This window comes from Rhizobium sp. BIGb0125, from assembly GCF_024810055.1.
Classification (GTDB): Bacteria; Pseudomonadota; Alphaproteobacteria; order Rhizobiales; family Rhizobiaceae; genus Agrobacterium.
The window spans coordinates 172,746-230,416 of sequence record NZ_JANUDV010000008.1 but is presented as its reverse complement, the minus strand read 5'-3'; the positions used below and the strand labels follow the sequence as shown (position 1 = coordinate 230,416).

Sequence of the window (57,671 nt, the reverse complement as noted above, 5' to 3'; positions counted from 1 at the left end):
TTGTCTCGGATCAGCCACCCGGTGAACAGCTCAAAGACAACAGCCACCGCCACCGTCACCCAGACAGGCATGCGCGCGGCGAAGAAGAAACCAAGCGCCATGAAAACAGTGTCCATGGCCGAATTGAGAATACTGTCACCGGAGTAACCAAGCGCCATTGTGGCACTGCGATAGCGGTCGATAATCAGCGGTGAGTTTTCAAGCAGTTCCCAGGCTGCCTCGATCAGCACCGCAAATGACAGGCGCATAGCAATCGGTTGTTTGCGAAACAGCAGCCATGCAAGGCCGAAGAACAGGAAGCCGTGAATGATATGCGACGGCGTGTACCAGTCGGACAAATGCTGCGAGTTGCCCGGTGTGTTGACGCCCGGCTCGAACAGCTTGACGTAGCCGCACTCACAGATCGGAATACGGCCCATGAAATAAAGAATGACGATCTGCAGCAGCAGAAGTGCTGCGGCGACGCCAAACCATTTCAGCGATGAGCTACGGCTGACAGTGAGATCCGCAACGGTCATTTTTCGTCTTTCACCAACGGTTCAACCGAGTGACGCATGATCAGCGGCATCTGTGCCATGGTGAACAAAACGGTGACCGGCATGGTGCCCCAGACCTTGAAAGCGACCCAGAAATCGGTCGAGGAGTTCCGCCAAACGACTTCATTCAACACCGCGAGAAACAGGAAAAAAATGCCCCAGCGAAGGGTCAGCTTGCGCCAGCCTTCGTCAGTCAGTTTGAAAGCGGAATTGAAGACGTAACCCAGCAACGACTGTCCAAACAGCAAACCACCCAGCAGGATCGCACCAAACAGAGTGTTGACGATGGTGGGCTTCATCTTGATGAAAGTGTCGTTCTGCAGCCACAATGTCAGCGCGCCAAACACAAACACCACGATGCCGGAGATCAGCGGCATCATCGGCAGTTTGCGGGTCATGATCCACGACACGATCAGCGAAGCGGCGGTGGCAATCATGAACAGACCAGTCGCGATAAAGATCGGGCCACCGAATTCGGTCAGCACCGGAAACTTTTCAGCAAGCCAGTCACCACGCGAATTGGCAAAGAAGAAAACCATCAACGGGCCAAGTTCCAGCACCATCTTCAACAGAGGGCTGGTCTCCTTGACCATATTTTCGCTTTCGCGCTGATTGCTTTCCACGTCCATCATCAAACTCCCGCAATCGCCTTCGCGAAATCTTCTGCCTCAAACGGTTCCAGATCGTCCACGCCTTCGCCCACGCCGATGAAATAAACCGGCAGCTTGTGCTTCGCAGCAATGGCAACGAGGATACCGCCGCGAGCCGTGCCATCCAATTTTGTCATAATCAGGCCATTCACACCCGCCACGTTGCGGAAAATCTCCACCTGGTTCATGGCGTTCTGGCCTGTCGTTGCATCAAGTGTTTGCAAGACAGTGTGCGGCGCGTCTGGATCAAGCTTGCCAAGCACACGCACGATCTTTTCAAGCTCGGCCATCAACTCTGTCTTGTTCTGCAAACGGCCGGCCGTATCGATAATCAGAACGTCGCTTTTTTTGGCCCGCGCCTGCTCATAGGCGTCATAGGCAAGGCCAGCAGCATCAGCGCCCAGCTTCGTCCCGATGAACTCAGAACCGGTACGATCCGCCCAGATTTTCAACTGTTCAATCGCCGCGGCACGGAACGTATCGCCTGCTGCAAGCATAACCTTGAGCCCGGAACCGGACAGTTTGGCCGCAAGCTTGCCAATGGTCGTGGTTTTGCCGGTACCATTGACACCCACCACCAGAATGACATGTGGTTTGTGATTGAGATCAAGCTGCAGCGGCTTGGCGACCGGGGTCAGCACCTTGGTGATTTCACCGGCCATGATGCGCGCCACATCTTCACCGCTGACATCCTTGCCATAACGCTCGGACGACAATGCACCGGTGATACGCATCGCAGTTTCGACGCCAAGGTCAGACTGGATCAGCAAATCTTCCAGCTCGTCCAGCGTGTCCTCGTCCAGCTTGCGCTTGGTGAACAACGCCGAGATTTGGCTGGTCAGTTGCGAAGAAGTCCGCGCCAACCCGGCACGAAGACGCTGAAACCATGTCAGCTTCTGCTGCGGTGTTTCTTCAACCGGCACAACAATCTCGCTGGCTGTCGAAAATCCTTTCGGCAGCACAGTCGCAGCCATTTCCGCAATCGCAGATGAAATAATTTGTTCTTCGGCCTCAACAACGGCCTCGGCCTTATCAGCCGTTGTTACCGGCTCGTCTTCAACGACCGGTTCATCAGCGACGGCAAACGACGTTTCATCCTCTGCCGCTTCGGCTTCCGCTTCAACCTCGAGCAGCGAAAGAGGTACGACACCAATATCGCTTGCTTCCAATGCAGCAGGAAGCAGTGGCGCATCATCCGGTTCCGTCTGCGGTTCAACCGCGTCTGACTGCATCACTTCATCGGGAGCAGGGCCACCAGCAGTTTCGACCTCGACTTCAAGCACCGGGTCATCGACGGGAGAATGTTGCTGCGCTTCGGCCAAAGCCTGTTCAAAGGCAGCTTCAGATGACTGTTCCTTCAGACCATTTGGTTCAGCCTTGTCGTCTTCGGCTTTGTCCTTGCCGAATGAAAAGACCTTTTTGATGAAGCCAAGGGCCATGATAGTTCCGTATCTTTTTCTCAGGCCGCGTTTGCAGCCAGAAGTTCCATTGTAAGGTGCTTGCCGTTGTGACCGGTAATCGCAACACGCGCAAGAGTGCGCGGCTCAAGCGATGGGGCTGCAACCAGCGTAAAATTATCGGTATGCGCAAAACCGTTGTTTTCAACCAGAATAGTCTGCTCGCTGCCAACCATATTTTGCAGATGACGAAGTTTTAGCACCTCACCCCGCTCACGTAGCCTTGCCGCACGCTCTTTCACCAGACCACGGTCAAGCTGCGGCATGCGCGCTGCCGGTGTTCCGGCACGCGGACTGTAGGGAAAAACATGCAAATTGGAAATGCCGCACTCTTCCGCAAGTGTGGCAGCATTTTCGAACATGTCTTCGGTTTCTGTCGGGAAACCGGCGATCATGTCAGCACCGAATGCAATATCAGGCCGCAGAGCCCTTACCTCGTTGCAGAAACGAATGGCATCATCGCGCAGATGACGGCGCTTCATGCGTTTCAGGATCATGTCGTCGCCATGCTGCAGCGAGAGATGCAGATGCGGCATGAACCGTGGTTCATCGGCGATCAGATCCATCAAATGTTTGTCTGCTTCTATGCTGTCGATCGAGGACAGCCGCAAGCGCAGGATATCCGGCACCTGTTTCAGCAAGGTCTTAGCGAGATAACCAAGGGAAGGTTCACCCGGCAGATCAGCACCATAACTGGTCGCATCCACCCCGGTCAGCACGATTTCGCGGTAACCGCTTTCGGTCAGCTTGCGGGCCTGTTCGACAACCGCTCCCATCGGCACCGAGCGAGAATTACCGCGACCATAAGGAATGATACAAAAGGTGCAGCGATGATCACAGCCATTCTGTACCTGAATAAACGCGCGAACGTGCCCGTCAATATGTTTGACCATCTGCGGCGCTGTCGCCTTGATGCTCATGATATCGTTGACGCGTAGTTTTTCTTCTGCAGACACACCAAAATCCGGAAGGGCGCGGTAGGAAGCGCTTTTCAGCTTCTCCTCATTACCGAGCACGGCATCCACCTCAGGCATGTCGGCAAAGGTCAGCTTCTCGGTCTGTGCAGCACAACCGGTGACAATGATGCGGGCGTGCGGATTGTCGCGGCGCGCGCGCCGAATGGCCTGGCGCGCCTGACGCACAGCCTCGCCCGTCACGGCACAGGTATTGACCAGAACGGCATTGTTGAGCCCGGCTTTTTCCGCCTCGGCCTTCATCACTTCCGATTCATAGGTATTGAGACGACAGCCGAAGGTAATGACCTCGACGCCGCTCATTTTACTGAAGCCTCACGGGACGATGTCTCACTGGCTTCATCGCGCTGCCAAGTGCCATTCTCCGGATCAACGGCACCGGACCATTCCCATTCGGCAGGACCGGTCATGATGACATGATCATCATCGCGCCATTCGATGGTCAGCGGCACACGGATCGGGCTTGAGGCAACATCGATGGTCACGGTACGCCCGGTTCTACCCGTGCGTGCCGCGCTGACGCCGGCTGCACAGGCGGCAGAACCGCAGGCAAGCGTCAAGCCTGCACCACGTTCCCATGTGCGGGTGCGCAGTGATGCGTCTGACGTGACCTGCGCCAACGTTATATTGGCCTTTTCCGGAAACATCGGATGGTTCTCAAGCAGTGGACCGAAACGCTCCAGATCGAAGTCCATCGGATCACGATCGACCCAGAAGATAGCGTGCGGATTGCCCATCGACATTACGGCTGGCGAATGCAGGATGGGATTGTCGATGGGCCCGATCTGCAATTCGATGCGGCTGGTATCATGGAACTCCTCGGACAGAGGAATTTCCTGCCAGCCAAACCTGGGCTTGCCCATGTCGACCGAAATCATGCCATCCTCGTGTTCGACCGCATTCAGAATGCCAGCAACAGTCTGGAAGGTGAAGGTCTTTTTGCCTGTTTCAGACGACAGCGCCTGCACCACACAGCGCGTACCATTGCCACACGCCTGCGCCTTGGTGCCATCACAGTTGAGAATGTCGATATAGGCGTCGGTACCGGCAAGTTTGGGGTCATGGATCGCCATGATCTGATCGAACTGCGTGGCTGTATCCGCATTCAGCGCAATCGCGGCTTCCGGCGTGACCTTGTCAGTGCGGCCGCGCATATCGACAACCAGGATCTTGTTTCCAAGTCCATTCATCTTCGCAAATTCGACCGTGTTCGCCATAGCTCGTGTACCTGATAGAGAAAATGCCCGTCACAGAGAGCAGGCTTATTTTGCCCTATATGGCGGAAAGTGCAGCAAATTACCAGCCTTGAGCCAACATGCATGGCATGCGTCAGCCGCGTATGATCATGGCTGCGAACAGTGGTTGGCCCTAATCCTGAAAAGGCCACTCACGCAGGAACGTCGAAAACCTCACCGGGACGCATCGGTCGGAAACGGTTGTGCTCCAGCCCTTTTTCATTGAGCGCCAGTTGAAGCGCAAACACCGGTGCATCAATCGCCTCATCAGTCAGCTGAACGGTACCCCAGTGATGACCGCAGACATGCCGCGCATCACACAGCACCATGCCCTCCACCGCCTCTGCCGGGTTCTGGTGTTGCCCCTTCATGAACCAGCGTGGTTCGTAGGCACCAAACGGCAGGTTTGCCAGGCGAAACGCGCCATGTTTTTCCTTCACAGCCCGATAGTTGTTGCCCTGAAAGAAACCAGTATCGCCAATGTGGTATATTTTACCGCCGGGTGTCTCGATGACAAACGCCGCCCAGAGCGCCATGCGCCGATCATTCAAGCCACGCGCAGACCAATGATGGCAGGGCTCCACGTGAATTTTCACGCCGTTACCAGCGGTTATCACATCGCCCCAATCACCGACCTCTATCTTCGCATCAGGCACATCGGACAGGATAATGCTGTCGTTGCCCAGTGGCGTAATGAAGGTTGGTTTATGGGCAGCCTGCAATCGCTTCAAGGTCTCGATATCGAGATGGTCGTAATGATTATGTGTCACCAGAACGATGTCGATTGGCGGAAGATCCTCGAACACGATACCGGGCGGATTGACCCGCTTCGGGCCGGCGAAGGAAAAAGGGCTCGTCCGCTGCGACCACACCGGATCAGCCAGGATGTTCAGGCCGGCCGTCTGGATCAGGAAAGACGCGTGACCGACAAAAGTAATGCGCAAATCGGCGCCATTGACCCGCTGGTCCGGTTTTGCGGTCGGATAAGGACTGGGATAATCCTCAGGCCAAGTGGCCTTTGCACCGCTGGTGCGCCATTTCAAAAGATCAAAAAAATTCCCCGGAGGTTCACCACCGGGGTTGAAAAAACGTGTTCCGTCAAAGTGATCGGAAACCGGGCCGTGATAATAGCCAGCCGCCTTCGACTTGGTGGCGGCAAAAACACCACCCGCAGCAAGCGCGGCCAGAGCTGACAATCGAAAAAGGTTGCGACGTTTCATCGCGATGATATAGCCACGGCACCGGCTATATTCAATGTGACAGGACCTTGCTTTGCCATCACATTGCCGGGAGTTATTGCCTAAGGCCGCTAAAACACCTGAGAGCCTTGACTTTCCCATCGCTTTCCTGTTTATCCGCACCGATTAGCTGGCAGTTTCAAGACTCCAAGCCACCGACCGGGACCCGAAAAGGTATAAAGAGATCCCGGAGGTCAACACCCGACAGCGCGTCGCGCCCTCGGGTGCTTTTTGGCTTTGCGTCTTGTTTTTGACAGCAAAAGCACCGACGTTTCGGACACCCCGGAACGAAGAAGGAAGAAACGATGTTTGAAAACCTCCAGGACCGCCTTGGTTCCATTCTGAATGGACTGACCGGCCGTGGCGCGCTGTCGGAAGCCGATGTGTCGGCAGCCCTGCGCGAGGTTCGCCGCGCGCTTTTGGAAGCCGACGTGGCGCTGGAAGTCGTACGTTCCTTCACCGACAAGGTGCGGGAAAAGGCAGTTGGCGCTTCCGTTCTTAAGTCCATCAAGCCTGGCCAGATGGTTGTGAAGATCGTTCACGACGAGCTGGTTGAAATGCTGGGTTCCGAAGGCGTTTCCATCGACCTTCATGCTCCGGCCCCTGTTGTCATCATGATGGTGGGTCTGCAGGGTTCTGGTAAGACAACCACCACCGGCAAAATCGCCAAGCGCCTGACCGACCGCGAGAAGAAGAAGGTGCTGATGGCATCTCTCGATACGCGTCGTCCGGCCGCCCAGGAACAGCTGCGCCAGCTTGGCGTACAGACCGGCATCGACACCCTGCCTGTCATCGCCGGACAATCCCCGACAGATATCGCCGCACGCGCCGTTCAGGCCGCGAAACTCGGCGGCCATGACGTTGTCATCCTCGATACGGCTGGCCGTACCCACATCGACGAACCGTTGATGCTGGAAATGGCCGATATCAAGAAGAAGTCCAACCCGCATGAAATCCTGCTGGTTGCCGACAGCTTGACCGGTCAGGACGCCGTCAATCTCGCCCGCAATTTCGATGAGCGCGTTGGCATTACCGGCCTTGTCCTGACCCGTATGGACGGTGATGGCCGCGGCGGTGCAGCCCTTTCGATGCGCGCTGTTACCGGCAAGCCGATCAAGCTGATTGGTACGGGTGAGCGTATGGGCGAACTGGATGAATTCCATCCACGCCGTATCGCAGACCGTATTCTCGGCATGGGCGACATTGTTTCGCTGGTTGAAAAAGCCGCTGAAAACATCGATGCCGAAAAAGCCCGCGCCATGGCCGAAAAAATGGCCAAGGGCAAATTCGACCTTAACGACCTTGCTGACCAGCTTGCCCAGATGAAAAAGATGGGCGGCATGGGCGGCATCATGGGTCTGATGCCCGGCATGGCAGGCATGAAGGACAAGATGGCTTCGGCCGGTCTGAACGACAAGATGTTCGACCGCCAGATCGCGATCATCTCGTCGATGACCAAGGCTGAGCGTGCCAATCCTGATATGCTCAAGCATAGCCGCAAAAAGCGTATCGCCGCCGGTTCCGGCACGGATGCCGCCGAAATCAACAAGCTGCTCAAGATGCATCGCGGCATGGCCGATATGATGAAAGCCATGGGCGGTAAAGGCAAGGGCGGCATCATGAAGCAGATGATGGGCGGCCTTGCAGGTAAGATGGGCCTTGGCGGAATGGGCGGCATGCCTGACCTCGCCAACATGGACCCCAAGCAGCTTGAAGCCTTGCAGAAGCAGGCCGAAGCCGCAGGACTGACCAAACCAGGCGCAATGCCAGGCCTCGGTGGCCTGCCAGGCGGACTTCCCGGTCTGGGCGGCGGCGGATTGCCCGGCCTTGGTGGAATTCCCGGCCTACCTGGCTTTCCGAAGAAGAAGTGAGTGCGATCATGACCAATTCTGAAGTGAAAGCCCAGCTCGCAGAATACCGCCAGTCCATCGACAACATCGATGCGGCACTGGTCCATGTTCTGGCTGAACGGTTCCGCTGCACCAAGGCAGTCGGTGTCCTGAAAGCCAAGTACGAATTGCCGCCGGCAGATCCGGCGCGCGAAGAATACCAGATCGAACGCCTTCGCCGTCTGGCAAAGGATGCCAATCTGGATCCGGATTTCGCCGAGAAGTTCTTGAACTTCATCATCAAGGAAGTCATCCGGCATCATGAAGCAATCGCTGCCGAACATGGCAGCAACGAAAAGACCGCCTGATAGGCGGACACGACATCTCAAGGAGTAAATGACATGACACTTAAAATTCGTCTCGCACGCGGTGGTTCCAAGAAGCGCCCTTACTACCAGATCGTAGTTGCTGACGCCCGTTCGCCACGCGACGGCCGTTTCCTCGAAAAGGTTGGTTCTTGGAACCCAATGCTGGCCAAGGATAACCCACTGCGCATCGAACTGAACGCTGACCTGGTGAAGACCTGGCTCGAAAAGGGCGCACAGCCAACCGACCGCGTTCTGCGCTTCCTGAACGAAGCTGGCATTGCTGAGCGTGCAACACGCAGCAACCCAGACAAGGCAAAGCCAGGCAAGAAGGCTCTGGAACGTATTGCTGAGAAGAAGCAGAAGGCTGAAGACGCCGCTGCTGCTGCTGCAGAAGCTTCTGCTGCCGAATAAGTCCGGCATTTATGCATCAAAAAGCGGGTGGCATGGTTCATGCTGCCCGTTTTTGTTTTGAAACACTTGAGCCATCGACGTTTTAAAAGCGTAACCGCCGGGTTTCAGGCATTTTTTGTTTCAATTTCGAATGCATGCTTTTACAAGCATCTTCATCAACATTCTCCAACGGACGAGCCCATGGCAAAGCTGGAAAACCCGATTCTGATGGCCAAGATCGGCGCGGCGCAAGGCCTGCGCGGTGAAGTGCGCGTCAGCTCCTATACAGACGACGCTATGGCGCTCGGCGATTACGGCAACCTTGTAGCGGCTGACGGACGTGTTTTCGAAATTCTCGAAATGCGCGAGAACAAGACGGTGGTGATCGTCAGGTTCCGTGGGATCAACGACCGCAATGCGGCAGAAGCCCTGAACGGTCTTGAGCTTTTCATCGATCGGGAAAATCTACCCGACGACGAACTTGATGATGACGAGTTTTTCTACACCGATCTGGAAGGGCTTGAAGCCGTTGACGCCGATGGCAAGAGCTATGGTTCGGTCACCGCCGTTCATGACTTTGGCGCTGGCGACCTTTTGGAGCTGAAAGGCGCGGGAAGACGCCCTGCCCTTATCCCGTTCTCGGAAGCGGCGGTTCTTGAAATCGATCTCGAAGCTGGCAAGATCCTCATTGACCCGATGGCCGCCGGACTGATCGATAACCCCGACGATGGCAAGGACGATCCCGACCATCCGGTCTTCGGCAAGAAGAAATAACATGACTTTCAAGGCCACCGTCCTGACACTCTACCCGGAAATGTTTCCGGGACATTTGGGCTACTCACTCGCTGGCAAGGCGCTTGAGCGTGAACAGTGGACGTTGGAAACGGTGCAGATCCGCGAATTTGCAACAGACAAACATCGCAGCGTGGATGACACGCCCGCAGGCGGTGGTGCCGGAATGGTGCTGAAACCGGACGTTCTGGCACGGGCCATTGATCACGTCTCGCAGGGTGATAACAGACCACGTCTGTTGATGAGCCCACGCGGAAAGCCTTTGACACAGGAGCGCGTGCGCCAACTGGCCGAGGCAGAAGGCGCCATTATCGTTTGCGGTCGCTTTGAAGGCATCGACCAGCGCGTCATTGATGCCCGCAATCTCGAAGAGGTCTGCATTGGCGATTACATCCTGTCCGGCGGTGAACCGGCAGCGCTGACCCTTCTGGATGCGGTGGTGCGTATCCTGCCAGGCGTAATGGGCAACGATCTCTCTGGCGTGCATGAGAGTTTCGAGGCCGGCCTGTTGGAACACCCCCATTACACGCGCCCGCAGGTCTGGGAAGAACGCGATATTCCCGCTGTTCTGACCTCCGGAAACCACGCTGCCATTGAAAAATGGCGACGCGAACAGGCACTCGCCCTGACACGCGAACGTCGGCCTGATCTTCTGCCAAAAGATAGTCAGAGCGTGAAGAAATAATACCCTGTCAGCATGGTTCCGACGGCAACGACAAGCAGACGCACCAGCCACTGCGGCACACGTCTTGCGATATGAACCCCGACATATCCGCCGATCGCAGCACCCGGGATCATCACCAGCGCCGCCATCCATGAGACAACGCCTCCGCTGACAAAAACAACGATGGCGATAAAGGCAACGACGACCGACAGCAGGTTTTTCAACGCGTTCATGTAGTGATAGCTGCCACCCGTCGTCAGGCCGAGGACGGCCAACATCATGATGCCAAGACCGGCGCTGAAAAAGCCGCCGTAGATGGACACCAATCCCTGGCACAGCACACTGGACAGGTTACCCGCCGAACTTTCAGTGCTGGATTTGGGCCTCAGCCACGGACCGGCGGCAAAAAGCACGGTTGCAGCAAGCAACAGCCAAGGCACCAGTTGCCGGAAGGAACTGTTGTCCAACGACAGCAAGAGAAGCGCACCCATCAATGCGCCAACCACTGAGACGATGCACAGCACAACGGCCTCGCGCCAATGGCGCTTGATTTCTGGTAGGTAGGCGATGGCCGACGTGACATAGCCTGGAAACTGTACGATCGCGGATGTCGCATTGGCCGAGATCGGTGTGATGCCAGCCAGTGTCATGGCACCAAATGTCAAAAACGTGCCACCACCGGCAATGGCATTGGCTATGCCGGCAAAAAGCCCTGTCGCAAATAAAAGAACTGCCATAAAGATCGACATGGAACCTCTCCCGGGAATGGGCATGCCATATAGCGTGCTTTTGGGCCTCGCAATCCATGCTGAACCGGCTTTTGGTGATAAATATTGCGTTTAATGGGATGACAAATGCGCCACTTTGCTGTATTTGCGCCCGTGGAAATGGGAAATATCCCTTAACCGCAAGCAAAGAATGGTGAATTCGCTCCTGCCGCAAGGCAAACCCTCGAGGCTTTGATCCAAGAGGACCATGTTGAGCGCTCTGGCTGTTTCAGAAGAAATCAGAGGTTAATATGACTAACATTATCGAACAGCTGGAAGCCGAACAGGCCGCCAAGATTGCTGCCAAGCGCACCCTGCCTGAGTTCTCCCCAGGTGACACCGTTCGCGTTAACGTACGCGTTACGGAAGGTACCCGTACACGCGTACAGGCTTACGAAGGTGTCGTTATCGCCCGTTCCGGCGGCGGCATCAACGAGAGCTTCACAGTTCGCAAGATCTCCTACGGCGAAGGCGTTGAGCGCGTATTCCCGATGTACTCTCCGCTGGTTGAAGGCGTTGAAGTTGTTCGTCGCGGTAAGGTTCGTCGCGCGAAGCTGTACTACCTGCGCGACCGTCGCGGTAAGTCTGCACGTATCATTGAAAACACTGGTACACGCGCTCGCAAGCTGAACGACGCTGAGCGTCAGGCAATTGCCGAAGAAAAGGCACGTCTGGAAGCTGAAAAGGTTGCAGCAGCACAGGCTCTGGCCGCCGAAAAGGCAGCAGCAGAAGCCGCTGAAGCAAAGGCTGCTGAAGAAGCAGCAAAGGCAGCAGAAGCAGCTGCTGAATAAGATTTCGAATGAGGCCTCGGCCTCGTTCTGGATATCGGAAGGCCGCACCGGAAACGGGGCGGCCTTTTTATTTGCGCTGACGAGGTGCTTTGAGCGCGAAAATACCCCGAAAATCATGGCGGGAGGCACTAATCGCCCATTATCACGCTTTTTTGCCTTTTATCCTGCGTTCTGAGCACTAAATATGAGTTCGAACCGCAAACAAGTTATTGAAACAAAAGGCAAGCAACGCATGACGGCTCGAACAATCCTTCTTGTTGACGACGATGATGACCTGCGTGAGACGCTGAGCGAGCAGTTGTCACCCTATGAGGAGTTCTCGCTGCTGACAGGCGCAAACGCCGCCAAGGCCATCCAGACGGTCAAGGACGCGCAGGTTGACTTGCTGATCATGGATGTTGGCCTGCCTGACATGGATGGGCGTGAAGCGGTCAAATTGATCCGCAAGGGCGGCTTCAAGGCACCAATCATCATGCTGACAGGCCACGACACCGATTCCGATACAATCCTCGGTCTCGAGGCTGGCGCCAACGACTACGTCACCAAACCGTTCCGCTTTGCGGTGCTGCTGGCACGCATCCGCGCACAGTTGCGCCAATACGAGCAGAGTGAAGACGCCGTCTTTACGGTTGGTCCTTACCAATTCAAGCCCAGCCAGAAGCTTCTGACGACGGAAGACAACAAGAAGATCCGCCTGACAGAAAAAGAAGCGGCGATCATCCGTTATCTTTACAGAGCCGGAAATGCGGTTGTTACCCGCGACGTTCTGCTGGAAGAGGTCTGGGGCTATAACTCTGGTGTGACCACTCATACTTTGGAAACACACGTCTACCGCCTGCGCCAGAAGATTGAACGCGATCCTTCCAACGCCGAAATCCTCATTACCGAAAACGGCGGCTACAAGATCGTTCCCTGAACTTTGCGTTCGGAAGTGCGACCGACACATCAGATCGCACTGCAAGCGCAGGAAAACGATATGACAGTGCGTTTCCATACCTTTCTCGGGCTGGAAATGCACTGAGTTTTGGTGTTTTGATGCACGCAATATCTCTTTAAAAAACGCAACGCATTGCGGAGCACGTTATGGCATTGATGGACGACATTCGGCTGCTTTCGCAGGTCCCGCTTTTTGCGGGCCTCAGCGAAGATCAGTTGCGGCTGATCGCCTTTGGTGCCGAGCGTCGACGGGTGTCGACGGGTCAGTTGCTGTTTCGCGAAAACTCACCGGCCGAATGCGCTTTTCTGGTGATCAAGGGATTGTTTGAACTGTCCAACATGGGGCGTGGCGGAAAGCCTGTTCTGGCAACACGGTCAGGTGAAGGCACGCTTCTGTCGGAACTCGCACTGTTTACGCTGTGTGAACGTAAATTTACGGCCGTAGCAGCAGAAGATTCAGAGGTTATCAGGATAACCCGCACCCTCTTCCACCGTCTGGTCGAAGAATATCCTGATGTGGCCGACATGGTTATCGCACGTATTCGCGATAACCTCGCATCACTGGCATCAGGTGCGGCGGCCATGCAGCACCGTTTTAACTGACAAAACCGCTCAGTCAGCCGACACTATGCTCAAAACTTGAAATGGGCCGTCACCGGAACGTGGTCGGATGGCCGGTTCCAGCCGCGTGCTTCGCGCAGGATCTCGATCTTGTTCAGCGATGGGCCAAGATCCGGAGATGACCAGATATGGTCCAGACGACGGCCACGGTTGGCCACATCCCATTCCTTGGCGCGGTAGCTCCACCACGTGTAGATCTTTTCGCTGTCCGGTACGTTAAGGCGCATCAGGTCCAGCCAGTCGCCTTTCTTCATCACATCCAGCAACCCTTCGGTTTCGACAGGTGTGTGGCTGACGATCTTCAAAAGCTGCTTGTGTGACCAGACGTCATTCTCCAGTGGCGCGATGTTCAGATCACCGACCAGAATGGAGGAAAGTCCCGGACCGGCATCAGACTTCAGCACCTTCATCTCCTCGATAAAATCCAGCTTGTGACCGAATTTCGGGTTGATGCTGCGATCCGGCTCATCGCCACCAGCCGGCACATAAAAATTATGAACGCGAATCCGACGTGAACCGGCTTCAACGATTGCCGAAACATGACGGGCATCACCCACGCCACAATAGTCTTGACGGTGATCTTCGCTCAACGGCAGCTTGGAGGCAATCGCCACGCCGTGGTAGCCCTTTTGGCCGTGGATCATCACATGTTCATATCCAAGCGCCTTGAGCGGCTTCAGAGGAAACTCTCCATTGGGACATTTCGTTTCCTGAAGGCATAGAACATCGGGCTGGTAACGGACAAGAAACTGTTCAACGATCGGCATGCGCAACCGCACGGAATTGATGTTCCAGGTGGTTATCGAAAATGTCATGAATTGCTCCGCGTTCCCATGTACCGGCAAGGCCGGTAACCCTTGCGGCAGGCTTACACTATCGAACCGGAAACCTGAACAAAAAAGGCGGCCTAAAGCCGCCTTTCCGTGCAACAGTGCAAAACCGCCAGCAGCTTATTTGCCGCGGCGACGCACTTCATCGTAATTGATGTTGAACACACGCTTGTCGAAGTCGACACCGGTCTGAACATTAAAGATCATCACGGTGGTGTCCTTGTTCTGGGTGTCAGTGGTCGTCCATTGGCGCAGATCAAAGGTTTTCGGGTCAAACATCAATGTAATTGTGGCTTCACCAAAAATGCTCTTGTCACCAAGCACGATGGTGGTGAGGTCTGGCTCTTCCTTGACGTTCTTAACCTTGTCGTTGGACAGATCGATCTTGTTGGACAAAAGCAGGCTGAGTGGTGTCTTGGACAGCGGGTAAATATCCCAGGTCTTCAGCTTCATATTGCCGATGACGACATTGTTGCCATCAGAGATAACACGCATTGGCGACGGGTCTTCATAATTGAAGCGCAATTTGCCAGGCCGCTCGATGTAAAACTTGCCACCGGTCTGTTCACCACGCGGACCAAACTGCACAAATTCACCCATCATGGTTTTGACGGAGGAAAAGTGATTGGCAATCTTCTGGGCGGTTGCGTTGGCCGGGGCCTGCGCCAAAGCAGCAACCGGCGAAAGCCCGACTGCGGCAAACACACCCGCCATGGAAACGGCTGACAACAATCCACGACGTGTAACGCCCGATTGTTCCAGGCCTTCATTCGTGTCACGGACCGGTGTGATTTCGTTCATACTATTCTCCTTCATCGCTCACCCAAATGCCTTGAAAAGGCGGCAGCTTCATGACGTTTCAGGTTAACAAACGTTCATGCTGCCCAAGGGGTTGCGCAGATTTATCGCTCGATGATGTCGGCTTCCGTCGGCACGAGAATTTCGCGCTTGCCAGCATGGTTCGCCGGACCGATGACGCCTTCCTTTTCCATACGTTCGATCAGTGAAGCAGCACGGTTGTAACCAATACCAAGACGACGCTGGATGTAGGACGTCGATGCCTTGCCATCCCGCAGAACCACAGCAACGGCCTGATCGTAAGGATCTTCCGAATCCGCAAGGTTGCTGGTCCCGGCAGGTCCACCACCGGCACCACCGTCTTCATCTTCATCGATGGTGATGGCTTCGAGATATTCCGGTGCACCCTGTGTCTTCAGATAGGCAACGATTTCCTCGACTTCATTGTCCGATACGAAAGGACCGTGAACACGCTGGATACGTCCGCCGCCCGCCATGTAAAGCATGTCACCCATGCCAAGAAGCTGCTCGGCGCCCTGCTCTCCAAGGATCGTGCGGCTGTCGATCTTAGACGTTACCTGGAAGGAGATACGGGTTGGGAAGTTGGCCTTGATTGTACCGGTAATAACGTCAACCGATGGGCGCTGCGTTGCCATGATAACGTGGATACCAGCAGCCCGGGCCATCTGTGCCAGACGCTGTACGGCACCTTCAATGTCCTTGCCAGCGACCATCATCAGGTCGGCCATTTCGTCGATGATCACAACGATATAGGGGATCGGCTTGAGATCGAACTCTTCCGTCTCGTAGATTGCTTCGCCGGTCTGGCGATCAAAACCGGTCTGAACGGTACGTGTCAGCACTTCACCCTTGTCCAGCGCCTGCTGAACACGCGAGTTGAAGCCATCGATGTTACGCACACCGATCTTCGACATCTTTTTGTAACGCTCTTCCATCTCGCGCACGGTCCACTTGAGCGCGACAACAGCCTTCTTCGGATCGGTCACCACTGGTGACAACAGGTGCGGAATACCGTCATAGACAGACAATTCCAACATCTTCGGATCAATCATAATCAGGCGGCACTGCTCTGGGGACAAACGGTAGAGCAAGGACAGGATCATGGTGTTGATGGCAACTGACTTACCCGAACCGGTCGTACCAGCCACCAGCAGGTGAGGCATCTTGGCAAGGTCGGCGATAACAGGTTCACCGCCAATGGTCTTGCCGAGCGACATGGCGAGCTTTGCCTTGCTGCCCTCGAAATCACGGCTGCCGATCAGTTCGCGCAGATAAACCGTTTCGCGGCTGTGGTTCGGCAATTCGATACCGATGGCATTACGGCCGGGGACCACGGCAACACGCGCTGCAATCGCACTCATTGAGCGGGCAATATCATCGGCAAGGCCGATAACGCGAGACGACTTGATACCTGGCGCAGGCTCCAGTTCATAAAGCGTAACAACAGGACCCGGGCGGACATGAATGATTTCACCCTTAACGCCAAAGTCTTCCAGAACACCTTCCAGCATGCGGGCATTCTGCTCGAGCATTTCTTCGCTCAGCGTATGGTCACGCACCACACCCTTTGGCTCTGCCAGAAGATGAACCGAAGGAAGCTGGAAGCCATCAGGATCGATAAATGATGCCTGTGCCTCACGCATGACCCGCGCACTTGGCTGCGGACGCGTAACCTGCGGCGTTACACGCAACGGGTTTTTCTGACCATTGGCCGGGCGTGGTGTGCCCGCCACGAAGTTTTCAGCCTGCATGTCGAGATCATCATCATCGTCATCCGCAGACAGGATACCTGCAGGAAGACGGCGTTCATCGACATCAAATGGTGGCTCGTCATCCTCTTCATCACCAATCGAGATTGGCGGCGGCGCAACGACGCGACGTTCGGACTGTGCACGCGCTTCTGCACGCTGCTCGAACGAAGGTTCGGTGCGCTGCGTTATGCGGGCAGGTTGCGCTGGGGTATGACGGGCGGATGTTTCATCCGCGACGAAATCATCGTCTTCGTCGTTGAAGTCGTAAGGCTGTTCGAAATCATTGCGGAAGGATGCGCGTGGCTTGATACCGAAAATGCGACGTGCCCGCGCCTGCGTAATGTACCAGTAGTGGGCAGCAGCGCCGATTGGCAGAATACGGTAGAGGAAGCTTTCGCCATCATCCTCATCATCTTCTTCCATGTCACGCAGGCTGCGCGCCTTACTGGCCGAGACTACAGCAGGCTTGTCGTCTTCTTCATCTTCATCGGCCTGCGCACCGGTAATGATGCCAGAGGCAAACAACAGCATCCAGGTCGCCGGTACAGCGAAAATGCAACCGATGATCATCGCAAAAGTACCGGTAGGGTACGCACCGATGAACAGGGCTGGAAAACGCAGGATCATGTCACCGATCACTCCGCCAATGCCATTCGGCAGCGGCCAGGTGGCGGGTGCGGTAAAACAGCCAATCGCAGCGGCAGACACGAATGCACCACCAAGCCAGGCGGCAACCCGCGCCGGAATACGCCGCAGCCGTCGACCCGAGATCATGCAGAATGACCACGCCAATATCGGCAGCAAACTGACGATTGCCGACAGGCCGAAGAACTGCATCAGAAGATCGGCAAAGGCCGCACCGCTATAACCGAGAATGTTAGTCGGTTGATTCGATGTTGCGTATGACAAGCTTGGATCAGAAACGTTCCACGTCGCCAGAGCGGCAACAGCCAGCGCAAGCGCGATAAAAACAGTGAAACCAGCAAGCGCAATGATCTGACGCATCAGAAATGCGCTTAGCGCAAAGCGATGCGGACCGTCGTCCCAAGCCGGAGAATTCATTTTTCCCATGTCCTGAACCCGTAAATTCGCAGTCCCACAGGCAAGGACGCCCATAGACACAATTCCAGATGACAGGTCAAAATATCTGACGGAGGGTTAACGTCGCATTAACCATGGAATATTTGATATGACAGCGATCTCTGGAAGTGGGGTAAATCAGGAAATCGATGGCAAAACCACGCGGCGAAATGCGCAACTACTCCAACTGTCTAGTCGTGCGACCAGCTCCCGGTCAAAAAAGCCGGGCACTTTTGCAATATTGTGGGCTGACATTTCAGGCCGCCATTGGCCGCAACGGTCGCACAGTCCTGAAAAAAGAAGGCGACGGCAAAACACCTATTGCCAGCATGCGCATTCTGGACGGCTTCATCCGCGGCGACCGTCTTAAAAATGTGCGCTCGCCTTTGAACCTAAAACGGGTCTACAAAACCATGCTGTGGTGTGACGCACCCGACCATGCCTCTTATAACCGGCCGGTTTCTGCGCCCTTCAAGGCCAGCCATGAAGAATTGATGCGACAGGATGGTCTCTACGATATCTGCATCGTTCTGGACTGGAATATTTCGACACGCAGTCGCAATCGTGGATCGGCGATATTTTTCCACCTGATCCGGCCCGGATATCAGCCGACGGCTGGTTGCGTCGGGCTTAGCCTGCGTGACATGCAACGGTTACTGCCACATCTGCGCAAAAGCATGACGCTCAGGGTTATCTAGGACTGGAATATAGACGTAAAAAAACCCGCCATCACTGACGGGCTTTTTTAAAGACTGAAAAAGCTGGGATTATGCAGCTTCTTCCTGGGAATCATCCGCGTCGCTTTCGTCTTCTTCAACGACTTTGCCGCGCTTTGGTCCCTTGTTGAGGTTGGTTTCAACCAGACGGACAGCTTCTGTTTCCGACATCTTGTTAACGGCAGCGATTTCGCGTGCCATGCGGTCAAGTGCGGCTTCATAAAGCTGGCGCTCGGAATAGGACTGTTCCGGCTGATTTTCAGCGCGGTACAGGTCGCGAACCACTTCTGCGATAGCGATCAGATCGCCCGAGTTGATCTTGGCATCGTATTCCTGGGCACGGCGGGACCACATGGTCCGCTTTACCTTCGCCTTGCCTTGAACAACCTTCAGCGCACGCTCAACGAAATCAGTCTCGGAAAGTTTGCGCATGCCAATGCTTACCGCTTTGGCAACAGGAACCTTGAGGCGCATCTTATCCTTTTCGAAGTCGATGACAAAAAGCTCAAGCTTCATGCCAGCCACTTCCTGCTCTTCAATAGCGGAAATGGTGCCGACTCCATGAGCGGGATATACAATCGCTTCGCCGGTCTTGAATCCGTGGCGCGCCGGAGATTTCTTCTGCTGGGTCGTCATTCGTTCTAAAAACTCCCTGTTACACACCCGGAGTTTTCTCCGGGTTCGGGTCGGTCAGGCCCGTATGAGACGGGGGAAACCGTCAGGTGACTCCATACTGATCCAATCCAGCACGCATAAAAAAACACCATCGCAATCGTAGATTCGATAACATAAAACTAGACTATGTCACGGAGACAACGTGCAAAATGATATTTGCTTTCGTGGCGGTTTCGGGCACGCAAAATGCCACTAAGTGGATCAGTTCTTTTGGTGTATCACAAAAATACGTGGAAATCAATAATTTGCTTCAATCGTGGCGAAGCGGCCACGCTTTTGGTGGCATTAAGGTGGCTTGGCCGTTAATTTCACACTGTCCACAGTGATGATTTTTCCGGCCTAAAGAGATTCGGACGCCCTTACAAACAAATTTTCAGTTTTTGGACATTTTTGCGAGATTCCGCCTCAAAACTATTCATATTTAGCGTCCATGATCGCGATTCGAAGGGCAAGAGGCCCAAAAAATCGCAAAACTGTATTGGATTCGTCGTCCGCACGGGGGAACACATGGTCTACAGGAACAATCCCAAGAAAGAAAAACAGCTCTCTCAGGCCAGTGAGGTTGCGAAATCACTGAAAAAGCCATTCCTCGACACCGCTCTTCTTTATGGGCGTGCAAGTGCAGACGACCTTGAAAACTATTCTGCCGCCATGCTGGCAGCAACCGCAGCCCATACCCATAATGAGTTAGCCAAATGGAACGGCAAGAAACCGCATGTCGACATCAGCCAGATTGATGGCGTTTCGCCAAAGGGCGTTCCTGTCTGCATTCTGACGGTCATCGATCGCAACATGCCGTTCCTTTATGATTCCATCATGGGGGAAGTCACCAGCAACCACCGCGATCTCTATCTGGCGGTTCACCCTATTCTCGTGGCTGACAAGAAGGCCAGCGACAATTATCATCTGGCGGCAGGCGATAGCGACCCTGCAGACAGTATCAGTCTAATCCAACTGCATATCGCACCTATTGCCGCTCATGCGGCAGCCAATCTCATTGAACGGCTGCAGACCATCCTTGAACAGGTTCATTCCGCTTCCAACGACTGGAAGCCGATGCTGGCCAAACTCGACACGGCCATCAGCGAGTTGGCAGAGCGCGGTTCGGACCGTCGCAAGGCCGAGCGCACAGAGGCTGTTGCTTTTCTCGAATGGCTGCGTGACAACAACTTCACTTTCCTTGGCATGCGCGACTATAGCTATTCCGGCAAGGGCAAACATGCCAAGGTTGAACGCGGCGATGAAACCGGCCTCGGCATTTTGACCAATCCGGATGTGCGCGTGCTGCGCCTCGGCAAAGATGCCGTTACAACGACGCCAGAAATCCTGGCGTTCCTTGATGGCCCGGATTTCCTGATCATTACCAAAGCCAACGTGAAATCCGTTGTGCACCGCCGCGCATACATGGACTATATCGGCGTGAAGCGTTTCGATGTTGACGGCAATGTCATTGGTGAACTGCGCATCGTCGGTCTGTTTACGGCTACCGCCTACACCCGTCAGGTCAAACACATTCCGCTTCTGCGCGCCAAGGCGGCAGCGGTCGAGCGACATTTCGGTTTCGACCAGAACAGCCACTCGGGCCGCATTCTGCAGAACACGCTGGAATCCTACCCGCGTGACGATCTGTTCCAGATCGAAAATGATGTGATGGTTCGTTTCAGCGAACAGATCATGGATCTCATCGACAGACCGCGCGTGCGTGTCCTGCCGCGTATTGACCGTTTCGACCGTTTTGTATCGGTCATCGTGTTCGTACCACGCGAAGAATACAACTCGCTGGTTCGCGAAAAGATCGGTGCCTATCTCAGTCAAGTCTATGAAGGCCACGTGTCCGCCTATTATCCGGCTTTCCCGGAAGGTGCGGTGGCACGCGTTCACTTTATTATTGGCCGGACCGACGGCAAGACCCCACGCATTGCCCAGGACAAGCTGGAAGAGGCCGTCAGCGATATCGCAGCCCGCTGGATCGACCATTTCGACGCGCTGGGTGAAGCCGGTGCACCGACACTGGATGTCGATCAGGCTTATAAGGAAGCCTTCACACCGGAGGAAGCCTTTGGTGATATGACCGATATCATCGCCTGCGCGGCCGGTGATGCAATTCGTATCGAGTTCTATCGTGCGGCCGGTGAACGGCAGGAACATCTGTCCCTCAAGATCTTCCATCGCGACGGCCACCTGCCGCTGTCACGCCGCGTGCCTTTGCTGGAAAACCTTGGCTTCAGCGTCATCAGCGAACGCACATTCGACATCGGCGTCGTCAAGGATGACGAAAACCGCCATATCGTGCTGCATGACATGGAGCTTTCCATTCAGAATGGCATGACGATTGACCTCGCCAAGCACGGCCAGCAGCTTGAAGACGCATTTCTCGCTGCTTTCAGCGGCCAGGTCGACAACGACAACTTCAACCGCCTTGTGCTGGCAACCGGCCTGACAGTGCGTGAAGTGTCTGTACTGCGTGCCTATGCGCGTTACCTGCGCCAAACCGGCATTGTCTACGCTCAGGAGCACATTTCTGAGACGCTGTTCAAATACCCCCATATCGCCCGCGATATCTTTGAACTGTTCCGCCACGGTTTCGATCCGAAGCTGTCGGAAAAGAACCGCCCGCGCAAACTGTCTGAACTGCACAAGGCCATCGAAACCGGCTTGGCACAGGTGCCAAGCATTGATGAAGACCGAACATTGCGCCGCTACGTCAATGCCATCGATTCCACACTGCGCACCAACTATTTCCAGAAGAATGAAGACGGCACGCCAAAGGCAATGCTGGCCTTCAAGTTCGATCCGCAATTGCTGGATGGTCTGCCAGACCCGCGTCCGTTCCGCGAAATCTTTGTATACGGCACGGAAGTCGAGGGTGTTCACCTGCGCTTCGGTAAAGTCGCACGCGGTGGTCTGCGCTGGTCGGATCGCGGCCAGGATTACCGCACCGAAGTTCTCGGTCTGGTCAAGGCTCAGCAGGTCAAGAACGCCGTGATCGTTCCGGTTGGTGCCAAGGGCGGTTTCTTCCCGAAGACCCTGCCAGTTGGTGGCAGCCGTGATGAAATCTTCAACGCTGGTCGTGAAGCTTACAAGACCTATATCCGCACGCTTCTGTCCATCACCGACAATATTGTCGGCGACGACATTATTGCACCGGCCGATACGCTGCGTCTTGATGGTGACGATCCGTATTTTGTGGTGGCAGCCGACAAGGGCACTGCCACCTTCTCCGATACGGCAAACGGTCTGGCCCAGGACGCCGGTTTCTGGCTGGATGACGCCTTTGCCTCGGGTGGTTCCGCCGGTTACGACCATAAGAAAATGGGTATTACCGCACGCGGCGCATGGGAAACGGTGAAACGCCACTTCCGTGAAATGAATATCGATATCCAGACAACCCCATTCACCGTTGCCGGTGTGGGTGACATGTCCGGTGACGTGTTCGGCAACGGCATGCTGCTGTCGGAGAAAATCCGCTTGATCGCGGCATTCGACCATCGTGACATCATTATCGATCCGAATCCGGACACCGAAGTTTCCTTCGCCGAAAGAAAGCGCCTGTTCGATCTGCCGCGCTCCAGTTGGCAGGATTACAATCGCGCCACGCTGTCCAAGGGTGCGATGATTATCTCGCGTGCGGAAAAATCTGTAACGCTGACACCGGAAGCCGTCGCGGCAATCGGCATCGACAAGGCCGTGGCAACACCGGCTGAAATCATGACCGCGATCTTGAAATCGCCTGTTGACCTGATGTGGTTTGGCGGTATCGGCACCTACATCAAGGCGGCCGCAGAAACCAATACCGAAGTCGGTGATCGCAGCAATGATGCCATTCGCATCAATGCCGGTGAGGTTCTTGCCAAGGTAATCGGTGAAGGCGCCAACCTCGGCGTAACCCAGAAGGGCCGTATCGCCTATGCATTGACCGGTGGTCGATGCAACTCTGACGCCATCGATAACTCTGCCGGTGTTAATTCCTCTGACGTTGAGGTGAACATCAAGATCGCCCTGTCACCGGCGGTGAAGGATGGCAGACTGCCCATCAACAAGCGCAACCAGCTGCTGTCTTCGATGACCAGTGAAGTGGCTTCGCTTGTTCTGCGCAACAACTACCTGCAATCGCTGGCCATCTCGCTTGCCGAACGCAAGGGGCTGGAAAACCGTGAAGAACTGGGACGCCTGATGAGCGCACTGGAAGCGGCCGGCAAACTGAACCGCAAGGTAGAAACCCTGCCGAATGACGCGGAGTTCACCGAGCGCTACACCGCCGGAAAACTGCTGACCCGTCCGGAAATCGGCGTCCTGCTGTCCTATGCCAAGTTGACACTGTTCGATACGCTGGTGGCCAGCAATCTGCCTGACGACGCCTATCTGCAGCATCTGCTGGTTTCCTACTTCCCGGCAAAAATGCAGAAGAACTATGCCGGCGACATCGAAGCCCATCGTCTGCGCCGTGAAATCATCGCAACGGTACTCGCCAACGATGTTGTCAATCGTGGCGGCCCGGGCTTTGTGCAGAAACTGTGCGATGCCAGCGGTTTGCTTGCCGCTGACGTGGTGAAAGCCGCAATCATCGTGCAGGACGGTTTTGGTCTTGACCGGTTGTGGAACGCAATCGACAAACTCGACAATGCTCTGCCGGGCGATATCCAGAACGGTCTCTATGCTCGTGTCTCGCAGATTTTCCTGGATGCGACACGGCTGTTCCTGCAGACCCAAACAATGGATGACCGCTCGATGGGCGATGGCATTGCCCGTCTCAAAGATGCGATCAAGAGCCTGCAGCCGCTGCTCGTCAAGCGTTTGCCATCGGCGGATGTTCTGGAAGAAAACGGTGTGCCAACAGAACTGGAGAAAGAACTCTCCGTCCTCGCACATCTGGTCTTCACACCGGAAATCATGCAGATCACGGAACGTGCTGGCACCACGCTGACGCGTGCGGCAGAAAGCTACGCTTCCGTGTCGACCACCTTCCGCGTGACCAGACTGTTGGAAGCAAGCAGCCGTATCATCACCGGCGACCACTACGAGAGCCTCGCCCTGTCACGTGGACAGGACCTGATTGCCTCCTCACGCCGCCGCATCGTCATCTCGGCGCTGACTGCATATCCCAAGGAAAAAGATCCGGTGCAGGCATGGTACGCGGCTGACCGCGTACGCGTGAACCGTATTGCCTCGGAGCTTTCCAGCCTGACGGATACCAGTGAACTTAATCTGGCACGGTTGACGGTAGCAGCCAGCCTGCTGTCCGATATCGCGCAGGACAAGGTCTAAAAAACAACCATGCCCGGCTCCGTCACCATGGCGGAGCCGGGCATCTTTCACTATTGAAGAGACGTACTATTATCTGATCCCTTGCCAAAACGGGGCTGCCTTTGACCGAGACTTCGATTGAGACAGCCGTCAGCAAACGCGGCATTCGCGGATGGATTATGTTTGACTGGGCAGCCCAGCCCTTTTTTACGGTTGTCACCACCTTCATCTTCGGACCCTATTTCGTATCGCGCCTCACGAGCGACCCCGTCTCTGCACAGGCAATGTGGAGCAATACTGCAACCATCTCGTCGATCATTATTGCCATCCTGTCGCCGGTTCTCGGTTCAATTGCCGACCAGTCCGGCGCGCGAAAGCCGTGGATCGCCTTTTTTGCGACTATCAAGATCGCCAGCCTGTTCATGCTGTGGTGTGCCGCCCCCGGATCGCCCATCCTGTGGCCGGTACTGTTTATGATTCTCGCCTCGATTGCCGCAGAGTTTTCAATCGTCTTTAACGATTCGATGATGCCGAGGCTGGTACCCTCACGCGAGATCGGCAGGCTTTCGAATATCGCCTGGGGGCTGGGTTATCTCGGTGGCATGATCGTTCTGATCGGCGTGGTGGCTTTGCTGGCCGCAGACCCACAAAAAGGCACTACGATCATTGGTGTGCAGCCACTCTTCGGGCTTGATCCGGAACAAGGCGAAGACGCCCGGATAACAGGTCCCATCTCGGCCGTCTGGTATCTAATTTTTGTCATACCCATGTTTCTGTTTACGCCAGATGCTCCCAAAGGCCTGGCATTTAAGACAGCGATCCGCCAAGGCATTCTAGAACTGCGTGGCACCTTGCAGGAACTGCGCAACAGACCTTCCCTGACGCGCTTTCTGATTGCACGGATGATCTATCAGGACGGCGTAAACGGACTGCTGATCTTGGGTGGGGTTTTCGCGGCCGGCATGTTCGGCTGGGCAACCATGGAAATCGGCATTTACGGCATCATCCTCAATGTCGTCGCGATTTTTGGATGCATGATTGCGAGCTCGCTCGATAGCCGTATTGGCTCCCGAACAACCATCCTGATCAGCCTCATATTGCTGCTTGTGGCGACGTTGGGCATCGTTTCAACGGAAAGAGGTTCGACCCTATTTGGACTGCTGCAATTATCGCAGGACGACAATGGCGGGATTTTTGCCACCGGGGCCGAAAAGGCGTATCTGCTGTTTGGCATTCTGATCGGTTTTGCCTTTGGTCCAGTACAAGCTTCGTCACGTTCCTATCTGGCAAGGAATGTCGCTCTGTCGGAAGCTGGCCGATATTTCGGCGTCTATGCGCTAACCGGCCGTGCCACCAGTTTCATGGCCACCCTGTGTTTCTCAATCGTAACCTATGCCACGGGCTCTGCGCACCTTGGCATGGCGACGTTACTGATCTTTCTGATAGCCGGACTACTACTTATGTTGCGCGTTCCCGACACAATCACAACATCCCATTAAGACGAAACTGCAGATGAGGAATATGAGGCACCTCCCAATGCCTCATATCGCCGCATATTCAGTGGTCGAGGCGATCCAGACGGTGCTGGATGACTTTCAACTGTGCCTTCAGATCGTCGATTTCCGATGCACCAAGTCTTGGTTCACGATCGCTGGCTGGTTTGGTGGCCAGGAATGGTGAAAAAGCCTGAAGGTTCTGCCGAAAATTTTCCGTATTGCGACGTACCTGTTCATCCACGGCCGGAACCGGAATATCCTTGGCAAGCGGCGTGTTACCGAAAGTGCGGTTCACCTGATCGCGAATCTGTACCTGCTGCTCCGAAAAAGACCGGAGTGACTGGTCAAGGAATGCCGGAACGAGTGTCTGCATCTGATCGCCGTAATAGGAAATCAGCTTGCGCAGGAACGATACGGGCAGCAGCGAATTTTCGGTTTTCGCTTCCTGCTCGAAAATGATCTGCGTCAGAACGGTGTGGGTAATGTCTTGAGATGTCCGGGCATCAAGAACCTTGAACTGCTCTTCCCGCCGGACCATCTGGGCCAGATCGTCAAGCGTGACATAGGTGCTGGTGCCGGTATTGTATAAACGCCGGTTGGCGTATTTCTTGATGATTATCTCATCACTGATGCGCTTCGCCATTCTCGCCTCCTCACGATATAGCAAATTATAAATCTATGGTGTTTCATGCTCTCCCGTCGGCAAGTGTAAGCGCAAATGTGACGCTATGACAACAGAATTGTGCGTCGCAATAGCATAATGTGCACTGCAGTCATGCCGATTGCTTTTCAAAGCCTGCGTGAACAACATTTGACTTGGCTGATATGCTTTGACAGTCTCCGCCCTCTCAAGAGGAGACAGAGCATGACTTCCCCGTCCATCGTCATCGCCAGCGCTGCGCGCACTGCGGTAGGCTCATTCAATGGCAGTTTTGCCAACACACCAGCCCATGAACTGGGCGCAGCGGTCATAAAGGCCGTTCTGCAACGGGCAAATGTCGAAGCATCCGAAGTCGACGAAGTCATTCTTGGCCAGATACTCACCGCTGGCGCTGGACAGAACCCTGCACGTCAGGCCGCGATGAGCGCAGGTATTCCGCAGGAGGCGACCGCCTTTGGCATCAACCAGCTATGTGGCTCCGGACTGCGCGCGGTCGCACTTGGCATGCAGCAGATTGTTGCCGGTGACGCCGAGATCATCGTGGCTGGTGGTCAGGAATCGATGTCGATGGCGCCACACTGCGCGCATTTGCGCGGTGGCGTAAAAATGGGTGACTTCAAGATGGTTGATACCATGCTGAAGGACGGCCTGATCGACGCCTTCCACGGTTACCACATGGGCATCACCGCTGAAAATATTGCCCGCCAGTGGGATTTGTCACGCGAGGTTCAAGACAGCTTTGCTGTGGCATCGCAGAACAAGGCAGAGGCCGCTCAGGCGGCCGGCCGTTTTGACGACGAGATCGTGCCCTTCACCATCCAGAGCCGCAAGGCCGAGATCATCGTCGACAAGGACGAATATATCAGGGCGGGCTCCACCATCGAACTGCTTGAGAAACTGAAACCAGCCTTCGACAAAGACGGTACGGTCACCGCCGGGAACGCATCAGGGCTTAACGATGGCGCAGCAGCCGTCCTGCTGATGACGGAAAATGCAGCGCGGCAACGTGATATCCTGCCTCTGGCACGTATTGTTTCATGGGCAACCGCCGGTGTGGATCCGAGCATCATGGGAACAGGGCCGATCCCTGCCTCTCGCAAGGCGCTTGCAAAGGCGGGATGGTCGACGTCAGACTTGGGACTAGTAGAAGCGAATGAAGCATTTGCCGCCCAATCTTGCGCAGTTGTAAGGGATCTGGAACTCGATCCGGCCATCGTCAATGTCAACGGCGGCGCTATTGCGATTGGCCACCCAATCGGGGCCTCCGGTGCCCGTGTTCTCAATACGCTGCTGTTTGAGATGAAGCGCCGTAACGTCAGCAAGGGAATGGCTACCCTTTGTATTGGTGGCGGCATGGGTATCGCCATGTGTGTTGAGGCAGTGTGAGTAACGACTACAACCTTTCGTTTTATCGCCTGTGGAATTACAAACATCGCGCATTCATAACTGCGGCATTTTGTCGCAGTTATTAGAGAATTGAAAATAAGAATACTAAAATTTTTACGCTCGCTGAATTCACTAAGTAAATGAAAATACGATAAATTTTATCAAGTTTAGAATGAATCTAATTTACTCGGAAAACAATTTGACGATGCTTTTTCTTGACAATTAGCATCCTGTTTTGCTTTAAGTGCAAAAACAATATGTTGCGTAGTACGGTCTAACTTCACCATGCTTGTTTGTAGCTGCAATTATATCACTGACCACGACATCCGGGACGTCATTAACGAGCTCCTGGACGAAGACTGTTGGCAGCTTATCGTACCTGCAAAAGTGTACCACGCGATGGAAAAACGGGGTCGCTGCTGCGGCTGTTTTCCGACCGTCGTAGACCTTATCATCAAAACAACCGAAGAATACCACGCCCGTCACCACTCGACGGAAGCCGAAGTTTTTGATTTCATGTCCCGCCTGAGACAGTTCCATGATGAAAACAGGAGAGCGGACATTGAAAGGCGACAAAAAAGTCATCGAGCGGCTTAACGAGGCACTGTTCCTCGAACTCGGTGCTGTAAACCAGTACTGGCTGCACTATCGCCTTCTTGACGACTGGGGCTACACCAAGCTCGCAAAGAAGGAACGCGCTGAATCCATCGAAGAGATGCAGCACGCCGACAAGATCATCAACCGCATCATCTTCCTTGAAGGTCATCCGAACCTGCAGACCGTTGCACCGCTGCGCATTGGCCAGAACGTCAAGGAAGTGCTGGAAGCTGATCTGGCTGGCGAATACGACGCACGCACATCCTACAAGAAGTCGCGTGACATCTGTTATGAGGTCGGTGACTACGTATCGATGAAGCTGTTCGAAGAACTGCTGATCGATGAAGAAGGTCACATCGACTTCCTTGAAACCCAACTTGAGCTTCTCGGCAAGATTGGCGAAGAAAAATACGGTCAGCTCAACGCTGATTCCGCCGACGCCGCTGAATAAGCGACAGGATACGCAAGGCTTGTGCCTTGCAAACGAAAGCCCCGGTTTTGCCGGGGCTTTTCATTTTACGGGTCTTTAAAACGATATTCAGCGCGATCCGAAGATGGCCGACCCGACCCGCACACTGGTTGCGCCGAATTCGATCGCCGTTTCAAAATCCCCGGACATGCCCATGGAAAGCTTGTTCAAGCCACACTCCTTGGCAATTTTGGCCAGCAGCGCAAAATGTGGACCTGGGTTCTCATCGGCTGGAGGAATACACATCAGCCCTTCGACGGGAAGTTTCAGCTCATCGCGGCATAAAGCTACAAATGCAACGGTTTCCCGCGGATCAATGCCCGCCTTCTGCGGCTCCAGCCCGGTATTGACCTGCACATAGAAGCGAAGTGTACGGCCCTGCTTCTGGCATTCGTCCGCCAGTGCCCGGGCAATCTTTTCCCGGTCAACGCTTTCGATCACGTCAAATAGCGCCACGGCATCGGCCGCCTTGTTGGATTGAAGAGGTCCGATCAGCCGCAGTTCAATATCAGCGGTTTCCTGCTTCAGATCAGGCCACTTGCCCTGCGCTTCCTGGACGCGGTTTTCACCGAAAATCCGCTGCCCGCACGCAATCACCGGCCTGATATCATCGGCATCGAACGTTTTCGAAACCGCAACAAGTGCGACATCGCCAGCCTTGCGACCGGATTTCTTGGCCGTTGTTGTTATGCGGTTATTGACCTCTGCGAGGCGTGCTTCGATTTCCATGATGCCGCTTTCATTCCTGATAATACCAGCAATTACCTAGACGCCACACTATCGAAAGCCAAGCCGCTTTGTGCCCTTTGTGTGCCAATTGCAAAGTTTGAACGCCCTGTGATGCCACCAAACTTGACGCACCGGCTGTTTCATGGTGAAGGTCAGCGCAATTTTCCCATGGATACCGGATTTTGAGAATGGCCACCGAACGTTACAATCCTCGCGATGCCGAGCCACGCTGGCAGCAGAAGTGGAATGAAGACAAGGTCTTCGAAACCGATAACGCCGACCCGCGCGAGAAGTACTACGTTCTTGAGATGTTTCCCTATCCGTCGGGCCGCATCCACATGGGCCACGTACGCAACTACGCCATGGGTGATGTCGTCGCGCGCTACAAGCGTGCCCGCGGTTATAATGTTTTGCATCCAATGGGTTGGGACGCATTCGGCATGCCTGCTGAAAACGCCGCCATGCAGAACAAGGTTCACCCGAAGGACTGGACCTATCAGAACATCGCAACCATGCGTAACCAGCTGAAGTCCATGGGCCTGTCCCTGGATTGGAGCCGTGAGTTCGCGACATGCGACGTGGAATATTACCATCGCCAGCAGGCGCTCTTTATCGACTTCATGCAAAAGGGCCTGGTTCATCGCAAGCAGTCAAAGGTCAACTGGGACCCGGTCGATCATACTGTTCTCGCCAATGAGCAGGTTATCGATGGTCGTGGCTGGCGCTCCGGCGCTCTGGTTGAACAGCGCGAGCTGACTCAGTGGTTCTTCAAGATCACCGACTTTGCGGAAGATCTTCTGGAAGCGCTGGACACGCTCGACCAGTGGCCAGAAAAAGTACGTCTGATGCAGAAGAACTGGATCGGCAAGTCCGAAGGCCTGTCGCTGCGTTGGGAAACCGTGGCTGCAACCGCGCCACAGGGTTTCTCTGACGTTACCGTCTACACCACACGCCCTGACACGCTGTTTGGCGCATCGTTCCTGGCCATCTCTGCCGACCATCCGCTGGCCCGCGCATTGTCTGCCAACAACCCTGAGATTGCTGCATTCTGCGAAGAATGCCGCCGTCAGGGCACATCGCTGGCAGCACTGGAAACCGCTGAAAAGAAGGGCATGGATACCGGCGTCAAGGTCGTTCACCCACTGGACGCATCCTGGGAACTGCCCGTTTACATCGCCAACTTCGTGTTGATGGATTACGGCACCGGCGCGATTTTCGGTTGCCCGTCCGGCGACCAACGTGACCTTGATTTCGCACGCAAATACGATCTGCCGGTTGTCGCTGTCGTTATGCCGGAAGGCGAAGATGCGCAGACATTTGCGGTTGGCGACACGGCCTATGTCGATGACGGCGTGATGATCAACTCACGCTTCCTCGACGGCATGACAACCACCGACGCCTTTGAAGCCGTTGTTTCCAAGCTGTCGGCACAGACGCTGGGCAATGAGCCACAAGCCGAGCGCAAGGTGAACTTCCGCCTGCGTGACTGGGGTATTTCACGCCAGCGTTATTGGGGCTGCCCGATCCCGGTCATTCACTGCGAAGTCTGCGGCGTCGTGCCGGTTCCGAAGAAGGACCTGCCGGTCAAGCTGCCTGACGATGTAACGTTTGACGTTCCTGGCAACCCGTTGGACCGCCATCCCACATGGCGCCACGTGTCCTGCCCGCAATGCGGCAAGGATGCACGTCGTGAAACAGACACGATGGATACATTCGTCGATTCCAGCTGGTACTTCACCCGCTTTACGGCACCATGGGAAGACAAACCAACAGATCCGAAGGTCGCCAACCACTGGCTGCCAGTCGATCAGTATATTGGTGGTATCGAACACGCGATCCTTCACCTGCTCTATTCGCGTTTCTTTACGCGCGCCATGCGGGAAACAGGACATGTGGATGTGAAGGAGCCCTTCAAGGGCCTGTTCACACAGGGCATGGTTGTGCACGAAACCTACAGCCGTGGCGAAGGTATGAGCCGCGAATGGGTGCCGCCGGCGGACCTGCGGATTGACGAAGCCGACGGCACACGTCGTGCTTTCCTGCTGTCGAACGGCGAAGAGGTAAAAATCGGCTCCATCGAAAAGATGTCGAAGTCGAAGAAAAACGTCGTTGATCCCGATGATATCATCGCGTCCTACGGTGCCGACACGGCGCGTTTCTTCGTACTATCCGATTCACCACCTGATCGTGACGTGATCTGGTCAGAATCTGGTGTTGAAGGCGCACACCGCTTCGTGCAGCGCGTCTGGCGCATCATTGGCGAGGCTGCCGACGAACTGAAGACTGTCAAGGCGGCTCCGGCAACCGAGGGCCCGCTTCTTGCAGTGTCCAAGGCCGCGCACAAGACGCTGAAGGCAGTGCAGGAAGACCTGGACAAGCTGGCATTCAACAAGGCAATTGCCCGCATCTACGAATTGGTCAACACAATTGCCGGCCCGTTTGCCGATATCGCGGCCGGTGGCAAATCCGATGCGGACAAGGCAGCAGCACGTGATGCCGCTGAAATCCTTATTCGCATGATCGCACCGATGACGCCGCACCTGGCGGAAGAGTGCTGGACTGTAATTGGCAATGACGGACTCGTTGCTCAAACCCCTTGGCCAGCATTCATTGCAAAGCTGGTTGAGGAAAATGAAGTCGTTATGCCAGTACAGATAAACGGCAAGAAACGTGCAGAATTGACAATCGCGCGCGATGCGGATCAAGATGCCGTCAAAGCTGCCGTGCTTGCGCTCGATGCCGTTGTCACGGCATTGGCAGGTAACGCGCCGAAAAAGATCATTGTGGTTCCTCAAAGGATTGTGAACATTGTCGTCTAACGTCTCTTCCGGATGGAGCCGCATCGCGTTCGTGGTTTGCGCAATTGTTTTGTCCGGTGCTCTCGCCGGCTGTCAGGTGCGCCCGCTGTATTCCAAGGAATCAGGAACCACTGAAAAGCTGGCATCGGTGCAGTACGCACCGGTGACCGGCCGCATTGCGCAGGCTCTGCGCAACGAACTGATCTTCAAGTCCGCTGGTGGCGCAGGTGAACCTGTGAAGCCGGAATATGAGGTGAAGCTCGTTGTGTCGTCATCGTCGACCTCGACAGAAGTAAACGACAATGACCTCTATCTGAACCTGCCGGACAATACGTTTGAAGGTCATTATCCAGGCCGTGTCGACGTGTCAGCACAATATGTTCTGGTTCGCATTTCCGACCAGAAGGTCATTCGCTCCGCCACACGGACGGTGACCTCGATGGTTGACCTTCCGCAGCAGCAATTCGCCAATATGCGTGCGATCCGTGATGCACAGGACCGTGCCGTGCGTGAAGTCGCGGAAGTGATCCGTACGGACATCGCCTCTGCACTGAGCCGTTGAGACGCCAGCATGGCGGAAATAAAGTCCCATGAATTTGACCGCTTCGCCGAAAAACCGGTGGAGCGGTTTCGCATGTTTGTCGTCTACGGTCCCGATCGCGGCCTCGTATCGGAGCGTGCATCGCTAATCGCGTCCAAGACAGGCATTGATGCCAACGACGCTTTCTCCTCACTCAAACTGAACGTCGGCGATTTGCAGGGCGATCCTGGCCGCTTGCTGGATGAAGTCAACGCTATCGGACTGTTCGGTGGCGAAAAGCTGGTATGGGTCAAGGGTGCGGCAAACGAAAAAGCTTTGGTCGACGCATTGCATGTTCTCAACGAGACCCCTCCGCAATCTGCATTCCTGATCATCGAAGCCGGAGATCTGAAAAAAGGGACCGGCCTTCGCAAGATCGCTGAGGCATCCAGAGATATCGCCATCATTCCCTGCTATGCCGACGATGCCCGAGCGCTCAACGCCCTGATTGATCATGAACTGGCTCAGGATGAGTTGAGAATAGCGCCTGCAGCCCGCCAGAGGCTGATCGAATCGCTGGGGGGTGATCGCATTGCATCGCGCAACGAAATCCGCAAGCTGGGCCTCTACTGCCGTGGAAAAAGCGTTATCGAGGAAGAGGACGTGCTGGCCATTATTGGTGATGCCAGCGCGATATCCGCAGACGATGCGGTAGACGCCATCCTGAAGGGTGACCGCAACGCATTTTTCCATGCGACGCAAAAAATCGTATCGTCCAAAACGCCAATTTTTCTGGTGTTGCAAGGCTGCCTTCGCCAATTCCAGCTTCTGGACCAGATGCGCGCGGAAATGGACGAAAAAAAACTGCAGGCAGGCCAGGTCATGCAGACACTTGGCCGGCATATCCATTTCCGCCGCAAGCCGATCATCGAGCGTGCGCTGCGTACATGGCAGCCAGCGGCGATTGCGCGTGAGATGAACCGGTTGCAGGCCGCGATCCTGCAGAGCCGCCAGCGTCAAAGCCTGGAGGACAGCGTGGCTCTTCTGACGCTGTTGTCTACCACACTGCAATCCGGCCGCAGCGGGTAACAGATACACAAAAGCCCTTGTGCAGCAGCAACAAGGGCTTTTCCATTTCCAAGCTTATCAAAACCGTATCAGTCGCCGCTACCGGGTTCGGCAGAGAAATACAGCGCCAGCTTACCTGAGACGCCATCCATTTCCTTGGCTTCAGGCATCGCGTCACGTTTGATGGTGATGTTAGGCCAGATCTGCGAATATTCGGCGTTCAGCTTTAGCCACTCATCAAGACCTGGCTCGGTGTCCGGCTTGATGGCTTCGGCGGGACATTCCGGTTCGCACACGCCACAGTCGATGCATTCATCGGGATTGATGGCGAGGAAGTTCTCACCCTCGTAGAAGCAGTCCACAGGGCAGACTTCAACGCAGTCAGTATATTTGCAGCGAATGCAATTGTCGGTCACGACATATGTCATGAAGAACTCCAGAATACACGTTCCGGGAATGAAGGCTTTGGCAAAAATCCGCAGCCCGGACTTGCGGTATTGGTATTTTTGCCAGTGACGTAATGCCTTTACACAGTGAAGGCAAGAATAATTATTTCACAAAACATGTGTGATTTAGTCATATATTCTAGTCGGAAACGTCGTTGGCAGTATTGATGAACTTATCCAGTTCACGACGCTCTTTTTTGGTCGGCCGCCCTGCTCCCGGCTGCCGTACCGCCTGCTCAAGCAGGGTCAACCGCGTCGTCTTTTCACGCGGTGGCGTCTGGTCATCATAGAGGAGTTTGGCTTCCTCATAAGGTCCGCGTCTGTCACCAGCGGACTTCACGACAAGAATACGATCCATTCGGTCAAAGCTGATTTCCAGCTTGTCACCCGGCTTCACCATATGGCTTGCCTGCCGGATGACTGTTCCGTTGACACGCACATGGCCGGACTGGACATGGCTTTGCGCGATTGAACGGGATTTCGCCATGCGAGCGAAGAACAGCCATTTGTCGATGCGCTGGCGCGCGTGCTGACCTGACTGTTCTTCGTCCATGAGCTTATTTCTTCATTTGTTCCTTGAGCGCAGCGAGCTTCGCGAAAGGTGAATCCGGATCCAGCGGCTTCTCCTTGCGCGGTGGCTTGGATTCGAAACGCTGCGACTGCGGCTTTCCGCCACGGTCATTGCGATCGTGCTTGTCCTTGCGCTCGCCACGGTCGTTGCGGTTGCCACGATCTGGTCTTTGACCACCATCACGCTTGCGTTCACCGTCGCGATTGTTTTCGCGATTGCCATCACGGCCGGCAGCGGCACGATTGCGGTCACGACCTTCGCCACCTTCGTTGCGACGTTCACCCTGGCCACGGGACTGCCCGTGACCTTGACGGCGGTTGTCGTTACGCTGGTTTTCATTACGGCCACCTGGACGCCACAACAGAACCGGCTTTGGTTCGGCTGTTTCAGCAGACGCTTCGGAAGACTGAGGCGCTTCAGCAGATGCAACCGCCTCTTCCACTACAGCCTTGGTTTCTTCGGCAGAAACCTCGTGTTCGGCCGCATCCGCGTCATGCTCGTCACCAGCGTCTTCGCCAACTGGCGCTTCAGTGGAAGCAGCAGTCTGACCACTCTGGCCTGCCAGGAAGGTCGCAGCATCTTCAGCGCTTACCTGATCTGCACGATAACCAAGACCCTTGAGAATTTCTTCCATGTCGTCCAGCGTGGCGCCGAGAATGGAGAGCATACCCGTAGTCGTGGTGAAACGACGACCGTCATAAGCGCCCTCAGGACGCGGCTGCGCGCCGGGCTTCCACTGCAGCAGCGGACGGATGATATCCGCCAGACGCTCCAGAATGTCGATACGAACGGCGCGCTTTCCGAGGAAACGGAAACCGGCCAGCTTGTAGAACATGCGGTCGAAGCTCGGGTCAGTGACGACAGACGTACGACCAGCAGCCAGAACAGGGATAAGATCGCCATAACCTGCGTTGCCAAGACCGTCGTTCTTGAGCGCCCAAAGCAGGGTCACAAGTTCGGCTGGTGCTGGCTTCAAAAGCGAAGGCAGGAAAATGTGGTAGGCGCCAAAACGCACGCCGTAACGGCGCATGGATGCGCGCGCGTCCTGATCGAGCGACTTGACCTCTTCGGCCACGTCGCGACGGAACAGCACACCAAGGTTTTCGACGAGCTGGAAAGCCAGTCCCTTCGCCAGTCCCTGCAAATCTTCAGCGCGGGAAATATCATCCAGCGGCTTGAGGATCGTCGCAATCTGGTGATTGACGAAACGTTCGATACGGGCAACGGCGTGTTCACGCGCATTTCCGTTCAACTGTTCATCAGCCAGCATAATGACACGTGGCTTCATGATATTGTCGCCGGCTGCAAGCCGGGCAACAGGCTCACCGAGCCAACGCACCGCACCATCCGAGCCAAGCGCCAGATCATTATTGCCGCTGGCATGCAGACGGGCAGCACGTGCCTCATATTCGAGGGCAAGCGCCTTCTGCGCAGCCGACTGCACGGCCTTGGCATCTGGACCTTCGGTTCCGCTTATTGGCGTAAACCGGAATCCCGCCAATTGACCGACGTGATGTCCTTCAACGAAGACATCACCATTCACACTGATTTCAGCTTCAAGCATCGCATTCTCTCTCAGGCGCTTCATGAGCACAGATGTCCTGCGATCTACAAAGCGTTTCGTCAACCTTTCATGTAGCGCATCGGACAATCGATCCTCGATTTCCCGCGTCTTTTCTTGCCAGTGTGTCGGATCGGCAAGCCATCCGGGACGGTTGGATACATACGTCCATGTTCTTATCTGCGCAATCCGTGCCGACAGCGTATCTATTTCGCCATCGGTTCGGTCAGCCCTGCGCACCTGCTCGGCCATGAAATCTTCATTCACCGTGCCGCGACGAACGAGATCGAAATAGAGTGTCGAAATCAGATCGGCATGCTGGGCAGGTGTGATTCGCCGGTAGTCAGGCAGTGCACATGCTTCCCATAGCCGTTCCACTCTCTCCGGGGTAGTGGTGAGATCAATGATTTCCGGATAACGGGCAAGATAATCAAGCGCCTGCTGGTCCACAGCAGGCAAAGCACGCGACAAGCCTTGAAGAGCAGGTGCCACTTCAAGGCTTGAGCGCAGATTTCCAATCGAGGAATAGTCAAGCGCCTTGCTGCGCCACTGCAAAACCTTCACCGCATCGAATTCATGCGCTTCAATGCGTTCCACCAACTCATCATCGAAAGGTTCGACGCGACCGGTGACACCAAAAGTGCCATCACGCAGATGACGGCCAGCACGACCGGCGATCTGTCCCAGCTCTCCGGGGTTCAGATTGCGGAACTGATAACCGTCGAACTTGCGGTCTTGAGCGAAAGCAACGTGGTCGACATCCAGATTGAGGCCCATGCCAATGGCATCGGTCGCAACGAGATACTCCACATCACCCGCCTGGTATAAGCCGACCTGCGCATTACGGGTGCGCGGAGACAGAGCGCCCATAACTACGGCAGCACCACCACGCTGACGTTTTATCAGCTCGGCGATCGCATAAACTTCATCCGCCGAAAACGCGACAATTGCCGAGCGTTGCGGCAGACGGGTGATTTTTTTCTGCCCGGCATAAAAAAGTTGCGACAGACGCGGACGCTCAACGATGGTGATACCGGGAAGCAGCTTTTGTAAAATGGGCCGCATGGTACCGGCACCGAGGAAAAGTGTTTCCTCCCTTCCGCGCAGATGCAGCAGGCGGTCGGTAAAAATATGCCCGCGCTCCAGATCGCCAGCCAGCTGGACTTCGTCGATGGCCACAAAAGACGCATTGGTTTCGCGTGGCATGGCCTCAACGGTGCAGACGGAAAAACGTGCCTTGGGCGGAGAAATCTTCTCTTCGCCTGTCACCAGCGCGACATTGGCGACGCCAACCTTCTCGACCAGACGCGTGTAAACCTCACGTGCGAGCAGACGCAAAGGCAGACCAATAATACCGCTGCCATGCGCAACCATGCGCTCAATCGCATAGTGCGTTTTGCCGGTATTGGTGGGTCCGAGTACGGCGGTTACGCCGCGCCCGCTCAAGATCATTGGTTGAAAATTCAACGTACTGTCCGTGCGATGGTCATGCCTGTCGCTTCACCGGACGACAATCCGCCAGAAGCATGGAGTTAACACATGGCGATGAGCAGCGACAAAGGCAAGGAATGTTTGCAGCAAAGCGCATTTTTCCATGTCTGTGACGGTTTTCGAATCCGGGAAAACAATGCCGGAATTAACATTTGGAACAGCGTGCGAACGAATCAGCGACGAATCGCTGACTCCATGAGATTCAGGGTTTGTTCACCGCAACATATGGTTTCTTAATCGTCGACCTGCACGACATGCTGAATCCGGTTAAGAACATGCGCCGCATTCGAGCCGGCTTTCATTTACCTTCGTAAATAGATTGTTAAAATTTGAATAAATCACCTTTAAGATTCTGAAAAATATAGATAATTTTCAAATTCTTCTGAAAACACGATATTGACGCATTAACCTTTGGAGTAAATGGAGAACGAATCGCTGACGAATCACAGACATCGACAGTTTCCCGGTTTGTTCTCCACCATATATTGTGGAGTAATAGTTTGTTAACCATACGATTATGTGGATAACGCAAACTGCTGACGCGCAATTTCATCGCAGCGTTAACATTTGCAGGGTAGCGGGCAGTCGTAAAACCCGAGGGGTTTTCGAGACGACACCCAAGTGATGTCCAAATGCAAAAATACGGCCCAACCGAGCCGTCTTTGACATCAAACATCATCCCTGTTTGGGCGAAGGAAACGCCCTTAAAGCGGCTGTCCTGCCAGAAGTTTCGGACTGCTTTCACCCGCCAGACCCGCGGCTTGATCGATGAAATAAGACTTCAAAGCTGGCAGTCGGTCGACAAGCCCCAGGCCCAGATCACGCACAACGCGGATTGGCGTGCTGTCATTCGAGAAAAGGCGGTTGAGCACATCTGTCGTTATGCCCATGCGTAGCGTATCGAACCGGCGCCATGCCTGATAACGCTCCAGAACATTCAGCGAGCCGATGTCGAGGCCCAGCCGATCTGCTTCAACGATCGTTTCGGCCAGTGCTGCTACATCCTTATAACCAAGGTTCAGGCCTTGGCCTGAGATTGGATGAATGCCGTGGGCAGCATCGCCCGCCAGCGCAAAGCGTGGTGCGACGAAAGCCCTCGCAAGTGTCAGGCCAAGCGGAAACGCCCGACGAGGACCAACCGCACGGACAGAACCAAGCTTGTGGCCAAAGCGGCGCTCAAGTTCTTCATCAAACAGGAAGTCATCGGATGCCACCAACTTGTCGGCATCGGCGCGACGTTCAGTCCACACCAGCGATGAGCGATTGCCCTTAAGCGGCAGTACAGCAAATGGTCCGGACGGCAGGAAATGTTCTTCAGCCACACCATTATGGGGGCGCTCGTGTTCTACCGTTGTGACGATGCCGGATTGATCATAGTCCCAACGAACCGTCTTGATACCGGCCATATCGCGCAGAGAGGATCGAACGCCGTCACAGGCGATCAACAATCTGGCCTCGAGAACATTGCCATCGGACAGGCTGATGCTGGTGCTCTGGGCACCGGTAACAAAACCGGACACTGTGAGACCGTGGCGAATGGTAATACCGAGACGATCACAAAGGCCTCTCAAGGCGCCGACGATCGCAACATTGGGAATCATATGCGCGAAGGGGCGTCCCTCTTCTACTTCGCCATCAAAGGTCAGGAATACCGGGCGAACCGGATCTGTCGTCTTGGAGTCCGTCACGATCATCTTGCGGATAGGCTCAGCCTCCGGCTCGATCTCGCTCCAGATGCCGAACACGTCGAGCATACGGGTTGCCGCTGAAATAATCGCCGAGGCACGCATATCCTTTTTCCACACATCCTGCGGTGCCGCCTCGACGATCTCGACCTGCATATGTGGAGCCGCCTGCTTGATGGCGACAGCAACGGCAAGTCCGACATATCCGCCCCCGGCAATCACCACATCCAGCATAATCAAACTCCTGCATTCTTGAGAATATTGCCCCGGCACTATAGACCATGGAAATCCATCTTCCTACAGCAGGAGCAAAGCTGAATGACGATTGATTCCGATCCGACGGAAAAATCCGCCATGCACAAACTGGTTGAGACACTCGATCTGGAAAAGCTCGAGGAGAACCTGTTTCGTGGCACAAGCCCGCAAATTGGCTGGCAACGGGTTTTCGGCGGACAGGTCATCGCTCAGGCTCTGGTGGCTGCACATCGCACCGTCGATGCAGATCGGTTCATCCATTCACTGCATGCCTATTTCATGCGACCTGGTGATCCCTCGGTGCCGATTATCTATCAGGTTGAACGCATCAGGAACGGCTCCAGCTTCAATACCCGCCGTGTCGTCGCCATCCAGCACGGCGAACCGATCTTCTCGATGTCGGCATCGTTCCAGATCGAGGAAGAAGGTTACGACCACCAAATGCCGGCACCAAAGGTTCCAGCACCGGAATCGCTTCTAAGCGAAACCCAATTGCAAGAAGCCTTCTTGGCAAAAGCGCCGCCGATGATCCGCAAATACTGGCAGAACAAACGGCCGATCGAGATAAAGCCGGTATCGCTGGCTCATTACATCTCCAACGAGAAGCTAGCGCCCAATCAGGATGTCTGGGTGCGCGCCGTTGGCGACGTGCCCGATGACCGCTGTTTCCAGGCAGCAATTCTCGCCTACCTTTCGGATATGACGCTGCTCGACACCTCGCTTTATGCGCATGGCACAACGATTTTTGATCCCAGTATCCAGGTTGCCAGCCTTGACCACGCCATGTGGTTCCACCGTCCATGCAAGCTGGATGATTGGCTGCTTTATTCGCAGGACAGTCCAAGTGCATCCGGAGCGAGAGGTCTTACCCGCGGCAGTATCATGACGCGAGATGGTGTGCTGATTGCATCGGTTACACAGGAAGGTTTGATTCGGAAAAGAGCAAATGATTAAATTTTGCGCTTAAATTTCAAACTGCATAATTATTGCGCGATTATTGTGCAAACAAATGCCTCCAAAACAGACTGCAAGAATATAGCTTTTACTTTTCAATAACTTATTCCCCATCCTCAAAACTGGCACGCGCCTTGAATGTATAGCTGCAGTCGCTGTTCAGTGCGCCGCCAGCGGCAAGGAGAGTCGGCTCCGTGCCGAGGAAAAACAAAGGATGGGAAACCTGATGAAAATTGTGATGGCCATTATCAAGCCGTTCAAGCTGGACGAAGTGCGCGAAGCACTCACTGCTGTCGGTATCCAAGGCCTGACCGTAACCGAGGTCAAGGGTTACGGTCGCCAGAAGGGACACACGGAAATCTACCGTGGCACGGAATACGCCGTGAGCTTCCTTCCGAAGCTGAAAATTGAAATCGCCGTTCCTTCGGATGTGGTTGAAAAGGCTGTCGAGGCCATCGCATCCGCCGCCAAGACCGGCCAGATCGGTGACGGCAAGATTTTTGTCTACTCGATCGAGCAGGCAGTTCGCATCCGCACCGGCGAAACCAACACTGAAGCGTTGTAATCGGCTGATCAGGGAGTTTTATACAATGTCGTTTTCAAGAATTTCTACCTCTCTCGGTCGGCTGGGCGCCGGCACGGCGGCCCTTTTGGCCCCTGCCTTTGCTTTCGCGCAGGAAGCAGCCGCTCCTGCCGCTGAAGCAGCAGCCGCTGCACCGACAATCGACTCCGGCGACACCGCATGGATGCTGACGTCGACCGTTCTCGTTCTTTTCATGATCCTACCGGGCCTCGCTCTGTTCTACGGCGGCCTCGTCCGCTCCAAGAATATGCTGTCGGTGCTCATGCAGTGCCTCGTGGTTTCCGCAGCAATCATGATCGTCTGGGTATTCTACGGTTACAGCCTTGCCTTCTCCAACGGTGGCGGCCTCAACACCTTCATCGGCGGTTTCGAAAAGCTCTTCCTGTCCGGCGTTACCTCTGAAAGCGTCAGCGGCAGCATTCCGGAATACGTCTTCATCTCGTTCCAGCTGACCTTCGCTTGCATCACGCCAGCGCTGATCGTTGGTGCATTTGCAGAGCGTATCAAGTTCTCTGCCGTGATCCTGTTCTGCATTCTGTGGGTTACCTTCGTGTACTTCCCGGTTGCTCACATGGTCTGGTCGGGCGACGGCGCCCTGATGTGGGACTGGGGTGCACTTGACTTCGCAGGTGGCACGGTTGTTCACATCAATGCTGGTGTTGCTGGCCTTATCGGCGCAATCCTGGTCGGCAAGCGCACAGGCTTCGGCAAGGACATGATGGCTCCTCACTCGATGACCCTGACCATGGTCGGCGCTTCGATGCTGTGGGTTGGCTGGTTCGGCTTCAACGCCGGTTCCGCCGCTGCTGCCAACGGCGTTGCAGGTCTCGCCATGATCAACACGCTCACTGCAACAGCAGGTGCAATCGTTGCATGGTGCGTCATTGAAAGCTTCGCCCGTGGCAAAGCTTCGATGCTCGGCGCTGCTTCCGGCGTTATCGCTGGCCTCGTTGCCGTTACTCCGGCCGCTGGCGCGGTTGGCCCGATCGGCGCGATCTTCCTCGGCGCAATTGCCTCGGCATTCTGCTACTTCTTCGTGTCTGTCGTGAAGAACAAGTTCGGTTACGACGATACGGCTGACGTATTCGGCGTACACGGCGTTGGTGGTATCGTAGGCGCTATCGGCACCGGCATCTTCGCAAGCACTTCTCTGGGTGGCGTAGGCTACGCAGAAGGCGTGACCATGGGCGCTCAGGTCTGGGTACAGATCAAGTCTGTTATCCTCACCATCGTATGGTGCGGTATCGGCTCCTTCGTCCTCTACAAGCTCGTTGATCTCATTGTTGGTCTGCGTGTACCGGTTGAAGCAGAACGCGAAGGTCTTGACCTCGCATCGCACGGCGAAGCTGCTTACCACAACTAAGACACTTAAGCTGGTGCGAGGTTACGGCCTCGCATCTCGCAAACTTTCGAACCGCCCTCCGGGGCGGTTTTTTTATGCCGCGATTTGCACCGCACGCGTGGCCAAAGAAAAACCCCGGCTCATCACCGGGGTTTTATCAATTCCGCTTTGTAACAGCAGATGATCAGAAACGATCATCCTCTTCATCATCGTCGTTCTTGGAAGACTTGAGTGATGCCAGTTTCGCAAATACGGCGTCAGCGTCGATTTCTTTTTCTTCTTCGCGCTGGTAGTTGAAGTCTAGGCCTTCGGTCTGGGCAGCTGGCTGCAGCGTTGCATCCAGCTCTTCAGCTGTCGGCAGCGGACGACCGCGTGATGCGCGTTCTACTTCCAGGTCCAGATCGATCTGGCTGCAGAGGCCGAGCGTCACCGGGTCCATTGGTGTGAGGTTCGCAGAGTTCCAGTGCGTACGATCACGAATCTGCTCAATCGTCGACTTGGTTGTACCGACGAGACGCGAAATCTGCGCGTCTTTCAGTTCTGCGTGGTTACGCACCAGCCACAGAATAGCGTTCGGGCGGTCCTGACGCTTGGAAACTGGCGTGTAACGTGGGCCACGACGCTTGGATTCCGGTACACGAACCTTAGGCTCGGAAAGCTTCAGCTTATGGTTCGGGTTGCCTTCACCACGAACAATTTCATCACGCGACAACTGACCTGTAGCAATAGGGTCGAGGCCCTTGATGCCTTGTGCCGCTTCGCCGTCGGCAATCGCTTTAACCTCAAGCGGATGCAACTTGCAGAATGTCGCGATCTGATCGAACGACAGTGCAGTGTTGTCAACCAGCCATACGGCGGTTGCCTTTGGCATAAGCAGTGTTTGAGCCATAGATACAGTCCTTCTGTCCGTCCGCTCCGGTGTCGCGGTCCGTGGATATTAACCACCAATTTCCGGGATATGTCTGCTCTATAAACGTATTGTATCGAAATTGCAATTCTTTGGGACACAAATGACCTTTGTCTAATTGCCGTGCGAGCGCGAAGTGTTATGAATTGAACACATATCGGAGGTGGGAGTCTCTGAACCGAAATTGACGTAATGCTTTTAGGAGGAGTTCATGTCAGCCAAAGTCTATCCAGTGTTGAAAACGGCGAAAACCCGGACACTGATTGATAATGACCGTTACCAGAAGTGGTATCAGGAAAGCGTCGAAGATCCTGAAAAGTTCTGGGACAAACACGGTCGCCGCATCGACTGGTTCAAGCCATATACCAAAGTCAAAAACACCTCATTTAAAGGCAAGGTGCCTATCAAATGGTACGAGGACGGTCTGACCAACGTTTCCTATAACTGTATTGACCGTCACCTGAAGACGCATGGCGAACGCACCGCCATCATCTGGGAAGGTGACAACCCTTATATCGACAAGAAGATCACCTATAACCAGCTGTACGAGCAGGTGTGCCGTCTGGCCAACGTTCTAAAGAAGCAGGGTGTAAAAAAGGGTGACCGCGTTACCATCTACATGCCGATGATCCCGGAAGCGGCATACGCCATGCTCGCCTGCGCGCGTATCGGCGCAATTCACTCGGTGGTGTTTGGCGGGTTTTCTCCCGAAGCACTTGCAGGCCGTATCGTTGACTGCGAATCGACTTTTGTTATCACTTGCGACGAAGGTGTTCGTGGCGGCAAACCTATTCCACTGAAGGAAAACACCGACACCGCGATCGACATTGCCGCCAAGCAATATGTCATGGTCAATAAGGTGCTGGTTGTGCGCCGTACCGGCGGCAAAACCGGTTGGGCACCTGGTCGCGACTTCTGGTACCATCAGGAAATTGCGAGCGTGAAGCCGCATTGTGAACCGGTCAAGATGCGTGCGGAAGACCCGCTATTTATTCTTTACACTTCCGGCTCCACCGGCAAGCCAAAGGGCGTGCTGCACACGACAGGCGGTTATCTCGTCTACACATCGATGACGCATGAATATGTGTTCGATTACAAGGACGGCGATATCTACTGGTGTACGGCCGACGTCGGCTGGGTGACAGGCCACTCCTATATTGTCTACGGACCACTCGCCAATTGCGCGACTACGCTGATGTTTGAAGGCGTGCCGAACTTCCCGGATCAGGGTCGTTTCTGGGAAGTCATCGACAAACACAAAGTCAATATTTTCTACACCGCACCAACCGCACTTCGTTCGTTGATGGGCGCTGGCGATCACTTCGTGAAACGCTCCTCCCGCTCCAGCCTGCGGCTGCTCGGCTCGGTCGGAGAACCGATCAACCCAGAGGCATGGGAATGGTATTACCACGTGGTTGGTGAGGACCAGAGCCCGATTGTCGACACATGGTGGCAGACTGAAACCGGGGGTATTCTGATTTCACCACTGCCGGGTGCGACGGATCTCAAGCCCGGATCGGCAACCCGTCCGTTCTTTGGTGTCCAGCCACAGTTGGTGGATGCGGAAGGCAATGTGCTCGAAGGGCCGGCCGACGGCAATCTGTGCATCACAGACAGCTGGCCAGGGCAGGCACGAACGGTTTACGGCGACCATAACCGTTTCGTGGAAACCTACTTCTCCACCTACAAAGGCAAGTATTTCACCGGCGATGGCTGCCGACGTGACGAAGATGGTTATTACTGGATAACCGGACGTGTCGATGACGTGTTGAACGTCTCTGGCCACCGTCTCGGCACGGCGGAGGTCGAATCTGCGCTGGTCTCGCACCATCAAGTGTCGGAAGCAGCGGTGGTCGGTTATCCGCATTCCATCAAGGGACAGGGCATCTATTGTTACGTGACATTGATGGCTGGTCAGGTCGGCGACGACGCATTGCGCGCCGAACTGGTCAAGCATGTCCGTAATGAAATCGGCCCGGTTGCCACCCCGGACAAGATCCAGTTTTCTCCAGGCCTGCCGAAAACCCGTTCCGGCAAGATCATGCGCCGTATCCTGCGCAAGATTGCCGAGGATGATTTCGGGTCTCTGGGCGACACATCGACCCTTGCCGATCCGGCTGTCGTTGAAGATCTCATCGCCAACCGTCAGAACAAGGCAGTGGCAGCGTAAGCAAAAAACAAAGCAACAAAAAACCCGGCTACCGCTAGGCAGCCGGGTTTTTTAGTCGAAAATGACGGCCTTATTCGCCGCGAATTTTCTTCAGTTCGGCCAAAGCGGCGTCGACAACGTCTGCACCGATGGCTGCCTTGTGCTTTTCATAAACAACAGCCGACTTCTCACGAATACGGGCCTGCTCTTCTGGCGAAAGCGTGTTTACCTGCAGGCCTGCTTCCTTGATCTTCTCCAGAGATTTCTGGTTCAGTTCGCGGATAACCTTACGTTCTACGTCACGGCCAACGATGGCGCACTCGCGAAGAGCTGCCTGTTCTTCAGCTGTGTAGCTGTCGAAGATTGGCTTGGAGAAGAGGAACAGGAACGGCGTGTAAGCGTGGTTCGTTTCTGTAACAAACTTCTGAACTTCGTAGAACTTCGACGTATCGATAGTCACGTAGGGGTTTTCCTGCGCGTCGATAGCGTGTGTTTCCAGAGCGGAAAACACTTCACCAAAAGCCATTGGTGTCGCGTTGGCGCCAAGGTTCTGGAACGTGTCAAGGAAGATGTTGTTCTGCATCACGCGCACTTTCATGCCCGAGAAGTCTTCCCACTTGTTAACGGCCTGCTTGGAGTTGGAAAGGTTACGGAAACCGTTTTCCCAGTAAGCAAGGTTTACGAGGCCCTGCTCTTCCAGCTTCTTGTTCAGCATGTCGCCGAATTCGCCGTCCATCAGGGCGTCAGCTTCCTTCGTATTGCCAACGAGGAATGGCAGGTCGAATACGCCGAGAGCCGGAATAAGGCCAACAAGTGGAGACGAAGACGTTACAACGGCTTCCTGAACGCCGGAACGCAGTGCTTGCGTAGCTTGCAAGTCGCCGCCGAGAGCGCCACCCCAGAATGCAGTCAACTTCAGCTTGCTGCCGGTCTTGTCGTTAAGGCAAGCCTGCATGGCTTCGATACCATTGCCAACCGGGTGGTCCTGGTTGATGCCGTTCGAAACGCGGATGTTGCGATCATTGAATTCCGCGAACGCTGGCGCTGCAGCGCCAACTGCGAAAGCAAATGCGGTGGTGGTCAGAAGAAGTTTTCTCATAATATCCTCCCTTGGACGGTTAGCGAGAAAGCAGGTTGACGATTAGCGAAGGTATTTCAACGGCACCAATACGATATCGGGGAACAGAACCAGAAGGAACAGGACCGCGATCTGGGCAAGGAGGAACGGCACAACACCGACCGTTACCTTACCGAGTGGAACACGACCGATGCCACTGACGACGTTCAGAACGACGCCGACTGGTGGCGTGATAAGGCCAATACATGTGTTCATGATAAACAACACACCGAAGTACACCGGATTGATACCCGCCTTCATGATGATTGGCATCAAGACAGGTGTCAGGATCAGAATCGTTGGCGTCAAATCGAGGGCAGTCCCGACGATCAGAACGAGCACCATGATGGCAAACATCAATAGCATCGGACGGTCGATCAGCGGCTCAATGAAACCGACGATTTCGTTCGGGATATTCGCAGCAGTGATCAGCCATGCGGAAACAAGAGCGGCGCAAACCAGGAACATGATGATCGACGTGCTTTTTGCAGCGCGCAAGAAAACATGGCCGAGGTCGGAAGGCTTCAGTTCTCGGTAAATGAAGACGCCGACAAACAAGGCGTACGCAGCGGCGACAACCGCAGCTTCGGTTGGCGTCATGATACCAGCCTTGATACCACCGAGAATGATGACTGGCATACCGAGAGCCCAACCGGCTCTAAACGTCGCCTGAAGACGCTCTTTTCCGCTGGTTTTCGGCAAAGGCTGAATATTATCCTTACGAACCACGAACAACCATGTACCAACCAGCGACAACCCCATCAAAATACCAGGAACGATGCCAGCCATGAACAACTGGGTGATCGAAACGTTGGCAGCAACACCAAAGACGATAAATGCCATGGAGGGCGGGATAACCGGCGCGATGATACCACCAGCGGCAATCAGGCCAGCAGAACGGGGAACGTTATAACCTGCCTTCGCCATCATCGGAATGAGGATAGCAGCCAGAGCTGCGGTATCAGCAGCAGCCGATCCAGAAATACTCGCCATGATAACTGCAGCAACAATGGCCACGATACCAAGACCGCCACGAATGTGACCGACAAGTGCAATTGCGAAATCGATGATACGGCGCGACAGACCACCGGAGTTCATCAACTCACCAGCGAGAATGAAGAACGGAATGGCAAGCAGAGTAAATGTATCTGCACCCTGAATCATGTTCTGGGCAATAATCTGCGTGTTGAACATGCCCATATAGGCCATGAGCACAACACCGCAGAACATCAAAGAGAATGCAACCGGAACCCCGATCGCCATGGCTCCGAGCAGGGAGCCAACAAAAACGAGAAGTGTCATGTATCAGCGCTCCGAAAGCTGTTCGATTGTCAGGTTTTCACCTGCAAAAGCGGCGATTTCTTCTTCGGTGACCCGACCGGTCAGCAACCGGAACAATCGCTCGAGAGCAATCAGGAAGAGACCTGCTCCTGTGAACAGGCCGACGCCATAAACCCAGATCATCGACAGGCCGGTGACCGGCGCATGCATACTGGCGTTGATGCCTGACTGCTTCCAAGTTCCCCAGAAGAAGATCGCAGAACAGCCAAGAATGACGAGGTTCGACAAAATCATGCAGAACACGCGCTTGCCGCGCGAAAGGAACATGACCAACGTTTCGATACCCATGTGACTATTTTCACGGAAGGTCAAAACGGCACCGATGAAGGTCAGCCAGACGAAGAAGTAGCGCGACATTTCTTCCGATATGTTGATACCGGAGTTCATGGTGTAACGCATGACGACATTCACAAAAACCATGATCGCCATGCCAGCAAGCAGAGCAACCAGAATGATCTCGAGAAGCCGGTAAAAAAGGTTGATCGCCTTTTGCATTTTCCCTCCCTGAGAAAACATGAGCAGACGTCGAAAGGTCCAGGATGCTTTCAAAAACGCACTGCTACTAAACTGAGAATGAGAAAAACGGGTGTTCGCTGGAACACCCGAAGTCCTTAAAGAAGGCCACGCCCGGCCAGATTGCGCATCAACGCCACGGTACCGAATGTCCATTCCGGGCAATCGGAAGTCGAGGCAACCCGGTTGATGAGCTTGCCAAGCTTCGGGCTGGAGATTTCTACCCGGTCACCCTTTGCATGGGTGAAACCAAGGCCTGGGCCATGACGATCCTTGACCGGAGCAAACATGGTGCCGAGGAAGAAGACCGCACCATCAGGATACTGGTGATCACGGTTGAGAAGCTGAGAAACCAGATTTTCAGGTGTGCGGCTGATCGCTTCCATTGGGCTGACGCCCGTCATGGTGAAGCCGTCTTCACCTTCAACAACCAGAGAAATCTGTGACTTCTTGACATCTTCAAGCGTAAACTTGCCGTCGAACAGTCGGATAAACGGACCAATCGAGCAGGACGCGTTGTTGTCTTTCGCCTTGCTGAGCAGAAGGGCTGAACGACCTTCAAAGTCACGCAAGTTGACGTCATTCCCCAAAGCAACACCGACGATACGACCGTCGGACGTTACCGCCAGAACCACTTCCGGCTCGGGGTTATTCCACTGCGACTTCGGATGCACACCGATCAGCGCACCGCAGCCAACGGAGGACATGGGCTGAGCCTTGGAGAAGATTTCAGCGTCCGGGCCAATACCGACCTCGAGATACTGCGACCACAGACCCATATCCTGAAGAAGGGCCTTAACCTCGGCGGCCTTGGGAGAACCAGCTTCGAGACCCTTAAGATTGTCACCTAGCACAGGTGCCAGACGGCCACGGATTTCCTGCGCACGCAGTGGATCGCCCTTGGCCTGCTCCTCGATGACACGTTCCAGCATACTGTCGGCGAAGGTGACGCCAGCTGCCTTGACGGCCTGAAGGTCGTTCGGAGCAAGAAGCTCACCGGAAACGCCATCGAGGAAAGATTGTAAATCGCCCAACGCCGGAAAGGCGGAGACATCTGCCAGCAATTCGACAAGATTCTTCTTTTCGAGAACCTCGGACATGACAGGCGCGATTTTGGTAATATCGTGCAGGGTGCCGTCTTTCAGAACGACAGGGCAAGGGCCATTGGCAGCCTTAGACCAGACGCGACCGACCAGTACGGCAGTTGCAGCATCTTCAGGCAAAATCATATCTGTCGTGATCGACAAACGGTCAGTCATATTGTTCTCCTCCCACCCAGGCAATTCCAGCGGCCGCACTCCAAGCAGTCGTATTGTCTGGATGTCTGACAAGCTTTGACGATCTTCATAGTATGACTTTTGAGCCGAGTCCAGCGCATCGCCCAGAAAATGTCGTAAGCCTTAATTTTTATTGTGCGTCGCGTTATTGCACTTGCAACAAAAGCTGTCGACAGTTTCTGACGATTATCAGGCCCAAAAGTCAAACCGGTCTGACAAGATATTGAAAAAATTCAACTGTCAGAACACGTCGAGATCGATGTTTAGCCGCTTGGCAGCACCCATAATATGTTTACGCATCGCGTCACGTGCCATCACGACATCTCGCGATGCAATAGCTTCACGCAAAATCACATGCTCATTGATGGTGACCTCAAGGATCTCTCCATACACGGCGCGTGAAAATGCAGTGTTAATCGCCAGGCTGATACGCTGGGCGATAAAGCCCAGAAAAATCAGAAAATATTCATTACCCGTCGCTTCGGCCATGGCGCGGTGAAAGTCGAGGTCGGCTTCAACGCCGTCCTTCGACCACTCAATGGCATTACGCATGCCGTAAATCGCCTTGTCGAATTTTTCCAGATGTTCGGGCTTGTGATGAAGGGCCGCAAGTCCGGCCGCATCGATTTCCAGCGACATGCGAAGCTGCATCAGATCACGGAAGTTTTCGGGATCATTAAGCGCAGATTGCTCGATGCGCACCGAAAGCCTTTGCCGTGGATCGGTCACGAAGGCACCGACACCCTGACGGGTCTCGACAAAACCTTCATTGCGCAGCTGGGCAATTGCTTCACGGATCACTGAACGGCTGACACCAAAGGTCTTCGCCAGAATGTGCTCGGTCGGCAATCTGTCGCCCGGCCCCAATTTTGATTCGGTGATCTCGCGCGTGATTTCGGCGGCAATTCTGCCGGGCAAATGTTCATTGCGATGAATCTGGTTGAATTCGAGCGACATGCGGCCTCCCAGCCCTTACAGCTTCGTACCCTTTGCGAGGGTCGACGATTGAACGGAAAGGCAAGCCGAGCCTGCCGTCATATTTGCTCAAGAGCGGCCCGTGAGAGCCGCTCTCGAATTCCTCCGAGCATTAGCTATCCGCTTGCAGGGTGATCTGGCAACCGGGATTCATACGAAACTCCGGATCGAACGCCTTTTTCAAGTTCATGATCATGTTCCGCTGAACTTCAGGCAGACGTGCCTCAAAATCGCTGCGCTTCAAGCGACCGATGCCATGCTCGGCACTGATGCTGCCGACGTAACGGTCAAGAACCTCGTTCACCAGCACCTTCGACTTGTAGATGTAGGCATCGCGCTCTTCGCGGCTGGAGCCATCCGGCGGCAGAACGTTGAGGTGAACGTTGCCGTCACCGACATGGCCGTAAGATACAGCAAGGCATTCCGGCAACTTTGCGTGCAGTTCGGCTTCTGCCTCAGCGACAAATTCAGCGAGCTTGGAAAGCGGCACCGAGATATCGGTACGCATATGCGCACCGCGCAGCGCCTGACCTTCATTCATGCCTTCCCGGAACAGCCACAGCGACTGCGCCTGTGCACGCGACGACGCAATAACGCCGTCCAACACCAGACCATCTTCCATCACACCTTCCAGGAAACGGCCCATCAGGTCAGCCGTATCCACCAGACCGGAACCGGAAATTTCCATCAGCACATAGGCTGGATAGTCGCCCGCGATCGGCATTTTGAGATCCGGAATGGCTTCGATTGCCAGTGTGAAGGCAACAGGCGGCATGAACTCGAAGGCCGACATCAAGTCACAGCATTCGCGGCGCGCACGACGGTAAAGCTTGATGGCATCATCCAGCGAGTTGAGGCCAAGAAGAGCTGTCTCGACATGTTCCGGGTTCGGATAAAGCTTGACCGAAACCGCAGTGATAATGCCAAGCGTACCTTCTGCACCGATGAACAGTTGCTTGAGGTCAACACCACGGTTGTCCTTGCGCAGGGTCGAAAGGCCGTTCCAGATCGTTCCGTCCGGCAGCACAACCTCAAGACCAAGCACCAGTTCACGTGTCATACCGTAACGCAGGACGTTGATACCGCCGGCATTGGTGGAGACATTGCCGCCCATACGGCAACTGCCCTGCGCACCAAGCGACAGCGGGAAGAACATGCCTTGTTCGGCAACGGCATCCTTGAATTCAGACAGGATGCAGCCGGCTTCAACGACAGCCGAAAAATCATCCGCATCAATGGCGCGAATAGCATTCATACGTTCAAGGCTGATAACGACCTGGCGGCCAGGATCATCAGGCGTGCCACCGAGAACCAGACCTGTATTGCCGCCCTGCGGGATGATTGCCAGACCTAGCTCGGCACAAGCGCGAACGGCTGCCGATACGTCTTCCGTCGAACGGGGCCGGATCACGGCAACCGCAGAGCTTTTCACGTCGCCATGCCAATCGCTGCAATAACGCTGCATGTCTTCCTGCGCCGTCAAAAGCAAACCTTCGCCCAGCACCGCCTTGAGCTTCTCGCGCAGGCTTTCAGTCCCGCTAACCGCATCGGCCATGTTATACCCTCTATAATGACTGTTCCTGCCCACGCATCAGATGCGGCGATCGCCGTGTCGTTTTTGGCTGTGCGTGAAAAATACTATTTTCAAACCGACCATATAAGGTTATCAGACAACCCTACAAGATATTTTCTCACGATACAGCAATCAAAGTGTTTCAAGCCAGGGATTAGGTTAAGGCTGGAACACGCAAAGGGAGGCATTAATGCATATTGCAATTATCGGCGCGGCAGGCATGGTTGGCCGCAAACTCACTGAACGCCTTGTTCGTGATGGCGCTCTGGATGGCAAGACCATCGAAAAGTTCACTCTGCTCGACGTCATTCAGCCTGAGAAGCCAGCCGGTTTCGACGGCGCAGTCGAGACCCGCGCCGCCGATCTCTCGGCGTCAGGCGAAGCTGAAAAGCTGGTTGAAAGCCGTCCGGACGTGATTTTCCACCTCGCTGCCATCGTGTCGGGCGAAGCAGAGCTGGACTTTGACAAGGGTTACCGCATCAACCTTGATGGCACCCGTTATCTCTTTGATGCCATTCGCATTGCCAACGGCAAGGATGGCTACAAGCCACGCGTCGTCTTCACGTCTTCGATTGCGGTATTTGGCGCACCACTGCCTTATCCGATCCCCGACGAATTCCACACCACACCGCTGACAAGCTACGGCACCCAAAAGGCAATTTGCGAACTTCTGCTGTCCGATTACAGCCGTCGCGGTTTCTTTGAAGGTATCGGCATTCGTCTGCCAACCATCTGCATTCGCCCCGGCAAGCCAAACGCCGCAGCATCGGGTTTCTTCTCCAACATCCTGCGCGAGCCACTGGTTGGTCAGGAAGCAGTCTTGCCAGTTCCAGAAAGCGTTCGCCACTGGCACGCTTCGCCGCGCTCTGCCGTCGGCTTCCTGATCCATGGCGCGACCATCGACGTTGCAAAGGTTGGTCCACGCCGCAACATCTCCATGCCCGGCCTCAGCGCCACGGTTGGCGAACAGATCGAAGCACTGCGCAAGGTTGCCGGTGAAAAGGCTGTTGGCCTCATCCGTCGCGAACCGAACGAAATGATCATGCGCATGTGCGACGGCTGGGCACCCGGCTTTGAAGCAAAGCGCGCACGCGAACTCGGCTTCACCGCTGAAAACTCCTTCGAAGAGATCATTCGCGCCCATATCGACGACGAACTCGGTGGAAACATCTGATGAGCAACGTGGGAGGGAAAGCAACAATCGCGTTTATCGGCACCGGCCTTATGGGCGGGCCGATGGCTCATAACCTGTTGAAGAACGGGTTTACCGTGCGTGTCTGGAACCGCAGCGTTGAAAAGGCTGAGGCGCTTGTCGCTCACGGTGCTGTATTGGCTCCCTCCCCGGCAGAGGCTGCCACGGGTGCGGACATTGTCATCACCATGCTCAGCGACGGCCAAGCCGTTGGTGAAGTGCTGTTCGAAAAGGGTGTCGCAGCCGCCTTGAACAAGGGCGCCATCATTATCGACAGCAGCTCGATTGCACCACCAATTGCCCGCGAACATGCCGGCAAACTCGCGGAGATGGGATTGTCTCACGTCGACGCTCCGGTATCCGGTGGCGTTCCCGGCGCAACGGCGGGTACGCTGGCCATTATGGCCGGCGGCGACGAAAAAATCGTTGCCAGCCTGGCAGAAGTTTTTGCTGCCATGGGCCGTGTGACTTATGTTGGTCCTTCCGGTGCAGGCCAACTTTGCAAACTCGCCAACCAGCAGATTGTTGCCGTAACGATTGGCGCTGTGGCGGAAGCGATGATGCTGGTGGAAGCCGGTGGCGCATCCCGCGAAGGTTTCCGCAATGCGATCCGTGGCGGTTTTGCCGAAAGCCGCATTCTGGAATTGCATGGCGAGCGTATGGTGAAGCGTAATTTCGTGCCCGGCGGTCCTTCCAAATTCCAGCTCAAGGACCTCAATGGCGTCATGGCCATGGCGGAACAACTGTCGCTTGATTTGCCGCTGACGGCACAGGTTCGGCAGGAATTTGCCGATTTTGTCAATGACGGCGGTGCCGATATCGATCATAGCGGTCTGCTGATCCACCTTGAAAAACTGAACAACCGCCAGAAGGACTGAGCTGCGCCATGGCCCAAGAGATTACCGGAAAACGCCGCTTGCGTTCGCAGGACTGGTTTGACAACCCCGATCACATCGACATGGCAGCGCTCTATCTAGAGCGTTTCATGAACTACGGCGTGACGCCGGAAGAACTGCGGTCCGGCAAGCCGGTCATCGGCATTGCCCAGAGCGGCAGCGACCTCACCCCATGCAACCGCGTCCATGTTGAGTTGGTCAAGCGCGTGCGCGACGGCATTCGTGATGCTGGTGGCATTCCAATCGAATTCCCCACCCATCCGATCTTCGAAAACTGCAAACGCCCGACAGCAGCCCTCGACCGTAACCTTGCCTATCTTGGTCTGGTCGAAATTCTCTACGGTTACCCGCTGGATGGCGTCGTTCTGACCACCGGCTGCGACAAGACTACGCCATCTGCGCTAATGGCAGCCAGCACGGTCGACATTCCGGCCATCGTGCTGTCCGGTGGCCCAATGCTAGACGGATATCATGACGGTGATCTGGTTGGTTCCGGCACGGTGATTTGGCGTATGCGCCGCAAATACGGTGCAGGTGAAATCACCCGCGAAGAGTTCCTCGAGGCCGCGCTGGAATCGGCACCGTCGGTCGGCCACTGCAACACCATGGGCACAGCATCAACCATGAACGCCATGGCTGAAGCGCTCGGCATGTCGCTAACCGGCTGCGGGGCCATTCCTGCCGCCTACCGCGAGCGGGGCCAGATGGCTTACCGTACCGGCAGACGCGCCGTTGAACTGGTCATCGAAGACATCAAGCCATCGGACATCCTGACCCGCGAATCCTTCCTCAATGCCGTTCGCGTCAACTCCGCCATTGGTGGTTCCACTAATGCACAGCCGCACCTTGCTGCCATGGCGCAGCATGCCGGTGTCGAGTTGAAGGAAGAGGACTGGCAGGTTCACGGTTACGACATTCCACTGCTGGCCAACGTACAGCCTGCCGGCAAATGGCTGGGTGAAAAATACCACCGCGCAGGCGGCACGCCGGCGATCATGTGGGAACTGCTGCAAGCCGGAAAACTGGATGGCAGCTGTCGCACCGTTACCGGCAAGACGATGGCGGAAAACCTGTCAGGCCGCGAAGCCACCGACCGTGACGTTATTCTGCCCTATGATGCGCCGTTGAAAGAGCGTGCTGGTTTCCTTGTTCTGAAGGGCAATCTGTTCAATTTCGCCATCATGAAAACCAGCGTTATCTCCGACGAGTTCCGCCAACGTTATCTGAGCGAGCCGGGCAATGAAGGGGTTTTCGAAGGAAAATGCGTGGTATTCGACGGCTCTGAAGACTATCACGCCCGCATCAACGATCCTTCGCTGGATATCGATGAACGCACAATCCTGGTTATTCGGGGCGCTGGTCCGCTCGGTTGGCCGGGCTCTGCCGAAGTGGTCAACATGCAGCCACCGGATGCACTGTTGAAGCGGGGTATCACCAGCCTGCCGACCATTGGCGACGGACGTCAGTCCGGCACCGCCGACAGCCCTTCCATTCTCAACGCATCACCTGAAAGTGCGGCGGGTGGCGGATTGGCTTGGTTGCGTTCTGGAGACATTATCCGCATCGACTTTAACCACGGAGAATGCAATATGCTCGTCCCGGACGAGGAGATTGCCCGCCGAAAGGCTGATGGTATCCCTCCGGTTCCGGCAGATGCCACGCCGTGGCAGCGCATCTATCGAAAGTCGGTTACCCAGCTTTCGGATGGTGCAATTCTGGAAGGTGCAGCAGATTTTCGTCGGATCGCCGAGAAAATGCCGCGGCACAATCATTGACCGCAAGGTCCGAGCATGAACAGGGAGCATGTTTTTAAATGACCATCTATCAAAATCTTATTGCCGGTGAGTGGACTGGAACCAACAGTTCGCAGAACATCAATCCATCTGACACCAACGAAGTTGTTGGCCTTTACGCGCAGGCTTCTTCTGAAGATGCCCAGTCTGCTATCGCAGCGGCAAAGGCAGCATTCCCTGCATGGTCGCGTTCCGGCATTCTGGAGCGTCACAGCATTCTGAAGAAGACTGCGGACGAAATCCTTGCTCGCAAGGAAGAACTTGGCGCGCTTTTGGCTCGCGAAGAAGGCAAGGTTTTGGCTGAAGGTATCGGCGAAACCATCCGCGCTGCGCAGATTTTTGATTTCTTTGCTGGCGAAGCACTGCGTCTGGCCGGCGAGGTTCTTCCGTCCGCACGTCCGAACATCGGTGTTGAAATCACACGCGAACCGCTCGGCGTTATCGGCATCATCACACCGTGGAACTTCCCGATCGCCATTCCGGCCTGGAAGATTGCGCCTGCACTGTGCTACGGCAACACCATCGTCTTCAAGCCTGCCGACCTGGTTCCAGGTTGCGCGTGGGCCATCGTCGACATCCTGCATCGTGCAGGTCTGCCGAAGGGCGTTCTGAACCTCGTTATGGGCCGTGGCTCGGTTGTTGGTCAGGCCATGCTCGACAGCAAGGACCTTGCCGGCATCACCTTCACCGGTTCGACAGGCACTGGCCAGCGCGTTGCAGCGTCTTCACTGCCGTTCAACCGTAAATTCCAGCTTGAAATGGGTGGCAAGAACCCGTTCGTCGTTCTCGACGACGCTGATCTCGGCGTTGCCGTTGAAGCTGCTGCAAACTCCGGCTTCTACTCCACCGGCCAGCGTTGCACGGCATCTTCGCGCATCATCGTAACCGAAGGCATCCACGACAAGTTCGTGGCCGCCCTGACCGAACGTCTTGCCAAGATCAACGTTGGCAACGCGCTCGACA

The 57,671-nt window shown here is 55.1% G+C and carries 49 protein-coding genes (2 of these 49 cut by a window edge); 25 read left to right on the top strand and 24 right to left on the bottom strand.

The genetic code is table 11. From position 1 onward, the window contains the following. From M2418_RS21900 to M2418_RS21875, 6 genes are all read right to left on the bottom strand, one after another. On the bottom strand, window positions 1-518 hold the 5' portion of the coding sequence (locus M2418_RS21900) for a DUF2585 domain-containing protein (RefSeq protein WP_250984247.1). 73 nt of this gene lie to the left of the window's left edge; 518 of the gene's 591 nt are visible here — the first part of the coding sequence; its start codon is at window positions 516-518; its stop codon lies beyond the left edge, outside the window. After that, window positions 515-1,165, bottom strand: coding sequence for a septation protein A (locus M2418_RS21895; protein ID WP_250984356.1), 651 nt, complete (start codon window positions 1,163-1,165; stop codon window positions 515-517). The genes M2418_RS21900 and M2418_RS21895 overlap by 4 nt, the downstream gene beginning before the upstream one ends. Before the next feature lie 2 nt (window positions 1,166-1,167). Further along, a complete protein-coding gene (ftsY, locus tag M2418_RS21890; protein ID WP_259149060.1) occupies window positions 1,168-2,625 on the bottom strand; it encodes a signal recognition particle-docking protein FtsY in 1,458 nt (485 codons plus the stop codon). A 20-nt stretch (window positions 2,626-2,645) separates the two neighbouring features. Next, window positions 2,646-3,920, bottom strand: coding sequence for a tRNA (N(6)-L-threonylcarbamoyladenosine(37)-C(2))-methylthiotransferase MtaB (mtaB, locus tag M2418_RS21885; protein WP_259149058.1), 1,275 nt, complete (start codon window positions 3,918-3,920; stop codon window positions 2,646-2,648). Next, window positions 3,917-4,834: a diaminopimelate epimerase gene (gene dapF / locus M2418_RS21880; RefSeq protein WP_259149057.1), complete on the bottom strand. Its 918-nt coding sequence runs from the start codon at window positions 4,832-4,834 to the stop codon at window positions 3,917-3,919. The genes mtaB and dapF overlap by 4 nt, the downstream gene beginning before the upstream one ends. 170 nt (window positions 4,835-5,004) lie before the next feature. After that, a complete protein-coding gene (locus M2418_RS21875; protein ID WP_259149056.1) occupies window positions 5,005-6,072 on the bottom strand; it encodes an MBL fold metallo-hydrolase in 1,068 nt (355 codons plus the stop codon). Window positions 6,073-6,395: 323 nt separating this feature from the next. On the opposite strand from M2418_RS21875, the gene ffh reads away from it, so the two are divergent. The 5 genes from ffh (at window position 6,396) to trmD (ending at window position 10,154) form a co-directional block, all read left to right on the top strand. Next, on the top strand, window positions 6,396-7,961 hold the full coding sequence (gene ffh / locus M2418_RS21870) for a signal recognition particle protein (RefSeq protein WP_259149055.1): 1,566 nt from the start codon (window positions 6,396-6,398) through the stop codon (window positions 7,959-7,961). 8 nt (window positions 7,962-7,969) lie between these two features. Then, the gene (locus tag M2418_RS21865) at window positions 7,970-8,287 is read left to right on the top strand and encodes a chorismate mutase (protein WP_192490466.1); all 318 of its coding nucleotides are present in this window, start codon (window positions 7,970-7,972) and stop codon (window positions 8,285-8,287) included. Window positions 8,288-8,320: 33 nt separating this feature from the next. Beyond that, a complete protein-coding gene (rpsP, locus tag M2418_RS21860) occupies window positions 8,321-8,698 on the top strand; it encodes a 30S ribosomal protein S16 (RefSeq protein WP_192490467.1) in 378 nt (125 codons plus the stop codon). Window positions 8,699-8,878: 180 nt separating this feature from the next. After that, the gene (rimM, locus tag M2418_RS21855; protein ID WP_192490468.1) at window positions 8,879-9,451 is read left to right on the top strand and encodes a ribosome maturation factor RimM; all 573 of its coding nucleotides are present in this window, start codon (window positions 8,879-8,881) and stop codon (window positions 9,449-9,451) included. A 1-nt stretch (window position 9,452) separates the two neighbouring features. Then, the gene (trmD, locus tag M2418_RS21850) at window positions 9,453-10,154 is read left to right on the top strand and encodes a tRNA (guanosine(37)-N1)-methyltransferase TrmD (RefSeq protein ID WP_259149053.1); all 702 of its coding nucleotides are present in this window, start codon (window positions 9,453-9,455) and stop codon (window positions 10,152-10,154) included. On the opposite strand, the gene M2418_RS21845 is transcribed toward trmD, so the two are convergent. Continuing rightward, window positions 10,136-10,882, bottom strand: a complete 747-nt coding sequence (locus tag M2418_RS21845) for a sulfite exporter TauE/SafE family protein (RefSeq protein ID WP_259149052.1) — start codon at window positions 10,880-10,882, stop codon at window positions 10,136-10,138. The genes trmD and M2418_RS21845 overlap by 19 nt on opposite strands. Window positions 10,883-11,151: 269 nt before the next feature. Here M2418_RS21845 and rplS point away from each other — a divergent pair, with 269 nt between their 5' ends. The 3 genes from rplS to M2418_RS21830 all read left to right on the top strand — a co-directional run bounded on the left by rplS (window position 11,152) and on the right by M2418_RS21830 (window position 13,230). Next, on the top strand, window positions 11,152-11,691 hold the full coding sequence (rplS, locus tag M2418_RS21840; RefSeq protein WP_259149051.1) for a 50S ribosomal protein L19: 540 nt from the start codon (window positions 11,152-11,154) through the stop codon (window positions 11,689-11,691). 232 nt (window positions 11,692-11,923) lie between these two features. Beyond that, on the top strand, window positions 11,924-12,607 hold the full coding sequence (locus tag M2418_RS21835) for a response regulator transcription factor (RefSeq protein ID WP_259149049.1): 684 nt from the start codon (window positions 11,924-11,926) through the stop codon (window positions 12,605-12,607). Between the two features lie 167 nt (window positions 12,608-12,774). Continuing rightward, window positions 12,775-13,230, top strand: a complete 456-nt coding sequence (locus M2418_RS21830) for a cyclic nucleotide-binding domain-containing protein (protein ID WP_259149048.1) — start codon at window positions 12,775-12,777, stop codon at window positions 13,228-13,230. 29 nt (window positions 13,231-13,259) lie between these two features. On the opposite strand, the gene M2418_RS21825 is transcribed toward M2418_RS21830, so the two are convergent. The 3 genes from M2418_RS21825 to M2418_RS21815 form a co-directional block, all read right to left on the bottom strand. Further along, window positions 13,260-14,063, bottom strand: a complete 804-nt coding sequence (locus tag M2418_RS21825; RefSeq protein ID WP_259149047.1) for an exodeoxyribonuclease III — start codon at window positions 14,061-14,063, stop codon at window positions 13,260-13,262. A 135-nt stretch (window positions 14,064-14,198) separates the two neighbouring features. Further along, window positions 14,199-14,879, bottom strand: a complete 681-nt coding sequence (locus tag M2418_RS21820; protein WP_246788124.1) for an outer membrane lipoprotein carrier protein LolA — start codon at window positions 14,877-14,879, stop codon at window positions 14,199-14,201. Window positions 14,880-14,980: 101 nt separating this feature from the next. After that, complete coding sequence (locus M2418_RS21815; RefSeq protein WP_259149046.1) at window positions 14,981-17,710, bottom strand: DNA translocase FtsK; 2,730 nt, start codon at window positions 17,708-17,710, stop codon at window positions 14,981-14,983. A 167-nt stretch (window positions 17,711-17,877) separates the two neighbouring features. Between M2418_RS21815 and M2418_RS21810 the strand changes: the two genes are divergently transcribed. Beyond that, on the top strand, window positions 17,878-18,426 hold the full coding sequence (locus tag M2418_RS21810) for a L,D-transpeptidase (protein WP_259149045.1): 549 nt from the start codon (window positions 17,878-17,880) through the stop codon (window positions 18,424-18,426). Between the two features lie 69 nt (window positions 18,427-18,495). On the opposite strand, the gene M2418_RS21805 is transcribed toward M2418_RS21810, so the two are convergent. Continuing rightward, entirely contained in the window at window positions 18,496-19,080 is a 585-nt protein-coding gene (locus tag M2418_RS21805) for a CarD family transcriptional regulator (RefSeq protein ID WP_192490477.1), read from the bottom strand. A 546-nt stretch (window positions 19,081-19,626) separates the two neighbouring features. On the opposite strand from M2418_RS21805, the gene M2418_RS21800 reads away from it, so the two are divergent. Together M2418_RS21800 and M2418_RS21795 are read left to right on the top strand one after the other, a co-directional pair. Then, window positions 19,627-24,384 carry an NAD-glutamate dehydrogenase gene (locus M2418_RS21800; RefSeq protein WP_259149044.1) on the top strand — a complete coding sequence of 1,586 codons (4,758 nt, stop codon included), beginning with the start codon at window positions 19,627-19,629 and terminating at the stop codon, window positions 24,382-24,384. A gap of 158 nt (window positions 24,385-24,542) precedes the next feature. After that, window positions 24,543-25,862 carry an MFS transporter gene (locus M2418_RS21795; protein ID WP_259149090.1) on the top strand — a complete coding sequence of 440 codons (1,320 nt, stop codon included), beginning with the start codon at window positions 24,543-24,545 and terminating at the stop codon, window positions 25,860-25,862. 58 nt (window positions 25,863-25,920) lie between these two features. On the opposite strand, the gene phaR is transcribed toward M2418_RS21795, so the two are convergent. Next, window positions 25,921-26,502, bottom strand: a complete 582-nt coding sequence (phaR, locus tag M2418_RS21790) for a polyhydroxyalkanoate synthesis repressor PhaR (RefSeq protein ID WP_192490479.1) — start codon at window positions 26,500-26,502, stop codon at window positions 25,921-25,923. Window positions 26,503-26,724: 222 nt separating this feature from the next. Here phaR and M2418_RS21785 point away from each other — a divergent pair, with 222 nt between their 5' ends. The 3 genes from M2418_RS21785 (at window position 26,725) to bfr (ending at window position 28,954) form a co-directional block, all read left to right on the top strand. Continuing rightward, window positions 26,725-27,906: an acetyl-CoA C-acetyltransferase gene (locus tag M2418_RS21785; RefSeq protein WP_259149043.1), complete on the top strand. Its 1,182-nt coding sequence runs from the start codon at window positions 26,725-26,727 to the stop codon at window positions 27,904-27,906. A gap of 285 nt (window positions 27,907-28,191) precedes the next feature. Beyond that, entirely contained in the window at window positions 28,192-28,503 is a 312-nt protein-coding gene (locus tag M2418_RS21780; RefSeq protein ID WP_192490481.1) for a bacterioferritin-associated ferredoxin, read from the top strand. Beyond that, window positions 28,469-28,954, top strand: a complete 486-nt coding sequence (bfr, locus tag M2418_RS21775; RefSeq protein WP_192490482.1) for a bacterioferritin — start codon at window positions 28,469-28,471, stop codon at window positions 28,952-28,954. The genes M2418_RS21780 and bfr overlap by 35 nt, the downstream gene beginning before the upstream one ends. A gap of 87 nt (window positions 28,955-29,041) precedes the next feature. Here the strand turns inward: bfr and M2418_RS21770 are convergent, their stop codons facing one another. Next, window positions 29,042-29,701: a YggS family pyridoxal phosphate-dependent enzyme gene (locus tag M2418_RS21770; RefSeq protein ID WP_259149042.1), complete on the bottom strand. Its 660-nt coding sequence runs from the start codon at window positions 29,699-29,701 to the stop codon at window positions 29,042-29,044. Between the two features lie 188 nt (window positions 29,702-29,889). Between M2418_RS21770 and leuS the strand changes: the two genes are divergently transcribed. The 3 genes from leuS to holA are packed head-to-tail and all read left to right on the top strand — an operon-like array spanning window position 29,890 to window position 34,108. Continuing rightward, window positions 29,890-32,520, top strand: a complete 2,631-nt coding sequence (leuS, locus tag M2418_RS21765) for a leucine--tRNA ligase (RefSeq protein WP_259149041.1) — start codon at window positions 29,890-29,892, stop codon at window positions 32,518-32,520. Then, complete coding sequence (locus tag M2418_RS21760; protein ID WP_250984228.1) at window positions 32,510-33,061, top strand: LPS assembly lipoprotein LptE; 552 nt, start codon at window positions 32,510-32,512, stop codon at window positions 33,059-33,061. Before leuS ends, M2418_RS21760 begins: the two co-directional genes overlap by 11 nt. 9 nt (window positions 33,062-33,070) lie before the next feature. Beyond that, window positions 33,071-34,108, top strand: a complete 1,038-nt coding sequence (holA, locus tag M2418_RS21755; protein WP_259149040.1) for a DNA polymerase III subunit delta — start codon at window positions 33,071-33,073, stop codon at window positions 34,106-34,108. 68 nt (window positions 34,109-34,176) lie between these two features. Here the strand turns inward: holA and fdxA are convergent, their stop codons facing one another. From fdxA to M2418_RS21735, 4 genes are all read right to left on the bottom strand, one after another. After that, window positions 34,177-34,515 carry a ferredoxin FdxA gene (gene fdxA / locus M2418_RS21750; protein WP_192490487.1) on the bottom strand — a complete coding sequence of 113 codons (339 nt, stop codon included), beginning with the start codon at window positions 34,513-34,515 and terminating at the stop codon, window positions 34,177-34,179. A gap of 157 nt (window positions 34,516-34,672) precedes the next feature. After that, window positions 34,673-35,086 (bottom strand): RNA-binding S4 domain-containing protein, encoded by a 414-nt coding sequence (locus M2418_RS21745; protein ID WP_250984226.1) that lies wholly within the window; start codon window positions 35,084-35,086, stop codon window positions 34,673-34,675. Window positions 35,087-35,090: 4 nt separating this feature from the next. Beyond that, window positions 35,091-38,117, bottom strand: a complete 3,027-nt coding sequence (locus M2418_RS21740) for a helicase-related protein (protein ID WP_259149088.1) — start codon at window positions 38,115-38,117, stop codon at window positions 35,091-35,093. 743 nt (window positions 38,118-38,860) lie between these two features. Beyond that, a complete protein-coding gene (locus M2418_RS21735) occupies window positions 38,861-40,075 on the bottom strand; it encodes a ubiquinone biosynthesis hydroxylase (protein ID WP_259149038.1) in 1,215 nt (404 codons plus the stop codon). A gap of 84 nt (window positions 40,076-40,159) precedes the next feature. Here M2418_RS21735 and tesB point away from each other — a divergent pair, with 84 nt between their 5' ends. The 3 genes from tesB (at window position 40,160) to M2418_RS21720 (ending at window position 42,996) form a co-directional block, all read left to right on the top strand. Continuing rightward, on the top strand, window positions 40,160-41,050 hold the full coding sequence (gene tesB, locus M2418_RS21730; RefSeq protein ID WP_259149037.1) for an acyl-CoA thioesterase II: 891 nt from the start codon (window positions 40,160-40,162) through the stop codon (window positions 41,048-41,050). Window positions 41,051-41,264: 214 nt separating this feature from the next. Further along, window positions 41,265-41,615: a P-II family nitrogen regulator gene (locus tag M2418_RS21725; protein WP_192490490.1), complete on the top strand. Its 351-nt coding sequence runs from the start codon at window positions 41,265-41,267 to the stop codon at window positions 41,613-41,615. A 25-nt stretch (window positions 41,616-41,640) separates the two neighbouring features. After that, window positions 41,641-42,996 carry an ammonium transporter gene (locus M2418_RS21720; RefSeq protein ID WP_192490491.1) on the top strand — a complete coding sequence of 452 codons (1,356 nt, stop codon included), beginning with the start codon at window positions 41,641-41,643 and terminating at the stop codon, window positions 42,994-42,996. A gap of 163 nt (window positions 42,997-43,159) precedes the next feature. On the opposite strand, the gene M2418_RS21715 is transcribed toward M2418_RS21720, so the two are convergent. After that, entirely contained in the window at window positions 43,160-43,864 is a 705-nt protein-coding gene (locus M2418_RS21715) for a DUF1013 domain-containing protein (protein WP_192490492.1), read from the bottom strand. A 229-nt stretch (window positions 43,865-44,093) separates the two neighbouring features. On the opposite strand from M2418_RS21715, the gene acs reads away from it, so the two are divergent. Then, complete coding sequence (gene acs, locus M2418_RS21710; protein ID WP_259149036.1) at window positions 44,094-46,052, top strand: acetate--CoA ligase; 1,959 nt, start codon at window positions 44,094-44,096, stop codon at window positions 46,050-46,052. Between the two features lie 70 nt (window positions 46,053-46,122). Here the strand turns inward: acs and M2418_RS21705 are convergent, their stop codons facing one another. The 6 genes from M2418_RS21705 to M2418_RS21680 form a co-directional block, all read right to left on the bottom strand. After that, window positions 46,123-47,130 (bottom strand): TRAP transporter substrate-binding protein, encoded by a 1,008-nt coding sequence (locus M2418_RS21705; RefSeq protein WP_259149035.1) that lies wholly within the window; start codon window positions 47,128-47,130, stop codon window positions 46,123-46,125. A 42-nt stretch (window positions 47,131-47,172) separates the two neighbouring features. Then, complete coding sequence (locus M2418_RS21700) at window positions 47,173-48,450, bottom strand: TRAP transporter large permease (RefSeq protein WP_259149033.1); 1,278 nt, start codon at window positions 48,448-48,450, stop codon at window positions 47,173-47,175. Between the two features lie 3 nt (window positions 48,451-48,453). Further along, the gene (locus M2418_RS21695; RefSeq protein WP_259149032.1) at window positions 48,454-48,984 is read right to left on the bottom strand and encodes a TRAP transporter small permease; all 531 of its coding nucleotides are present in this window, start codon (window positions 48,982-48,984) and stop codon (window positions 48,454-48,456) included. A gap of 116 nt (window positions 48,985-49,100) precedes the next feature. Continuing rightward, window positions 49,101-50,261: a fumarylacetoacetate hydrolase family protein gene (locus M2418_RS21690; protein WP_259149031.1), complete on the bottom strand. Its 1,161-nt coding sequence runs from the start codon at window positions 50,259-50,261 to the stop codon at window positions 49,101-49,103. Between the two features lie 258 nt (window positions 50,262-50,519). Next, the gene (locus M2418_RS21685; RefSeq protein WP_259149030.1) at window positions 50,520-51,236 is read right to left on the bottom strand and encodes a FadR/GntR family transcriptional regulator; all 717 of its coding nucleotides are present in this window, start codon (window positions 51,234-51,236) and stop codon (window positions 50,520-50,522) included. Between the two features lie 130 nt (window positions 51,237-51,366). Then, window positions 51,367-52,809, bottom strand: a complete 1,443-nt coding sequence (locus tag M2418_RS21680) for an FAD-binding oxidoreductase (RefSeq protein ID WP_259149029.1) — start codon at window positions 52,807-52,809, stop codon at window positions 51,367-51,369. A gap of 208 nt (window positions 52,810-53,017) precedes the next feature. On the opposite strand from M2418_RS21680, the gene denD reads away from it, so the two are divergent. The 4 genes in view from denD to M2418_RS21660 are tightly spaced (at most 38 nt apart) and all read left to right on the top strand, a layout consistent with a single transcriptional unit that may run on beyond the window. Beyond that, window positions 53,018-54,001: a D-erythronate dehydrogenase gene (gene denD, locus M2418_RS21675; RefSeq protein WP_259149028.1), complete on the top strand. Its 984-nt coding sequence runs from the start codon at window positions 53,018-53,020 to the stop codon at window positions 53,999-54,001. Then, window positions 54,001-54,897 (top strand): NAD(P)-dependent oxidoreductase, encoded by an 897-nt coding sequence (locus M2418_RS21670; protein ID WP_259149027.1) that lies wholly within the window; start codon window positions 54,001-54,003, stop codon window positions 54,895-54,897. The genes denD and M2418_RS21670 overlap by 1 nt, the downstream gene beginning before the upstream one ends. Window positions 54,898-54,905: 8 nt before the next feature. Then, entirely contained in the window at window positions 54,906-56,690 is a 1,785-nt protein-coding gene (locus tag M2418_RS21665) for an IlvD/Edd family dehydratase (RefSeq protein ID WP_259149026.1), read from the top strand. A gap of 38 nt (window positions 56,691-56,728) precedes the next feature. Continuing rightward, on the top strand, window positions 56,729-57,671 hold the 5' portion of the coding sequence (locus M2418_RS21660) for an aldehyde dehydrogenase family protein (RefSeq protein ID WP_192490503.1). Its footprint extends 491 nt past the window's final position; the window shows 943 of its 1,434 coding nt (coding positions 1-943); it begins with the start codon at window positions 56,729-56,731; its stop codon lies beyond the right edge, outside the window.

What these genes read in the sequence shown, in the direction of transcription:
- M2418_RS21895 (WP_250984356.1), bottom strand. Translation starts at nt 1,165, where the DNA reads ATGGACGTGGAAAGCAATCAGCGCGAAAGCGAAAATATGGTCAAGGAG.
- ftsY (WP_259149060.1), bottom strand. Translation starts at nt 2,625, where the DNA reads ATGGCCCTTGGCTTCATCAAAAAGGTCTTTTCATTCGGCAAGGACAAA.
- mtaB (WP_259149058.1), bottom strand. Translation starts at nt 3,920, where the DNA reads ATGAGCGGCGTCGAGGTCATTACCTTCGGCTGTCGTCTCAATACCTAT.
- dapF (WP_259149057.1), bottom strand. Translation starts at nt 4,834, where the DNA reads ATGGCGAACACGGTCGAATTTGCGAAGATGAATGGACTTGGAAACAAG.
- M2418_RS21875 (WP_259149056.1), bottom strand. Translation starts at nt 6,072, where the DNA reads ATGAAACGTCGCAACCTTTTTCGATTGTCAGCTCTGGCCGCGCTTGCT.
- ffh (WP_259149055.1), top strand. Translation starts at nt 6,396, where the DNA reads ATGTTTGAAAACCTCCAGGACCGCCTTGGTTCCATTCTGAATGGACTG.
- M2418_RS21865 (WP_192490466.1), top strand. Translation starts at nt 7,970, where the DNA reads ATGACCAATTCTGAAGTGAAAGCCCAGCTCGCAGAATACCGCCAGTCC.
- rpsP (WP_192490467.1), top strand. Translation starts at nt 8,321, where the DNA reads ATGACACTTAAAATTCGTCTCGCACGCGGTGGTTCCAAGAAGCGCCCT.
- rimM (WP_192490468.1), top strand. Translation starts at nt 8,879, where the DNA reads ATGGCAAAGCTGGAAAACCCGATTCTGATGGCCAAGATCGGCGCGGCG.
- trmD (WP_259149053.1), top strand. Translation starts at nt 9,453, where the DNA reads ATGACTTTCAAGGCCACCGTCCTGACACTCTACCCGGAAATGTTTCCG.
- M2418_RS21845 (WP_259149052.1), bottom strand. Translation starts at nt 10,882, where the DNA reads ATGTCGATCTTTATGGCAGTTCTTTTATTTGCGACAGGGCTTTTTGCC.
- rplS (WP_259149051.1), top strand. Translation starts at nt 11,152, where the DNA reads ATGACTAACATTATCGAACAGCTGGAAGCCGAACAGGCCGCCAAGATT.
- M2418_RS21835 (WP_259149049.1), top strand. Translation starts at nt 11,924, where the DNA reads ATGACGGCTCGAACAATCCTTCTTGTTGACGACGATGATGACCTGCGT.
- M2418_RS21830 (WP_259149048.1), top strand. Translation starts at nt 12,775, where the DNA reads ATGGCATTGATGGACGACATTCGGCTGCTTTCGCAGGTCCCGCTTTTT.
- M2418_RS21825 (WP_259149047.1), bottom strand. Translation starts at nt 14,063, where the DNA reads ATGACATTTTCGATAACCACCTGGAACATCAATTCCGTGCGGTTGCGC.
- M2418_RS21820 (WP_246788124.1), bottom strand. Translation starts at nt 14,879, where the DNA reads ATGAACGAAATCACACCGGTCCGTGACACGAATGAAGGCCTGGAACAA.
- M2418_RS21815 (WP_259149046.1), bottom strand. Translation starts at nt 17,710, where the DNA reads ATGAATTCTCCGGCTTGGGACGACGGTCCGCATCGCTTTGCGCTAAGC.
- M2418_RS21810 (WP_259149045.1), top strand. Translation starts at nt 17,878, where the DNA reads ATGGCAAAACCACGCGGCGAAATGCGCAACTACTCCAACTGTCTAGTC.
- M2418_RS21805 (WP_192490477.1), bottom strand. Translation starts at nt 19,080, where the DNA reads ATGACGACCCAGCAGAAGAAATCTCCGGCGCGCCACGGATTCAAGACC.
- M2418_RS21800 (WP_259149044.1), top strand. Translation starts at nt 19,627, where the DNA reads ATGGTCTACAGGAACAATCCCAAGAAAGAAAAACAGCTCTCTCAGGCC.
- M2418_RS21795 (WP_259149090.1), top strand. Translation starts at nt 24,543, where the DNA reads ATGTTTGACTGGGCAGCCCAGCCCTTTTTTACGGTTGTCACCACCTTC.
- phaR (WP_192490479.1), bottom strand. Translation starts at nt 26,502, where the DNA reads ATGGCGAAGCGCATCAGTGATGAGATAATCATCAAGAAATACGCCAAC.
- M2418_RS21785 (WP_259149043.1), top strand. Translation starts at nt 26,725, where the DNA reads ATGACTTCCCCGTCCATCGTCATCGCCAGCGCTGCGCGCACTGCGGTA.
- M2418_RS21780 (WP_192490481.1), top strand. Translation starts at nt 28,192, where the DNA reads ATGCTTGTTTGTAGCTGCAATTATATCACTGACCACGACATCCGGGAC.
- M2418_RS21770 (WP_259149042.1), bottom strand. Translation starts at nt 29,701, where the DNA reads ATGGAAATCGAAGCACGCCTCGCAGAGGTCAATAACCGCATAACAACA.
- leuS (WP_259149041.1), top strand. Translation starts at nt 29,890, where the DNA reads ATGGCCACCGAACGTTACAATCCTCGCGATGCCGAGCCACGCTGGCAG.
- holA (WP_259149040.1), top strand. Translation starts at nt 33,071, where the DNA reads ATGGCGGAAATAAAGTCCCATGAATTTGACCGCTTCGCCGAAAAACCG.
- fdxA (WP_192490487.1), bottom strand. Translation starts at nt 34,515, where the DNA reads ATGACATATGTCGTGACCGACAATTGCATTCGCTGCAAATATACTGAC.
- M2418_RS21745 (WP_250984226.1), bottom strand. Translation starts at nt 35,086, where the DNA reads ATGGACGAAGAACAGTCAGGTCAGCACGCGCGCCAGCGCATCGACAAA.
- M2418_RS21740 (WP_259149088.1), bottom strand. Translation starts at nt 38,117, where the DNA reads ATGATCTTGAGCGGGCGCGGCGTAACCGCCGTACTCGGACCCACCAAT.
- M2418_RS21735 (WP_259149038.1), bottom strand. Translation starts at nt 40,075, where the DNA reads ATGCTGGATGTGGTGATTGCCGGGGGCGGATATGTCGGACTTGCCGTT.
- tesB (WP_259149037.1), top strand. Translation starts at nt 40,160, where the DNA reads ATGACGATTGATTCCGATCCGACGGAAAAATCCGCCATGCACAAACTG.
- M2418_RS21725 (WP_192490490.1), top strand. Translation starts at nt 41,265, where the DNA reads ATGGGAAACCTGATGAAAATTGTGATGGCCATTATCAAGCCGTTCAAG.
- M2418_RS21720 (WP_192490491.1), top strand. Translation starts at nt 41,641, where the DNA reads ATGTCGTTTTCAAGAATTTCTACCTCTCTCGGTCGGCTGGGCGCCGGC.
- M2418_RS21715 (WP_192490492.1), bottom strand. Translation starts at nt 43,864, where the DNA reads ATGGCTCAAACACTGCTTATGCCAAAGGCAACCGCCGTATGGCTGGTT.
- acs (WP_259149036.1), top strand. Translation starts at nt 44,094, where the DNA reads ATGTCAGCCAAAGTCTATCCAGTGTTGAAAACGGCGAAAACCCGGACA.
- M2418_RS21705 (WP_259149035.1), bottom strand. Translation starts at nt 47,130, where the DNA reads ATGAGAAAACTTCTTCTGACCACCACCGCATTTGCTTTCGCAGTTGGC.
- M2418_RS21700 (WP_259149033.1), bottom strand. Translation starts at nt 48,450, where the DNA reads ATGACACTTCTCGTTTTTGTTGGCTCCCTGCTCGGAGCCATGGCGATC.
- M2418_RS21695 (WP_259149032.1), bottom strand. Translation starts at nt 48,984, where the DNA reads ATGCAAAAGGCGATCAACCTTTTTTACCGGCTTCTCGAGATCATTCTG.
- M2418_RS21690 (WP_259149031.1), bottom strand. Translation starts at nt 50,261, where the DNA reads ATGACTGACCGTTTGTCGATCACGACAGATATGATTTTGCCTGAAGAT.
- M2418_RS21685 (WP_259149030.1), bottom strand. Translation starts at nt 51,236, where the DNA reads ATGTCGCTCGAATTCAACCAGATTCATCGCAATGAACATTTGCCCGGC.
- M2418_RS21680 (WP_259149029.1), bottom strand. Translation starts at nt 52,809, where the DNA reads ATGGCCGATGCGGTTAGCGGGACTGAAAGCCTGCGCGAGAAGCTCAAG.
- denD (WP_259149028.1), top strand. Translation starts at nt 53,018, where the DNA reads ATGCATATTGCAATTATCGGCGCGGCAGGCATGGTTGGCCGCAAACTC.
- M2418_RS21670 (WP_259149027.1), top strand. Translation starts at nt 54,001, where the DNA reads ATGAGCAACGTGGGAGGGAAAGCAACAATCGCGTTTATCGGCACCGGC.
- M2418_RS21665 (WP_259149026.1), top strand. Translation starts at nt 54,906, where the DNA reads ATGGCCCAAGAGATTACCGGAAAACGCCGCTTGCGTTCGCAGGACTGG.